Annotated in this window: 43 protein-coding genes (1 of these 43 running past the window's edge); 32 read left to right on the top strand and 11 right to left on the bottom strand. The window is 52.8% G+C overall.

What is annotated here, in order from left to right:
• From ED901_RS00495 to lpxC, 20 genes are all read left to right on the top strand, one after another.
• Positions 1-1493, top strand: the 3' portion of a protein-coding gene (locus ED901_RS00495; protein WP_056776919.1) for a long-chain fatty acid--CoA ligase. The gene continues 304 nt to the left of window position 1, outside the view; only the last 1493 of its 1797 coding nucleotides appear in the window; the start codon falls outside the window, past its left edge; its stop codon occupies positions 1491-1493.
• 408 nt (positions 1494-1901) lie between these two features.
• A complete protein-coding gene (gene ilvI, locus ED901_RS00490) occupies positions 1902-3620 on the top strand; it encodes an acetolactate synthase 3 large subunit (RefSeq protein WP_056776924.1) in 1719 nt (572 codons plus the stop codon).
• A gap of 2 nt (positions 3621-3622) precedes the next feature.
• On the top strand, positions 3623-4114 hold the full coding sequence (gene ilvN / locus ED901_RS00485) for an acetolactate synthase small subunit (RefSeq protein ID WP_013577020.1): 492 nt from the start codon (positions 3623-3625) through the stop codon (positions 4112-4114).
• A 167-nt stretch (positions 4115-4281) separates the two neighbouring features.
• A complete protein-coding gene (gene cra / locus ED901_RS00480; RefSeq protein WP_056776928.1) occupies positions 4282-5286 on the top strand; it encodes a catabolite repressor/activator in 1005 nt (334 codons plus the stop codon).
• A gap of 698 nt (positions 5287-5984) precedes the next feature.
• Positions 5985-6443, top strand: coding sequence for a division/cell wall cluster transcriptional repressor MraZ (mraZ, locus tag ED901_RS00475; RefSeq protein WP_056776931.1), 459 nt, complete (start codon positions 5985-5987; stop codon positions 6441-6443).
• A gap of 2 nt (positions 6444-6445) precedes the next feature.
• On the top strand, positions 6446-7387 hold the full coding sequence (rsmH, locus tag ED901_RS00470; RefSeq protein ID WP_056776935.1) for a 16S rRNA (cytosine(1402)-N(4))-methyltransferase RsmH: 942 nt from the start codon (positions 6446-6448) through the stop codon (positions 7385-7387).
• Positions 7384-7704, top strand: a complete 321-nt coding sequence (gene ftsL / locus ED901_RS00465) for a cell division protein FtsL (RefSeq protein ID WP_056776937.1) — start codon at positions 7384-7386, stop codon at positions 7702-7704. The genes rsmH and ftsL overlap by 4 nt, the downstream gene beginning before the upstream one ends.
• 27 nt (positions 7705-7731) lie before the next feature.
• Positions 7732-9495: a peptidoglycan glycosyltransferase FtsI gene (locus tag ED901_RS00460; RefSeq protein WP_056776939.1), complete on the top strand. Its 1764-nt coding sequence runs from the start codon at positions 7732-7734 to the stop codon at positions 9493-9495.
• Positions 9482-10969, top strand: coding sequence for a UDP-N-acetylmuramoyl-L-alanyl-D-glutamate--2,6-diaminopimelate ligase (murE, locus tag ED901_RS00455; protein WP_122094183.1), 1488 nt, complete (start codon positions 9482-9484; stop codon positions 10967-10969). Before ED901_RS00460 ends, murE begins: the two co-directional genes overlap by 14 nt.
• The gene (murF, locus tag ED901_RS00450; protein WP_122094181.1) at positions 10966-12327 is read left to right on the top strand and encodes a UDP-N-acetylmuramoyl-tripeptide--D-alanyl-D-alanine ligase; all 1362 of its coding nucleotides are present in this window, start codon (positions 10966-10968) and stop codon (positions 12325-12327) included. The genes murE and murF overlap by 4 nt, the downstream gene beginning before the upstream one ends.
• Positions 12321-13403: a phospho-N-acetylmuramoyl-pentapeptide-transferase gene (gene mraY / locus ED901_RS00445; RefSeq protein ID WP_056776950.1), complete on the top strand. Its 1083-nt coding sequence runs from the start codon at positions 12321-12323 to the stop codon at positions 13401-13403. The genes murF and mraY overlap by 7 nt, the downstream gene beginning before the upstream one ends.
• 2 nt (positions 13404-13405) lie before the next feature.
• Complete coding sequence (gene murD / locus ED901_RS00440) at positions 13406-14722, top strand: UDP-N-acetylmuramoyl-L-alanine--D-glutamate ligase (protein WP_056776953.1); 1317 nt, start codon at positions 13406-13408, stop codon at positions 14720-14722.
• A gap of 5 nt (positions 14723-14727) precedes the next feature.
• Positions 14728-15930: a cell division protein FtsW gene (gene ftsW / locus ED901_RS00435; protein WP_122094590.1), complete on the top strand. Its 1203-nt coding sequence runs from the start codon at positions 14728-14730 to the stop codon at positions 15928-15930.
• A complete protein-coding gene (gene murG, locus ED901_RS00430) occupies positions 15927-16994 on the top strand; it encodes an undecaprenyldiphospho-muramoylpentapeptide beta-N-acetylglucosaminyltransferase (RefSeq protein ID WP_122094179.1) in 1068 nt (355 codons plus the stop codon). The genes ftsW and murG overlap by 4 nt, the downstream gene beginning before the upstream one ends.
• 78 nt (positions 16995-17072) lie before the next feature.
• The gene (gene murC / locus ED901_RS00425) at positions 17073-18548 is read left to right on the top strand and encodes a UDP-N-acetylmuramate--L-alanine ligase (RefSeq protein ID WP_056777225.1); all 1476 of its coding nucleotides are present in this window, start codon (positions 17073-17075) and stop codon (positions 18546-18548) included.
• Entirely contained in the window at positions 18541-19461 is a 921-nt protein-coding gene (locus tag ED901_RS00420) for a D-alanine--D-alanine ligase (RefSeq protein ID WP_122094177.1), read from the top strand. The genes murC and ED901_RS00420 overlap by 8 nt, the downstream gene beginning before the upstream one ends.
• Position 19462: 1 nt before the next feature.
• Positions 19463-20305 (top strand): cell division protein FtsQ, encoded by an 843-nt coding sequence (ftsQ, locus tag ED901_RS00415; protein WP_056776967.1) that lies wholly within the window; start codon positions 19463-19465, stop codon positions 20303-20305.
• The gene (ftsA, locus tag ED901_RS00410; protein WP_056776972.1) at positions 20302-21558 is read left to right on the top strand and encodes a cell division protein FtsA; all 1257 of its coding nucleotides are present in this window, start codon (positions 20302-20304) and stop codon (positions 21556-21558) included. The genes ftsQ and ftsA overlap by 4 nt, the downstream gene beginning before the upstream one ends.
• Before the next feature lie 71 nt (positions 21559-21629).
• A complete protein-coding gene (gene ftsZ / locus ED901_RS00405) occupies positions 21630-22784 on the top strand; it encodes a cell division protein FtsZ (RefSeq protein ID WP_013577005.1) in 1155 nt (384 codons plus the stop codon).
• Positions 22785-22889: 105 nt separating this feature from the next.
• Positions 22890-23807, top strand: coding sequence for a UDP-3-O-acyl-N-acetylglucosamine deacetylase (gene lpxC, locus ED901_RS00400; RefSeq protein WP_056776976.1), 918 nt, complete (start codon positions 22890-22892; stop codon positions 23805-23807).
• 20 nt (positions 23808-23827) lie between these two features.
• On the opposite strand, the gene ED901_RS00395 is transcribed toward lpxC, so the two are convergent.
• A complete protein-coding gene (locus ED901_RS00395) occupies positions 23828-24352 on the bottom strand; it encodes a DUF721 domain-containing protein (RefSeq protein ID WP_056776980.1) in 525 nt (174 codons plus the stop codon).
• A gap of 26 nt (positions 24353-24378) precedes the next feature.
• On the opposite strand from ED901_RS00395, the gene secM reads away from it, so the two are divergent.
• From secM to mutT, 3 genes are all read left to right on the top strand, one after another.
• Positions 24379-24903: a secA translation cis-regulator SecM gene (secM, locus tag ED901_RS00390; RefSeq protein WP_122094175.1), complete on the top strand. Its 525-nt coding sequence runs from the start codon at positions 24379-24381 to the stop codon at positions 24901-24903.
• 80 nt (positions 24904-24983) lie between these two features.
• The gene (gene secA / locus ED901_RS00385) at positions 24984-27701 is read left to right on the top strand and encodes a preprotein translocase subunit SecA (protein ID WP_056776988.1); all 2718 of its coding nucleotides are present in this window, start codon (positions 24984-24986) and stop codon (positions 27699-27701) included.
• Between the two features lie 121 nt (positions 27702-27822).
• Positions 27823-28218, top strand: a complete 396-nt coding sequence (mutT, locus tag ED901_RS00380; RefSeq protein ID WP_168734096.1) for an 8-oxo-dGTP diphosphatase MutT — start codon at positions 27823-27825, stop codon at positions 28216-28218.
• A gap of 71 nt (positions 28219-28289) precedes the next feature.
• Here mutT and yacG read toward each other — a convergent pair whose 3' ends face one another.
• Genes yacG through coaE form a run of 3 tightly spaced genes read right to left on the bottom strand, consistent with a single transcriptional unit; the run spans position 28290 to position 29905 of the window.
• Positions 28290-28487 (bottom strand): DNA gyrase inhibitor YacG, encoded by a 198-nt coding sequence (gene yacG / locus ED901_RS00375; protein ID WP_056776990.1) that lies wholly within the window; start codon positions 28485-28487, stop codon positions 28290-28292.
• A 9-nt stretch (positions 28488-28496) separates the two neighbouring features.
• Positions 28497-29249: a cell division protein ZapD gene (gene zapD, locus ED901_RS00370; protein WP_056776993.1), complete on the bottom strand. Its 753-nt coding sequence runs from the start codon at positions 29247-29249 to the stop codon at positions 28497-28499.
• A 44-nt stretch (positions 29250-29293) separates the two neighbouring features.
• Positions 29294-29905 carry a dephospho-CoA kinase gene (gene coaE / locus ED901_RS00365; protein ID WP_122094171.1) on the bottom strand — a complete coding sequence of 204 codons (612 nt, stop codon included), beginning with the start codon at positions 29903-29905 and terminating at the stop codon, positions 29294-29296.
• A gap of 242 nt (positions 29906-30147) precedes the next feature.
• On the opposite strand from coaE, the gene ED901_RS00360 reads away from it, so the two are divergent.
• Positions 30148-31191 (top strand): GMP reductase, encoded by a 1044-nt coding sequence (locus ED901_RS00360; RefSeq protein ID WP_056777001.1) that lies wholly within the window; start codon positions 30148-30150, stop codon positions 31189-31191.
• A 79-nt stretch (positions 31192-31270) separates the two neighbouring features.
• Here ED901_RS00360 and hofC read toward each other — a convergent pair whose 3' ends face one another.
• The 4 genes from hofC to nadC all read right to left on the bottom strand — a co-directional run bounded on the left by hofC (position 31271) and on the right by nadC (position 35607).
• Positions 31271-32491 (bottom strand): protein transport protein HofC, encoded by a 1221-nt coding sequence (hofC, locus tag ED901_RS00355; RefSeq protein ID WP_122094169.1) that lies wholly within the window; start codon positions 32489-32491, stop codon positions 31271-31273.
• A complete protein-coding gene (gspE, locus tag ED901_RS00350; protein WP_122094167.1) occupies positions 32488-33972 on the bottom strand; it encodes a type II secretion system protein GspE in 1485 nt (494 codons plus the stop codon). The genes hofC and gspE overlap by 4 nt, the downstream gene beginning before the upstream one ends.
• A complete protein-coding gene (gene ppdD / locus ED901_RS00345) occupies positions 33972-34418 on the bottom strand; it encodes a prepilin peptidase-dependent pilin (RefSeq protein WP_122094589.1) in 447 nt (148 codons plus the stop codon). Before ppdD ends, gspE begins: the two co-directional genes overlap by 1 nt.
• Positions 34419-34713: 295 nt before the next feature.
• The gene (gene nadC / locus ED901_RS00340; protein ID WP_122094165.1) at positions 34714-35607 is read right to left on the bottom strand and encodes a carboxylating nicotinate-nucleotide diphosphorylase; all 894 of its coding nucleotides are present in this window, start codon (positions 35605-35607) and stop codon (positions 34714-34716) included.
• A 94-nt stretch (positions 35608-35701) separates the two neighbouring features.
• Here nadC and ampD point away from each other — a divergent pair, with 94 nt between their 5' ends.
• Positions 35702-36274 carry a 1,6-anhydro-N-acetylmuramyl-L-alanine amidase AmpD gene (ampD, locus tag ED901_RS00335; protein WP_056777012.1) on the top strand — a complete coding sequence of 191 codons (573 nt, stop codon included), beginning with the start codon at positions 35702-35704 and terminating at the stop codon, positions 36272-36274.
• Between the two features lie 61 nt (positions 36275-36335).
• Positions 36336-37190 (top strand): beta-lactamase regulator AmpE, encoded by an 855-nt coding sequence (ampE, locus tag ED901_RS00330; RefSeq protein ID WP_122094163.1) that lies wholly within the window; start codon positions 36336-36338, stop codon positions 37188-37190.
• A gap of 86 nt (positions 37191-37276) precedes the next feature.
• On the opposite strand, the gene ED901_RS00325 is transcribed toward ampE, so the two are convergent.
• The 3 genes from ED901_RS00325 to aroP all read right to left on the bottom strand — a co-directional run bounded on the left by ED901_RS00325 (position 37277) and on the right by aroP (position 41324).
• Positions 37277-38257, bottom strand: a complete 981-nt coding sequence (locus ED901_RS00325) for a family 43 glycosylhydrolase (RefSeq protein ID WP_122094161.1) — start codon at positions 38255-38257, stop codon at positions 37277-37279.
• Positions 38250-39686, bottom strand: coding sequence for an MFS transporter (locus tag ED901_RS00320; RefSeq protein ID WP_056777021.1), 1437 nt, complete (start codon positions 39684-39686; stop codon positions 38250-38252). The genes ED901_RS00325 and ED901_RS00320 overlap by 8 nt, the downstream gene beginning before the upstream one ends.
• A 267-nt stretch (positions 39687-39953) precedes the next feature.
• Positions 39954-41324 (bottom strand): aromatic amino acid transporter AroP, encoded by a 1371-nt coding sequence (gene aroP / locus ED901_RS00315; protein WP_056777025.1) that lies wholly within the window; start codon positions 41322-41324, stop codon positions 39954-39956.
• Positions 41325-41752: 428 nt separating this feature from the next.
• Between aroP and pdhR the strand changes: the two genes are divergently transcribed.
• From pdhR to ED901_RS00285, 6 genes are all read left to right on the top strand, one after another.
• Complete coding sequence (gene pdhR, locus ED901_RS00310) at positions 41753-42523, top strand: pyruvate dehydrogenase complex transcriptional repressor PdhR (RefSeq protein ID WP_056777026.1); 771 nt, start codon at positions 41753-41755, stop codon at positions 42521-42523.
• Between the two features lie 161 nt (positions 42524-42684).
• On the top strand, positions 42685-45348 hold the full coding sequence (aceE, locus tag ED901_RS00305; RefSeq protein ID WP_056777029.1) for a pyruvate dehydrogenase (acetyl-transferring), homodimeric type: 2664 nt from the start codon (positions 42685-42687) through the stop codon (positions 45346-45348).
• A gap of 13 nt (positions 45349-45361) precedes the next feature.
• Complete coding sequence (gene aceF / locus ED901_RS00300; RefSeq protein ID WP_122094159.1) at positions 45362-47269, top strand: pyruvate dehydrogenase complex dihydrolipoyllysine-residue acetyltransferase; 1908 nt, start codon at positions 45362-45364, stop codon at positions 47267-47269.
• Positions 47270-47482: 213 nt separating this feature from the next.
• The gene (gene lpdA, locus ED901_RS00295; protein WP_056777038.1) at positions 47483-48907 is read left to right on the top strand and encodes a dihydrolipoyl dehydrogenase; all 1425 of its coding nucleotides are present in this window, start codon (positions 47483-47485) and stop codon (positions 48905-48907) included.
• Between the two features lie 1013 nt (positions 48908-49920).
• The gene (gene acnB, locus ED901_RS00290) at positions 49921-52518 is read left to right on the top strand and encodes a bifunctional aconitate hydratase 2/2-methylisocitrate dehydratase (protein ID WP_122094155.1); all 2598 of its coding nucleotides are present in this window, start codon (positions 49921-49923) and stop codon (positions 52516-52518) included.
• A 536-nt stretch (positions 52519-53054) separates the two neighbouring features.
• Positions 53055-57671 (top strand): Ig-like domain-containing protein (locus ED901_RS00285; RefSeq protein ID WP_162997793.1); only part of this gene is annotated, 4617 nt, incomplete at its 3' end.

Raw genomic sequence — 57671 nt, 5'->3', positions numbered from 1 at the left:
CATACGTGCTCAATGATGCGGATATCCGCATTTTGTTTGTGGTGGGTCAGAAGCAATATGATGCCGCCATGGCTTTGCGTGAATTATGCCCGCAGCTCAAACATATTCTGGTGCTGGATAACGACGTCGATTTACAGGGCGTTTCTATCGCCAGACACGTTTCTCAGACGGTTGCCTCGGATCCGGCATTATCTGCCGGGCTCATCGGGCGGATTGGCGGCTGCGATCTCAACGATCTCTTCACCCTGATTTACACCTCGGGTACGACCGGGGAAGCAAAAGGCGTGATGCTGGATTATCGCAGCATGGCAACTCAGCTGAAACAACATGAAAAACGCCTGACGATTTCCGACAGCGATATCTCACTGTGTTTCCTGCCGCTGGCACACGTATTTGAACGCGCATGGAGTTTCTTTGTGATGCACAGCGGCGCGCAGAATGTCTTCCTGCGCGAAACGGATTTAGTGCGTGATGCTCTTGCGGCGGTGAAGCCCACCGTGATGTGCGCCGTGCCGCGTTTTTATGAAAAAGTGTTCAGTGCGATTCATGACAAAGTGGCCCGCGCGGGCACGGTCAAAAAGCGCTTATTCCACTGGGCGGTGGCGCAGGGTAAAGAGAAGTTTCTTATTGAGCGCCGTGGCGAACGTTACCCCTTCTGGTTATCCCCGGCGCATTTTCTGGCCGATAAGCTGGTGCTCAAAAAGCTCAGAGGTCTGCTCGGCGGCAACTTACGTTTTCTGCCCGCAGCCGGTGCGAGCCTGGATGACAATGTGATCCTGTTTTTTGAATCCCTCGGCCTGCACATCAAATACGGGTACGGTCTGACGGAAACGTGCGCGACCGTCACCTGTTGGGAAGAGCAGAATTTTCGTTTCGGCTCAGTGGGGACAGCGTTGCCGGAAATCGAAGTGCGCATTGGTGATGAAAATGAGATCCAGGTACGCGGGCCGACGCTGTTGCGCGGATACTTCAATAAACCGGAAGAGACTGCCGCCAGCTTTACCGCCGATGGCTGGTTCAAAACCGGTGATGCAGGGAAAATGGACGCAGAAGGGAATGTTTTTATTACCGAACGTCTGAAAGACCTGATGAAAACCTCGGGGGGTAAATATATTGCGCCGCAGCGTATCGAAGGTACGCTGGTGCAGGATCGGTATATCGAACAGGCGGCGGTCATTGCCGATGAGCGTCACTTCGTTTCCGCGCTTATCGTGCCGGATTTCGATGTGCTGAATATGTATGCGCAGACCCACCATATCGATTATCTCAACCGCAGTGGCCTGGTAAAAAACGAACAGATCCTGTCCTTGTTTGCCCATCAGTTACGTGAAATCCAGCATGATCTGGCCGGATTTGAGCAGGTGAAAAAATTCGTACTGCTGATTAAACCGTTCACGATGGAAGCGGGCGAGCTGACACCCACGCTCAAACTGCGTCGCAAGGTGATTTTCAGTCGCTACAAAAAGGAAATCGACGAACTTTACGGCGAGTAGCGCCAGCCGTTGCTGTTTTATTTGTCACCGGCGAACGCCTGTTCGCCGGTTTACCCTTCATGCTGATGACAGCCTCAGACATAATTTAATCCTGTAATTTTTCCCGCCTTCCTGATATTTCTGACTGGTTGCCCGCTGCAGGCAGTGTTTTGTAGCGAACGGGTGAGGGCAGGCAGCGCGTCGCAATAATCAGAACGTGTCATCCCTATTTTGGCGTTTGCCTGACCTAAATTCTCACGCTAAGGTACTGAGTTGAGTTAGCAACGCCAATAACAACAGCAGGGTTATCATCAATCTTGTGCAAAGGCCTAAAATTCAGCGATTTAACGTGAGATTGCTGCTTGATAGAACAGTTTGCTGAAATAAAAGTCATCCTATAGAAGAAATAAAAAGCCTGGAGGCAAAACCATGGAGATGTTGTCAGGAGCCGAGATGGTCGTTCGATCGTTAATCGATCAGGGCGTTAAGCAGGTATTCGGTTATCCCGGCGGAGCGGTGTTGGATATCTATGATGCACTGCACACGGTCGGCGGGATTGATCATGTACTGGTGAGACATGAGCAGGCTGCTGTTCATATGGCAGATGGTTATGCGCGCGCCACGGGCGAAGTGGGCGTGGTGCTGGTGACGTCCGGTCCCGGTGCAACCAATGCGATCACGGGTATTGCGACGGCTTATATGGATTCCATTCCGCTGGTGGTGCTGTCCGGCCAGGTACACAGTTCACTGATCGGTTATGACGCGTTCCAGGAATGCGACATGGTGGGGATCTCCCGTCCGGTGGTGAAACACAGTTTTCTGGTAAAACGTGCCGAAGATATTCCCGGCGTGCTGAAAAAAGCCTTTTATCTGGCCTCGACGGGCCGTCCGGGTCCGGTCGTGGTCGATTTGCCAAAAGACGTCGTCAATCCGCAGATCAAGCTGCCGTATGCCTACCCCGAGCAGGTGTCGATGCGTTCGTACAACCCGACGGTGCAGGGGCATCGCGGGCAAATTAAACGCGCCTTACAAACATTGCTGGCTGCAAAAAAACCGGTGCTTTATGTCGGCGGTGGGGCGATTAACTCTGAGTGTCACGCTGAAATTCTGGAGCTGGCCGAGAAACTGAATCTGCCGGTCACCAGTTCCCTGATGGGGCTGGGCGCGTTCCCGGGAACACATCGCCAGAGCCTTGGCATGCTGGGTATGCACGGCACTTACGAAGCCAATATGGTGATGCACAATGCCGATCTGATCTTCGGCGTGGGCGTGCGTTTCGATGACCGTACGACCAATAATTTGGCGAAATACTGTCCGAATGCCACCGTGATGCATATCGATATTGACCCGACGTCGATCTCGAAAACAGTCAATGCTGACATTCCGATTGTCGGCGATGCGAAGCAAACGCTGGTTCAGATGCTGGAATTGCTGGGGCAAAGTGAAGACAAGCAGGAATTTGACGCACTGCGTGACTGGTGGACAAGCATTGAAAACTGGCGTGCGCGTGAGTGTCTGAGCTTTGACAAAAATAGCGGTAAGATCAAACCTCAGGCCGTCATCCAGATGCTGCATCGCCTGACCAAGGGTGACGCCTACGTGACCTCTGACGTCGGTCAGCACCAGATGTTTGCGGCGCTCTATTATCAGTTTGATAAGCCGCGTCGTTGGATCAACTCCGGCGGCCTCGGCACGATGGGCTTTGGCTTGCCTGCCGCGCTGGGTGTGAAACTCGGTCTGCCGGAAGAAACCGTGATTTGTGTGACCGGCGATGGCAGTATCCAGATGAATATTCAGGAGTTGTCCACTGCGCTGCAATACAATCTGCCCGTGATTGTCATCAACCTGAACAACGGTTATCTCGGTATGGTTAAGCAGTGGCAGGACATGATTTATTCCGGCCGCCATTCGCAATCTTATATGGAATCATTGCCTGACTTCGTCAAACTGGCGGAAGCTTACGGCCACGTTGGCATCGCTATCCGCACGCCAGATGAACTGGAAAGCAAACTGACGCAGGCACTTGAACAGAAAAATCGTCTGGTATTCGTGGATATCAGCATTGATGAAACAGAACACGTTTACCCGATGCACATCCGTGGCGGTGCGATGGACGAAATGTGGTTAAGCAAAACGGAGAGGACCTGATCATGCGCCGGATTTTATCAGTATTGCTGGAAAACGAATCGGGCGCGCTGTCCCGCGTAGTCGGCCTGTTCTCTCAGCGTGGCTACAACATTGAAAGCCTGACCGTCGCGCCAACCGATGATCCGACGCTGTCCCGCATGACCATTCAGACCGTCGGTGATGCCAAGGTGCTGGAACAGATCGAAAAGCAACTGCACAAACTGGTCGATGTGCTGCGCGTGACTGAACTGGTGCAGGGTGCTCACGTTGAGCGTGAAATTATGCTGGTGAAGGTTCAGGCTTCCGGTTATGGCCGTGAAGAAGTGAAACGTTCGACAGAAATCTTCCGCGGCCAGATTGTGGATGTGACGGCGACGCTTTACACCGTTCAGCTTGCGGGAACCAGCGACAAACTCGACGCCTTCTTAGCCAGTATTCGTGATGTGGCTGAAATTGTTGAAGTCGCGCGCTCTGGCGTAGTCGGCGTTTCGCGTGGCGACAAAATCATGCGCTAAAGCGTAAAAAATCAGCAAGATGTAAATATTCTCTGTCTCATGAAAGCCCAACTTTTTAGTTGGGCTTTCTTTTTTGTGTCTCAGGTGAAGCGATTCGGTAAAACACCTTGCCCGGCAGGGTCTTCTGGGGTTAGATAAAGCATTATCTTTCTTAAGGGGTTATCTCAGTGAAGCTGGATGAGATCGCGAGGTTAGCGGGCGTTTCGCGTACCACGGCCAGTTATGTGATTAATGGCAAAGCGAAACAGTATCGTGTCAGCGATAAAACAGTCGAAAAAGTCATGGCTGTTGTGAAGGAACATAACTATCACCCGAACGCGGTGGCGGCGGGGCTGCGCGCTGGCCGAACCCGATCTATTGGCCTGGTGATCCCCGATCTGGAAAATACCAGCTACACCAAAATCGCCAACTTTCTTGAGCGTCAGGCGCGACAGCGTGGATATCAGTTGCTGATTGCCTGCTCTGAAGATCAGCCGGATAACGAAATGCGCTGCATCGAACACCTGCTGCAACGACAGGTTGATGCGATCATCATTTCCACCTCTTTACCGCCGGAACATCCTTTCTATCAACGCTGGGCCAACGGGGATTTCCCGATCATTGCGCTGGATCGCGCGCTGGATCCGGAACATTTCATCAGCGTCGTGGGCGCCGATCAGGAAGATGCCCTGATGCTGGCGCAGGAGCTGCGAACGTTCCCTGCTGAATCGGTATTGTATCTGGGCGCGCTGCCGGAATTGTCGGTGAGCTTCCTGCGCGAGCAGGGGTTCCGTCAGGCCTGGGCGGATGATGCACGTCAGCCTGAATATCTTTATGCCAACGCCTATGACCGTGAATCGGCGGCGGTTGTGTTCGCCGAATGGCTGAAAACGCACCCGATGCCGCAGGCGTTATTCACTACCTCGTTTCAGCTTTTGCAGGGCGTCATGGATGTCACGCTGAAGATGGAAGGGCGTTTACCTGTCGATCTGGTGATTGCGACCTTTGGCGACAATGAACTCCTCGACTTCCTTGAATGCCCGGTGCTGGCGGTTGCGCAGCGCCATCGCGATGTGGCTGAGCGCGTGCTGGAGCTGGTTTTGGCTTGCCTCGATGAGCCCAAAAAACCTAAAGCAGGCCTGACCCGTATTCGTCGCAATCTTTTCCGTCGTGGCCGTTTAAGCCGCAAGTAAATCTCTGACGGGCATTCTGTGGGGTGCCCGCGATTTTCCCTCAACCGCTCTTTTCCTTTCTCAAATTTCACCAGGACACGTATTCCCTTCGCTAAAAACAATCCCTTGCGGGATAAGCGGGTATTTTAAGAGCATTCCCAGAGCGCTGAATTATTAACAAATGTGTTCTCATTTTTTTCGCTGATATAAACCCGTAAATCAATTTCAAAATACGTTAATGCAGTCTGCAAAAGTGCTGTAGAATTCCCGGCTTAATTTCTCTGAGTATGCGTGCGGACCGCGACTCGTGGTTTTTAAATGCGCTGAAAGGCTTGTGCCACGCGGGCTGGCATTCTTAATGATGATGATTTAGCAGTGATAGCCGAAAAAAAATCGGAAATGATTTTTCTTAAGGCATAAAGACCCGGAAAACTGAGTCATAGAGCAGAAGAATATAAATAGTTAAATAATGTTCATTTTGGTTTTTTTTTAAACGAAATTATTAACCCTCCGAAATTTCTTCAACTAATCATGACGTTATTTTCTATTTCACCTCTAAATCACCTCGCTTACCTGGGGCGGGCTTTCCTGTCCCTGCGTAAATATTACCAAACCGCCTCCGCTCTGGCTTGACAAGGTTTTAAAACCATCCGTAAACTCCTTTAAGTGGGAATTTGTGGAGGAAAGTGGTGAATAAGGTCAAAGGGGAGTAGAGCGCCATGTTTCGTGGCGCGACGATGGTTAATCTCGACAGCAAAGGGCGACTTGCCGTACCCACCCGATACCGGGATTTGCTAAGCGAGGAATCGCAAGGTCAAATGGTTTGCACCATAGATCTCCATCACCCGTGCCTCCTCCTTTACACCCTTCCCGAATGGGAAATTATCGAACGAAAATTGTCCCGTCTGTCGAGTATGAACCCTGTGGAGCGCCGTATACAGCGCCTGCTTCTGGGACATGCCAGTGAATGTCAGATGGATAACGCCGGGCGTCTGTTGATTGCGAACACACTGCGTCAGCACGCCGGGCTCGCAAAAGAAGTGATGCTGGTTGGGCAGTTCAACAAGTTTGAACTGTGGGATGAACAGACCTGGTATCAACAAGTTAAGGAAGACATAGACGCTGAACAATCGTCTCAGGAACCCCTTTCTGATCGATTACAGGACTTGTCATTATAAGCATGGTTGAAAACTACAAACACACTTCCGTTTTGCTGGATGAAGCCGTTAACGGCCTGAACATCCGCCAGGACGGCATTTACATAGACGGAACTTTTGGTCGCGGTGGCCACTCACGTCTGATTTTGTCACAGCTTGGGCCTGAAGGCCGTCTGCTGGCGATTGACCGCGATCCGCAAGCGATCAAAGCCGCAGAGTCTATTGATGATGCCCGTTTCTCTATTATCCACGGACCTTTTTCCGATCTCGCTGATTACGTCCGCGATCGGGGTCTGGAAGGAAAGATCGACGGCGTGCTGTTGGATTTAGGCGTTTCTTCTCCGCAACTGGATGATGCTGAGCGCGGATTCTCCTTTATGCGCGACGGACCTCTGGATATGCGCATGGATCCTACACGAGGTTATTCAGCGGCTGAATGGCTGATGAAAGCGGAAGAAGAAGACATTATTTGGGTTCTGAAAACGTTTGGTGAAGAGCGTTTTGCGAAACGCATCGCGCGCGCGATTGTCGAGCGTAACCGTGAATTGCCGATGACGCGAACCAAAGAGCTGGCTGATTTAATTGCGAATGCCTCGCCGTTTCGCGAGAAGCACAAGCATCCCGCGACGCGCAGCTTCCAGGCGATTCGTATCTACATCAACAGTGAACTGGAAGAAATCGAACGTGCGCTTGATGGCGCGCTGGAGATTCTTGCCCCGGCCGGACGGCTGTCGGTAATCAGCTTCCACTCACTGGAAGACCGCATCGTGAAGCGCTTTATTCGTCAGCACAGTCGCGGTGCACAGGTACCGGCCGGTATTCCAATGACGGAAGCGCAGATAGCCGAGCTTGGCGGGCGTTCATTAAAGTCAGTGGGAAAAATGATGCCCTCAGATGCGGAAGTGTCAGAAAACCCGCGTGCCCGCAGTTCTGTACTGCGTTTTGCTGAGAGAACGGCATCGTGATCGGCAACGAACGCCACGGTTTAGTGGGGGTCATTGCCAGCGACATTTTGCGCAATGGCAAGATCCCGATGATTTTGCTGATCGCTGTTTTAGTCAGCGCAATTTTCGTGGTCACCACCGCTCACCGTACGCGTTTACTGACGGCACAGCGGGAACAGTTAGTGCTGGAAAGGGATGCGCTGGACATTGAGTGGCGCAACCTGATCCTTGAAGAGAATGCCCTCGGCGATCACAGCCGGGTAGAACGCATCGCAACGGAGAAATTGCAGATGCAGCACGTTGATCCATCTCAAGAAACTATTGTGGTTCAGCCTTAAAATGCGCACGGAGAATACAGGCAGCTAATGAAAGCAACACGCACCGCGAAGTTAAAGCGTCCAGAAGATCAAGCCAGCTTTATAAGCTGGCGTTTTGCGTTGTTGTGCGCCTGTATTTTGCTGGCATTACTGGGGCTGATGTTGCGGGTAGCTTATCTGCAGGTGATTAACCCGGACAAGCTGGTCAAAGAAGGGGACTTACGCTCCCTGCGCGTTCAAACCATTCCGACCTCCCGTGGGATGATTACCGATCGCTCAGGCCGCCCTCTTGCGGTCAGCGTGCCGGTCAATGCTATCTGGGCTGATCCGAAAGAAATCATCGACCGGGGCGGCATCACGGTTGATACCAAATGGAAAGCGCTGGCTGACGCGCTGAATATGCCGCTCGACCAACTTTCTGCCCGTATCAATGCCAACCCTAAAGGCCGCTTCGTCTATCTCGCCCGCCAGATAAACCCTTCTGTCGGCGAATATATTCACAAACTCAAACTTCCGGGGATTTCCCTGCGCCAGGAGTCACGTCGTTACTATCCGGCAGGTCAGGTCACCTCGCACGTCATTGGTGTCACTAACATTGATGGTGAAGGTATCGAGGGTGTTGAGAAAAGTTTTGACCGCTGGCTGACGGGAAAACCGGGCGAGCGCACCATCCGTAAAGACCGTTTCGGTCGCGTTATCGAAGACATTTCCTCAGTGGATAGCCAGGCAGCGCACAATCTGGCGCTCAGCATCGATGAACGTCTTCAGGCGCTGGTTTATCGCGAGCTGAACAACGCGGTAGCCTTCAACAAAGCCGAATCAGGCACTGCCGTGCTGGTGGATGTGCAAACCGGTGAAGTGCTGGCGATGGCGAACAGCCCGTCCTACAACCCAAACAACATGCCGAATACGCCGAAAGACGTGATGCGTAACCGGGCGATCACCGACATCTTCGAGCCAGGTTCCACGGTAAAACCTATGGTGGTGATGACGGCGTTGAAAAATGGTGTCGTGCGTGAGAACAGCGTGCTGAACACCTTGCCGTACCGGATTAATGGTCATGAGATTAAAGATGTGGCCCGTTACGCGGAGCTTTCCGTCACGGGTATCTTGCAGAAGTCGAGTAACGTCGGTGTTTCACGACTGGCGTTATCGATGCCGTCCGCAGAGCTGGTAGACACTTACTCGCGATTCGGATTGGGAAAACCGACCAATTTGGGGCTGGTTGGAGAAAGCAGTGGCTTATACCCTAAAAAACAACGGTGGTCTGACATAGAGAGGGCCACCTTCTCTTTCGGCTACGGGCTAATGGTGACACCTCTCCAGCTGGCGCGAGTCTACGCAACGATTGGCAGCATGGGCATTTATCGTCCGCTGTCCATAACCCGGGTTGATCCCCCGGTATCCGGTGAACGCATTTTCCCTGAGCCTGTTGTGCGCAGCGTCGTTCACATGATGGAAAGCGTCGCGCTGCCTGGCGGCGGTGGCGTGAAGGCCGCGATCAAGGGTTACCGCATTGCGATTAAAACCGGTACCGCGAAGAAAGTCGGTCCCGATGGGAAATACGTGAACAAATACATTGCCTACACCGCAGGCGTTGCACCGGCAAGCAATCCAAGATTTGCACTGGTGGTTGTTATCAACGATCCGCAGGCAGGGAAGTATTACGGTGGGGCCGTTTCCGCACCGGTGTTTGGCGCCATCATGGGCGGCGTATTGCGCACCATGAACGTTGAACCGGATGCGCTGACTGCCGATGAAAATGCAGACATAGTGAATAATCAAAAAGAGGCTTCAGGTGGCAGATCGTAATTTGCGCGACCTATTAGCGCCCTGGGTGAGTGATGCCCCGGCAGTAGCGCTAAAAGAGATGATTTTAGACAGCCGCGTGGTGGCTGCCGGAGATCTGTTTGTCGCGATTTCAGGCCATACCAGTGATGGGCGTCGTTTTATTCCCCAGGCAATTGCCCAGGGCGTCGCTGCCGTCGTGGCCGAAGCAAAGGGTGAGCAAGAGCACGGAACGGTCTGCCAGATGCATGGTGTACCGGTAATTTATCTCGAGAATCTGAATGTCCTGCTTTCTGAACTGGCCGGGCGTTTTTATCATCAACCAGGCAATGCTTTGCGCCTGATTGGCGTTACCGGCACCAACGGCAAAACCACGACCACGCAGTTGCTGGCGCAGTGGGGCCAGTTGCTGGGCGAAACCAGTGCTGTCATGGGCACCGTCGGAAATGGTTTGCTGGACAAAGTGGTTCCGGCAGAAAATACCACCGGCTCTGCCGTGCAGGTTCAGCACATTCTGGCTGACCTGGTGATACAGGGTGCAACCTTTGCCGCAATGGAAGTCTCTTCCCACGGACTGGTTCAGCACCGTGTCGCCGCACTGCCGTTTGCGGCAGCCGCATTTACCAACCTGAGCCGCGATCATCTTGATTACCACGGTGACATGCAAAGTTACGAAGCTGCCAAATGGCAGCTCTTCTCGACGCATCAGGTCGGCCAAAAAATTATTAATGCTGACGATGACGTCGGGTTGCGCTGGCTGGCTAAAACCCCTGACGCTATTGCCGTCACCATGGAAGATAAAATTCCGGCAGGCTGGAAAGGCCGCTGGCTGGCGGCGCGCAGCGTGAATTATCACGACAACGGTGCCACCGTAAACATCGATTCAAGCTGGGGCGAAGGGCTGCTGGAAAGCCGTCTGATGGGCGCTTTCAACGTCAGCAATCTGCTGGTGGCGCTGGCGACTCTGCTGTCTCAGGATTACCCGCTGGCACAACTGCTGGCAGTGAGCTCGCAATTACAACCGGTCTGCGGTCGCATGGAAGTCTTCAATGCGCCGGGCAAACCGACAGCAGTCGTGGATTATGCCCACACGCCGGACGCGCTGGAAAAAGCGCTGGCGGCAGCCCGCTTGCATTGCCGTGGCACGCTGTGGTGTGTGTTTGGCTGCGGCGGTGACCGTGATAAAGGCAAGCGCCCACTGATGGGCGGCATTGCAGAACAATACGCTGACCGCGTAATCGTGACTGACGATAACCCGCGCAGCGAAGAGCCTCGCGCTATTGTCGCAGACATCCTTGCCGGGCTGCTCGATGGCGGGCGTGCTCAGGAAATTCATGGCCGCGCAGAAGCGGTGACCAGCGCGATTATGCAGGCAACGGAAAATGACGTTGTGCTGATTGCGGGTAAAGGTCATGAGGATTATCAGCTTGTCGGTAATCAGCGTCTTGATTACTCCGATCGTGTCACCGTTGCCCGTTTACTGGGGGTGATCGCATGATCCGCGTTTCCCTGCAAACGTTGGCGGCGGCACTCAATGCTGAACTTATCGGCAACGATACCCAAATTGACAGCGTCACAACCGATACCCGTCAGGTCACGCCGGGCTGTTTGTTCATTGCCCTGAAAGGCGAGAAGTATGATGCTCATGACTTTGCTGAAGAGGCTGTCAAGGCCGGTTCAGGGGCGTTGCTGGTAAGTAAGCGCTTACCGGTGGACGTCCCGCAGTTAGTGGTGGCTGACACCCGCATCGCGCTGGGACAACTCGGTGGCTGGGTGCGTCAGCAGGTTCCTGCACGCGTGGTTGGCCTTACGGGTTCTTCCGGCAAAACCTCGGTGAAAGAGATGACCGCCGCGATTTTGCGTGAGTGCGGCAATGTGCTGTATACCGCAGGCAACTTCAATAATGACATCGGGGTGCCGCTGACCTTATTACGTCTGACCGCAGAACACGATTTTGCTGTTATCGAAATGGGCGCAAATCATGCGGGTGAAATCGCCTACACCACTGCGCTGGCGCGTCCTGAAACGGCGCTGATAAACAACCTCTCTGCCGCACATCTGGAAGGTTTCGGTTCACTGGCCGGGGTTGCCCAGGCGAAAGGCGAGATTTTCGAAGGGTTGCCGGACGACGGCATCGCTGTGATCAACGCAGATAATAATGACTGGGCAAACTGGCAGCACAAGCTTACCGGTAAAAAGGTCTGGCGTTTCTCTGCGACCCAGCGTGCTGACATCGACTTCAGCGCCTCGGATGTCAGACTCAGCCCGCTGAATACCGCATTCACCTTACATTCCCCTCAGGGCAGCATTGATGTCTCGCTGCCTGTTCCTGGGCGTCACAATATCGCTAACGCGCTGGCCGCTGCGGCGCTGGCACTCTCAGTCGGTGCCTCGCTGGATAACGTACGCGCAGGGCTTGCGACGCTGCAATCAGTGAAAGGGCGCTTGTTCCCGATTGTGCTGAGCGAAGGGAAAACTCTTCTTGATGACAGCTACAACGCCAACGTCGGTTCCATGACCGCTGCCGCGCAGGTTTTGGCCGAGATGCCTGGCTACCGCGTAATGGCAGTGGGCGATATGGCAGAGCTGGGTGCGGAAAGCGAAAGTTGCCATCGTCAGGTTGGCGAAGCCATCCGCGACGCAGGTATCGACAAAGTATTCAGTATTGGCCATGACAGCCGCATCATCAGTGATCTCAGTGGCTGTGGTGAGCATGTAGAGGATAAGGCAGCCCTGATGGCCCGTTTAACGAGCTTACTGTCTGAACATGCGGTAATTACCGTTTTGATTAAAGGTTCACGTAGTGCCGCAATGGAGCAGGTAGTACGCGCGTTACAGGAGAATGCAACATGTTAGTTTGGCTGGCCGAACACTTGGTCAAATATTATTCCGGCTTCAACGTCTTTTCCTACCTGACGTTTCGCGCCATTGTCAGCCTGCTGACTGCACTTTTCCTGTCATTGTGGATTGGTCCACGGATGATCGCCCGTCTGCAAAAAATGTCATTTGGTCAGGTTGTTCGCAACGACGGCCCGGAATCACATTTCAGTAAACGCGGTACGCCAACGATGGGCGGCCTGATGATTTTGGCCTCTATCACTATTTCAGTGCTGATGTGGGCATATCCGTCGAACCCGTATGTCTGGTGCGTGCTGTTTGTTCTTATTGGCTACGGTGTTGTCGGTTTCATCGATGATTACCGGAAAGTCGTGCGTAAAGACACCAAAGGGCTGATAGCCCGCTGGAAATACTTCTGGCAGTCCGTCATCGCGCTGGCCGCGGCATTTACCATGTACGCCATCGGCAAAGACACGCCCGCGACTGAATTGGTTGTACCGTTCTTTAAAGACGTCATGCCACAGCTTGGTCTGCTGTACATCCTGCTGAGCTATTTCGTGATCGTGGGCACCAGTAACGCGGTAAACCTGACGGACGGTCTGGACGGTCTGGCGATTATGCCTACGGTATTTGTCGCAGCAGGTTTTGCGCTGGTCGCATGGGCGACGGGTAACATGAATTTTGCCAGTTACCTGCATATTCCCTATCTGCGTCATGCGGGGGAACTGGTGATCGTGTGTACCGCCATTGTCGGTGCAGGACTTGGATTCCTGTGGTTTAACACCTATCCGGCACAAGTGTTCATGGGCGATGTCGGCTCTCTGGCTCTGGGCGGCGCGCTGGGTACCATCGCCGTTCTGCTACGCCAGGAATTCTTACTGGTGATTATGGGCGGTGTGTTCGTCGTCGAAACACTGTCGGTTATCCTGCAAGTCGGGTCCTTTAAGTTACGTGGGCAGCGTATTTTCCGTATGGCGCCTATTCATCATCACTACGAACTTAAAGGCTGGCCGGAACCGCGTGTCATCGTACGCTTCTGGATTATTTCGCTGATGCTGGTGTTGATCGGCCTCGCTACGCTGAAGGTGCGGTAATTATGGCTGACTATCAGGGTAAAAAAGTTGTCATTATCGGGCTGGGGCTGACCGGCCTCTCCTGTGTTGATTTCTTTGTGGCACGTGGCGTTACGCCGCGTGTTATTGATACCCGCGTCAGCCCGTCAGGACTGGACAAACTTGCAGATAACATTGAGCGCCATCTCGGTTCGCTCAATGAAGAGTGGCTGCTGGACGCTGATTTGATCGTCGCAAGCCCGGGCATTGCCCTGGCGTCGCCAGCACTGAGCGCCGCCGCAGAAGCCGGTGTGGAAATCGTTGGTGATATCGAACTGTTCTGCCGGGAAACCGATACGCCGATTGTGGCGATCACCGGTTCAAACGGTAAAAGCACAGTGACCATGATGGTGGGTGAAATGGCGAAAGCCGCCGGATGGCGCGTCGGCGTGGGGGGCAATATCGGCTTGCCAGCGCTGACTATGCTGGATCACGAATACGATCTGTTCGTGCTTGAGCTGTCGAGCTTCCAGCTGGAAACCACGGAAAGTTTACATGCTGCTGCGGCCACGATCCTGAATGTGTCCGAAGATCATATGGATCGTTATCCGTTTGGCTTGCAGCAGTATCGGGCTGCAAAACTGAAAGTCTATGAAAACGCCGCGCTGTGCGTCGTCAATGCAGACGATGCGCTGACCATGCCGGTGCGGGGCGCAGATAAACGTTGCGTGAGCTTTGGTGTGGATGTCGGTGATTACCACCTGACCCGTCAGCAGGATGACATCTGGCTGCGTGTGCGTGGCGAGAAAGTTCTTAATACCCATGAGATGCCGCTGACTGGCCGTCACAATTATACTAATGCGCTGGCTGCGCTGGCGCTGGCAGATGCTGTCGGCGTGCCACATGCCTCCAGCCTGAAAGCACTGACCACGTTTACCGGTCTGGCTCACCGTTTCCAGATTGCCTGGCAACATAACGGCGTGCGCTGGATAAATGATTCTAAAGCGACCAACGTCGGCAGCACCGAAGCGGCGCTGAATGGCCTGCAGGTTGAGGGGACGTTGCACCTGCTGTTAGGTGGTGATGGCAAATCGGCTGATTTCTCTCCGTTGACCCGTTATTTGCAGGGCGACAATCTGCGCGTTTACTGCTTTGGCCGTGACGGTGCAGAGCTGGCTGATTTACGGCCCGATGTCTCTTCATTGTTTGACACCCTGGAGCTGGCGATGCGTGACATCAGCACGCGTGTGGTTTCCGGCGATATGGTGCTGCTTTCTCCGGCCTGTGCGAGCCTCGATCAGTTCCGCAGTTTTGAACAACGGGGTGATGTCTTCACCGCGCTGGCGAAGGAGCTTGGCTGATGCGGATCCGTATGCCGGGGCTGGGTCTCGTCAGAAAGTTTAACGACTGGGTGATGGGCGCCAAAGAAAATGACGCCGTGACGCTGGTGCTGTATGACCGGACTCTGCTGTGGCTGACCTTTGGTCTGGCGATTGTCGGTTTCGTGATGGTGACCTCGGCATCGATGCCCATTGGACAGCGTCTGGCCGATGACCCGTTCCTGTTTGCCAAACGTGATGCGATTTACCTCGCACTGGCATTTGGGATGTCGCTGGTCACGCTGCGCGTACCCATGGCGGTCTGGCAGAAATACAGCAACGTGCTGCTTTTGCTCTCAGTGGTCATGCTGCTGGTGGTGTTGGTGGTGGGGAGTTCCGTCAACGGGGCATCGCGCTGGATCTCCTTTGGTCCGCTGCGTATTCAGCCTGCTGAGTTTTCCAAGCTATCACTGTTCTGCTATCTCGCCAGCTATCTGGTGCGCAAGGTCGATGAGGTGCGCAGCAATTTCTGGGGATTTTGTAAGCCGATGGGTGTGATGGTTGTGCTGGCCGTGTTGCTGCTGGCTCAGCCTGACCTCGGTACGGTGGTTGTACTGTTTATCACCACGCTGGCGATGCTGTTTCTGGCAGGGGCAAAAATGTGGCAGTTTTTGGCCATCATCGGCTCCGGAGCCTTTGCGGTTGTGCTGCTGATTATCGCCGAACCTTACCGTATGCGCCGCGTGACATCCTTCTGGAATCCGTGGGCCGATCCGTTTGGCAGTGGCTACCAGTTAACCCAGTCACTGATGGCGTTTGGCCGTGGTGAATTCTGGGGGCAAGGCCTCGGTAACTCGGTGCAAAAACTGGAGTATTTACCGGAAGCGCATACCGATTTTATCTTCTCCATTTTAGGCGAAGAACTGGGGTATTTCGGTGTGGTTTTAGCCCTGTTGATGGTATTCTTCGTCGCTTTTCGCGCGATGTCCATTGGACGCCGTGCTTTGGAGCTTGATCAGCGATTTTCCGGCTTTTTGGCCTGCTCAATCGGCGTGTGGTTTAGTTTCCAGGCGCTGGTAAATGTTGGGGCCGCAGCGGGAATGTTGCCGACCAAAGGTTTGACCCTGCCGCTCATCAGTTACGGTGGTTCGAGCCTGATCATTATGTCGACGGCAATCGTGTTATTGCTGCGAGTGGATTTTGAAACGCGGCTGGCTAAAGCCCAGGCGTTTGTAAGGAGTGCCCGATGAGTGGCAATACCCGGCGGTTAATGGTGATGGCAGGCGGTACCGGTGGGCATGTTTTCCCGGGGCTGGCTGTGGCACATCATCTGATGGAGCAAGGCTGGGAAGTTCGCTGGCTGGGAACCGAAGATCGTATGGAAGCAGATCTGGTTCCTAAACACGGTATTGGGATTGATTTTATTAAAATCTCAGGATTACGTGGGAAAGGTCTGAAAGCGCAACTCACAGCCCCAATTCGCATATATCATGCGTGGCGCCAGGCAAAAGTCATCATGAAACGTTTCCAGCCGGATGTGGTGCTTGGCATGGGCGGATACGTTTCTGGTCCCGGCGGATTAGCCGCCTGGTCGCTGGGGATCCCGGTGGTGCTACACGAACAAAACGGTATTGCGGGCATGACCAACAAAGGTTTGTCGCACATTGCCAAAAAAGTATTGCAGGCATTTCCCGGCGCATTTCCTCATGCAGACGTGGTCGGGAATCCGGTGCGTACCGACGTACTGGCGCTGGAGTTGCCAGAAACCCGACTGGCCGGGCGTGAAGGGCCGATTCGCGTTTTAGTCATTGGCGGAAGTCAGGGCGCGCGAGTGCTTAATCAGAGCATGCCGGAATTGGCGGCGCTGATGGGTGACAAAATTACGCTGTGGCATCAGGTCGGTAAAGGTGCGCTGGAGTCAGTGAACCAGGCTTATGAAAAAGTCGGCCAGACTCAGCATAAAGTCACTGAATTTATTGATGACATGGCAGAAGCATACGCATGGGCGGATGTGGTGGTGTGTCGTTCCGGTGCCTTAACGGTCAGCGAAATTGCTGCGGGGGGTTTACCGGCGATATTTATCCCCTTCCAGCACAAAGATCGTCAGCAGTACTGGAATGCGCTGCCACTGGAGAAAGCCGGTGCAGCAAAGATTATCGAGCAGAAAGATTTTAGTGCTGCCGCAGTGGCCGATCTGATGGCCGGATGGGACAGAACCCATCTTATGGAAATGGCACGCGCTGCACGCGCAGCGGCCATCCCTGATGCGACAGAACGCGTGGCTGCCGAAGTGGTTGCCGCCAGTAAAAAATGAAATTGAACGGGCCATGCATTGCGTGGTCCCAGCCGTAAGAAACGGATTAATCAGTAACCTGAAATAGTGAATAAAAACGTGAATACACAACAATTGGCGAAACTGCGTACCTTCGTGCCCGAGATGCATCGTGTCCGGCACATTCACTTTGTTGGCATCGGTGGTGCCGGCATGGGTGGTATCGCCGAAGTGTTGGCCAATGAAGGCTATCAGATCAGCGGTTCTGACCTGGCACCGAATGCGGTGACGCAGCAACTGACTGCGCTGGGTGCGACGATTTATTTCAATCACCGCCCGGAGAATGTGCTCGATGCCAGCGTAGTGGTGGTTTCTACGGCGATCTCATCCGATAACCCGGAGATTGTCGCCGCCCGCGAAGCGCGGATCCCGGTGATCCGTCGTGCAGAAATGCTCGCCGAGCTGATGCGTTTTCGTCACGGTATCGCCGTGGCAGGTACGCACGGTAAAACTACGACGACAGCGATGGTGACCAGTATTTATGCCGAGGCCGGACTGGATCCGACCTTTGTAAACGGTGGTTTAGTGAAAGCGGCAGGCACGCATGCGCGTTTAGGCTCAAGCCGCTTCCTGATTGCAGAAGCCGACGAAAGCGATGCGTCGTTCCTGCACCTGCAACCGATGGTGGCGATTGTTACCAATATCGAAGCAGACCACATGGACACGTATCAGGGTGATTTTGAAAACCTGAAACAGACTTTTGTGAATTTCCTGCACAACCTGCCGTTCTACGGCCGTGCGGTGATGTGTATCGATGATCCGGTGATCCGTGAGCTGATCCCCCGTGTTGGCCGTCATATCACTACCTACGGCTTCAGCGAAGATGCAGATGTGATGATCGAAAGTTATCGTCAGGAAGGCGCGCAGGGGCACTTTACGTTGCGCCGTCATGATCTGCCGCAGATTACGGTGACGCTGAATGCACCGGGCCGTCACAACGCCCTTAATGCTGCCGCCGCTGTTGCGGTAGCAACCGATGAAGGCATCAGCGACGACGCCATACTGCGCGCGCTGGAAGGTTTTCAGGGCACCGGACGTCGTTTCGATTTCCTCGGCGAATTCGCGCTGGAAAATGTGAACGGTAAATCCGGCAGCGCCATGCTGGTTGATGACTACGGTCACCATCCGACAGAAGTGGACGCGACGGTCAAAGCCGCACGCGCGGGCTGGGCGAATAAACGCCTGGTCATGATTTTCCAGCCGCACCGGTACACGCGTACCCGTGATTTGTACGATGATTTTGCCAACGTGCTGTCTCAGGTTGATGTGCTGATTATGCTTGATGTTTACCCGGCTGGCGAAGCGCCGATCCCGGGTGCTGACAGCCGCTCGCTGTGCCGTACCATTCGCGCGCGTGGCAAGCTGGATCCCATTCTGGTGTCTGACATTGACGCTGTGCCTGAAAGCCTGGCGCAGATCCTCGAAGGGGACGATTTAGTTCTGGTTCAGGGCGCTGGGACCATTGGCAGAGTGGCCCGCAAATTGGCTGACCAAAAATTGCAGCCAGTGAAAAAAGGTGAAGAACATCATGTCTGAGAAAGTAGCAGTCTTATTTGGTGGTACTTCCGCAGAACGCGATGTGTCATTGCAGTCCGGCGCTGCGGTGCTGGCTGGCTTACGTGAATCCGGTGTGGATGCCCACGGCATCGACACCAAAACCTTTAATGTTGCACTGCTCAAAGAAGAAGGTTTCAGCAAAGTCTTTATCGCGCTACACGGTCGCGGGGGTGAAGACGGCACATTGCAGGGGCTGCTGGAGCAAATTGGTTTGCCTTATACCGGCAGCGGCGTGATGGCATCCGCACTCACCATGGATAAATTCCGCACCAAACTGGTGTGGCAGGCACTGGGTTTACCGGTTGCTCCGTTCGTGGCACTGCATCGCTCACAAATTGAAGCGGCAGGGCAGGGCGCGTTGGCGGCAAAAATCGCTGAATTAGGCCTGCCGGTGATCGTCAAACCCAGCCGTGAAGGCTCCAGCGTGGGTATGAGCAAAGTGACGACTGAAAATGAGTTGTTACCTGCCTTGCAGGAAGGCTTCCGCCATGACGATAACGTATTGATCGAAAAATGGCTGAGTGGCCCTGAATACACCGTGGCTATCGTGGGCGAGCAAATTATGCCTTCGATCCGTATTCAGCCTGCCGGTACCTTTTATGACTATCAGGCGAAGTATCTGTCTGATGAAACACAGTATTTTTGTCCAAGCGGTTTAAGCCAGGATCAGGAACAGCAATTGTCTGCACTGGCATTGCAGGCTTATCAGGCGCTCGATTGCAGCGGCTGGGGGCGTGTTGATGTGATGCAAGACAGCGATGGCAGTTTTAATCTGCTGGAAGTGAATACCTCACCGGGCATGACCAGTCATAGCCTGGTGCCGATGGCCGCGAAACAATTCGGGCTGAGCTTCCCGCAATTAGTTTTCCGTATTCTGGAACTGGCTGACTGATATGTCTCAAGCCGCCCTGAATACCCGAGAGCGAGAGACGGCCGAGAGCAATAATGGCGGCCGTCGCAGTAACGGCGGTCAGCTGGCAGGGATCGTATTCCTGCTGCTGGTTGCAGGCACTATTTTGTGGAGCGCGTGGGCAGTTGTGGTCTGGATGCAGGACGCAAACCGACTGCCGCTGTCTCAGCTGGTGGTGACTGGCGAGCGTCATTACACCACTAACGACGATATTCGTCAGGCGATCTTGTCCTTAGGGGCGCCGGGCACGTTTATGACGCAGGATGTGAATGTCATCCAACAGCAGATTGAGCGATTGCCGTGGATTAAACAGGTCAGCGTCCGTAAGCAATGGCCGAATGAACTGAAGATTCACCTGGTGGAGTATGTGCCGGTCGCACACTGGAATGATTTGCACATGGTTGATGCTGACGGCAAGTCATTCAGCATACCTGCTGAACGTGTCGTCAATCAAAAAATGCCGTTGCTCTACGGTCCGGAAGGCAGTGAACAGGATGTTTTGCAAGGCTATCAAACGATGAGTCAGGCGCTGGCCGCCGGCAAGTTCACGTTGAAAGCCGTGGCAATGAGTGCACGCCACTCGTGGCAGTTAACCCTGGATAATGATATCCGGCTGGAATTGGGGAGAGATGACCGGATGGGGCGTTTACAGCGTTTTATCCAACTTTATCCGCGTTTCCAGCAACAGGCTGACGCCGACAAAAAGCGCATCACTTATGTCGATTTACGTTATGACAGCGGTGCATCAGTGGGTTGGGCGCCAGAGTTTATTGACCAGCAAAACAGTAATCAGCAACAGAATCAGGCACAGGCTAAACAACAATGATCAAGTCGACGGACAGAAAACTGGTAGTTGGGCTGGAAATCGGTACTGCAAAAGTCGCCGCATTGGTGGGAGAAGTTCTGCCCGATGGCATGGTCAACATTATCGGTGTGGGCAGTTGCCCATCCCGGGGCATGGATAAAGGTGGCGTTAACGATCTGGAATCGGTGGTGAAATGCGTGCAGCGTGCCATCGATCAGGCCGAATTGATGGCTGATTGCCAGATTTCCTCTGTTTACCTTGCTTTGTCTGGTAAACATATCAGTTGTCAGAATGAAATAGGGATGGTTCCTATTTCAGAAGAGGAAGTGACGCAGGAAGATGTAGAGAACGTTGTGCATACCGCTAAGTCGGTACGCGTACGTGATGAGCATCGGGTATTGCACGTCATTCCTCAGGAATATGCCATCGATTATCAGGAAGGCATTAAAAATCCGGTCGGATTATCTGGCGTGCGTATGCAGGCTAAAGTCCACCTGATCACCTGCCATAACGATATGGCGAAGAACATTGTCAAAGCGGTTGAACGGTGCGGCCTGAAAGTTGATCAGCTCATTTTTGCCGGTCTGGCCTCCAGTTATGCCGTTCTGACCGAAGATGAACGCGAATTAGGTGTCTGTGTCGTCGATATTGGTGGCGGAACCATGGATATCGCTGTTTATACCGGTGGCGCACTGCGTCATACTAAGGTAATCCCTTATGCAGGGAATGTGGTCACCAGTGATATCGCTTACGCGTTCGGCACACCACCTACCGATGCCGAAGCGATCAAAGTTCGCCACGGTTGTGCATTAGGGGCGATTGTCGGCAAAGACGAAAATGTCGAAGTGCCGAGCGTAGGCGGACGTCCGCCACGCAGTCTGCAACGTCAGACACTGGCTGAAGTTATCGAGCCTCGTTATACAGAATTGCTGAATCTTGTGAACGACGAAATTTTGCAATTGCAGGAGCAGTTACGTCAGCAGGGCGTAAAACATCATCTGGCCGCAGGTATAGTTTTGACAGGCGGCGCAGCACAAATTGATGGTCTGGCAGCTTGTGCGCAGCGGGTATTCCATACCCAGGTGCGTATCGGGCAACCTCTGAACATCACCGGGCTGACAGATTATGCGCAGGAACCTTACTACTCAACTGCTGTAGGGCTGCTGCACTACGGGAAGGAGTCTCACCTCAGCGGTGAGGCAGAAGTGGAAAAACGCGCCTCAGTGGGCAACTGGTTCAAACGAATCAATAGCTGGCTGAGAAAAGAGTTTTAATGTTTTAACAACGGGATCATGCTTTTAAGTATTTCGATCCCGACGCGACAGGCACAAAACGGAGAGAAACTATGTTTGAACCTATGGAACTGACCAACGATGCGGTGATTAAAGTCATCGGCGTCGGCGGTGGCGGCGGTAACGCTGTCGAACACATGGTGCGTGAGCGCATCGAAGGTGTTGAATTCTTTGCCGTTAATACCGACGCTCAGGCGTTGCGCAAAACGGCAGTAGGCCAGACGATTCAGATCGGTAGCGGTATTACCAAAGGTCTGGGTGCTGGTGCGAACCCGGAAGTGGGTCGCAATTCTGCTGAAGAAGATCGTGAAGCCCTGCGAGCTGCGCTCGAAGGCGCTGACATGGTCTTTATCGCAGCGGGCATGGGCGGCGGTACCGGTACCGGTGCAGCGCCAGTGGTTGCTGAAGTAGCAAAAGATTTAGGTATTCTGACCGTTGCTGTCGTGACTAAGCCATTCAACTTTGAAGGCAAAAAACGCATGGCATTCGCGGAGCAGGGTATCGCTGAACTGTCCAAACACGTGGACTCCCTGATCACAATCCCGAACGACAAGCTGTTGAAAGTTCTGGGTCGCGGTATTTCTTTGCTGGACGCCTTCGGTGCGGCCAACGACGTGCTGAAAGGCGCGGTGCAGGGTATTGCTGAGTTGATCACCCGTCCGGGTCTGATGAACGTCGACTTCGCCGATGTGCGCACCGTTATGTCCGAAATGGGTTATGCCATGATGGGCTCCGGTGTGGCATGTGGTGAAGACCGTGCTGAAGAAGCGGCTGAAATGGCGATTTCCAGCCCGTTGCTGGAAGATATCGACCTGTCAGGCGCGCGCGGTGTTCTGGTCAACATTACTGCGGGCTTCGATTTGCGTTTGGATGAATTCGAAACGGTGGGTAACACCATCCGTGCTTTCGCCTCTGACAACGCCACCGTGGTTATCGGGACTTCTCTTGACCCGGAAATGAATGACGAACTGCGCGTAACAGTAGTGGCAACGGGTATCGGCATGGACAAACGTCCTGAGATCACCTTGGTGACCAACAAGCCAGCCAGCCAGCCTGTTATGGATCATCGCTACCAGCAGCACGGGATGTCTCCGTTGCCGCAGGAAACGAAGCCAGCTGCCAAAGTGGTCAACGATCAAAGCGCGCAATCTAATAAAGAGCCCGACTATCTGGACATCCCAGCCTTCCTGCGTAAGCAGGCAGACTAGTCTGAATTGTAGGATCTCCGCTCTTTGTGCTAAACTGTCCCGCCAACCTTAATGTACTATTCAAAGGTTGGCAGGATAGATGGATAACATTGCGAGATAAAAACGATGATCAAACAACGTACATTAAAACGTATCGTTCAGGCGACGGGCGTCGGTTTACATACCGGCAAGAAAGTCACCCTGACTCTGCGTCCTGCACCGGCCAATACCGGGGTCATCTATCGTCGCACTGACTTGAATCCACCGGTCGATTTCCCGGCAGATGCCAAATCCGTGCGTGATACCATGCTCTGTACTTGCCTGGTCAATGAGCATGACGTACGTATTTCTACGGTAGAGCACCTTAATGCGGCCCTCGCAGGTTTAGGCATTGATAACATCGTTATCGAAGTCGACGCACCTGAAGTGCCAATTATGGACGGTAGTGCTGCACCTTTCGTCTATCTGTTGATGGATGCAGGGATTGAAGAGCTGAACTGCGCGAAGAAATTCCTGCGCATCAAGCAGACTGTGCGTGTTGAAGACGGTGACAAGTGGGCAGAGTTCAAACCATTCAATGGTTTCTCTCTGGATTTCACTATCGACTTCAATCACCCGGCGATTGATTCCAGCTCACAGCGCTACAAAATGAACTTCTCTGCAGAAGCATTTGTTCGCCAAATCAGCCGTGCGCGCACATTTGGTTTTATGCGTGATATCGAGTACCTGCAGTCACGTGGTTTGTGCCTGGGTGGCAGCTTTGATTGTGCGATTGTTGTAGATGATTACCGCGTACTTAACGAAGATGGTCTGCGTTTTGAAGATGAATTCGTTCGTCACAAAATGCTTGATGCTATCGGCGACCTGTTCATGTGCGGCCATAACATTATTGGTGCGTTTACCGCATTCAAATCTGGTCACGCTCTGAACAACAAGTTACTGCAAGCGGTATTGGCGCAGCAGGAAGCCTGGGAACTCGTTACATTCCAGGATGAAGCTGAAGTGCCATTGGCTTTTAAAGCCCCTTCTACCGTATTGGCATAATCGGTACAGATATTACTGTTTTACTTATTACGACTGGTTGTTCTGGCACTCTCTCCGGCCAGGTCAGCCAGTCGTTCTAATGCCTTCCTCAGTTTTTCCGGGCTTCGGCTCGCCAGTCCTCTCAATTCATTAGCACTCTGCGAACTCAAATGCCGTACCGGCATAGACTCTGCTGCGATCGTTTTATTTTTCTGAGCAATTTGCGAAGCATTTTCCATTTTAGCCATCAACGAGGGATTAATCCTGATGTCGATTGATGACAATGATGGTAGAATTTGCGCTCGAAGTGCAGAGAGTAATGCGGGTTGTTCATAGCGTAATCGCATCATCCAACTGGCATTAGCAATTTCCAGCACTAAAACTCCCTGTCGATAATTACCGACACGACACCATGGTTGCATGGGTGACGGTAAAAGCCCCTTCACTGCGCGGTTTAGTTTTAATAAAGCCGCAGCGCGCTGCTGAACAATTCGCAGCGGGCTTTGTTCCGTTGAAGAGGCGTCATCGAACAGGATATCTAATAATTGTGGGCGACTATCGCGCATGATGGGCTCCGGCGGATTGTAAACGTGTGATTGGTATTCTAAATCGTTGGCGACAATTTGGCAGAAGGTATTTTTGGCCGCATCTCCTCCTGGGGATGGTCGCGGCTAGCCTTGGCGTGTCGACGAATCTCTCACAAACTGAACTGGTTGCCGTTCCTAATACGTCTTCAAGTCTAAACCGTCTCAACATCGGCAGTACAGGGCTGAGTAATCTGGCATTACTCCAGGCGCATCGCCGCCCGTCTTTCGGTGTCGATTACTGGCAGCAGCATGCACTACGTACCGTTATTCGTCATCTTTCTTTTGCTCTGGCACCCCAGGTTGTTTATACCGCTGCACCGGAAGTCATTGCTAAAGACGCAGAGCCGCTGCATGTCCAGCAACTCGCTTTACTGGTCACCCTGAATGCCTTACTGACACATGAATCCAAACCTCCGGTTATCATTCGTCATACGCAACAGCCTTTCCTCTCTCATGCTTCATCGCATCAAACCGGCCTGTGGTTAGCACAGGTGCAAGGCATTCGTGCCGGCCCGGCCTCTCTGATTTAACAGACTGTAATTGTAAACTCTATCTATAAATCAATAAATTAGTGGCTACCTCAGGTGGCCTCCAAGAGATATTAAGCACTATGTTAATCAAATTATTGACCAAAGTTTTTGGTAGCCGTAATGATCGTACCCTGCGCCGTATGCGCAAAGTGGTTGACCTTATCAACCGCATGGAACCTGAAATTCAAAAGTTGACCGATGAGCAACTGCAAGCGAAAACCAACGAGTTCCGCGAGCGTTTGGCGAAAGGTGAAGTGCTTGAAAATCTGATCCCTGAAGCTTTTGCAGTCGTACGTGAATCCAGTAAACGTGTCTTTGGCATGCGCCACTTCGACGTGCAGTTGCTCGGCGGTATGGTACTGAACGAACGCTGCATCGCAGAAATGCGCACCGGTGAAGGTAAAACACTGACCGCAACGCTGCCTGCTTATCTGAACGCATTGAGCGGTAAGGGCGTTCACGTTGTTACCGTCAACGATTACCTGGCACAGCGTGACGCCGAAAATAACCGTCCACTGTTTGAATTCCTGGGTCTGAGCATCGGTATTAACTTACCGGGTATGCCTTCTCCGGCTAAGCGTGCGGCTTATGCTGCAGATATCACCTACGGTACCAACAACGAATACGGTTTTGACTACCTGCGTGACAACATGGCGTTCAGCCCTGAAGAACGTGTTCAGCGTAAGCTGCACTATGCGCTGGTGGATGAGGTTGACTCCATCTTGATCGATGAAGCGCGTACTCCGCTGATCATCTCCGGCCCGGCCGAAGACAGCTCAGAAATGTACACCCGTGTTGATAAGCTGATTCCAAAACTGATCCGTCAGGAAAAAGAAGACTCCGATTCCTTCCAGGGCGAAGGCCACTTCTCAGTGGATGAAAAAGCGCGTCAGGTTCACCTGACTGAGCGCGGTCTGATTCTGATCGAAGAACTGCTGATGGAAGCGGGTATCATGGAAGAGGGCGAATCCCTCTATTCCCCGACTAACATCATGCTGATGCACCACGTGACCGCAGCGCTGCGTGCACACGTGCTGTTTACCCGCGATGTGGATTACATTGTGAAAGACGGTGAAGTTATCATCGTCGACGAACACACTGGCCGTACCATGCAGGGTCGTCGCTGGTCAGATGGTTTGCATCAGGCGGTTGAAGCGAAAGAAGGCGTTGATATCCAAAACGAAAACCAGACGCTGGCTTCCATTACCTTCCAGAACTACTTCCGTCTGTACGAAAAACTGGCCGGTATGACCGGTACTGCGGACACCGAAGCATTCGAATTCAGTTCCATTTATAAACTCGATACCATTGTTGTGCCAACTAACCGCCCGATGGTGCGTAAAGACATGGCCGACCTGGTCTACATGACAGAAATGGAAAAAATTGGCGCAATCATCGAAGACATTCGTAATTGCACCGCGAATGGACAGCCGGTATTGGTGGGGACTATCTCAATTGAGAAATCAGAAGTTGTCTCAAATGAGCTGACCAAAGCCGGTATCGCACACAGCGTACTGAACGCGAAATTCCACGCTAAAGAAGCGGACATTGTGTCCCAGGCGGGCCAGCCAAGTGCGGTAACGATCGCTACCAACATGGCCGGTCGTGGTACGGATATCGTATTGGGCGGCAGCTGGCAGGTTGAAGTTGAGAATCTCGGCGAAGAAGCGACAGACGAGAAAATCGCAGAAATTAAAGCGGCATGGCAGATTCGTCACGATGCCGTGCTGGCTTCCGGTGGTTTACACATCATTGGTACCGAGCGTCATGAATCACGCCGTATCGATAACCAGCTGCGTGGCCGTGCGGGTCGTCAGGGTGATGCGGGTTCATCACGCTTCTATCTGTCCATGGAAGATGCTCTGATGCGTATCTTCGCGTCTGACCGTGTAACTGGCATGATGCGTAAACTGGGGATGAAACCAGGCGAAGCCATTGAGCATCCTTGGGTGACCAAAGCGATTGCTAATGCGCAGCGTAAAGTAGAAAGCCGCAACTTCGATATTCGTAAGCAATTGCTGGAATATGATGATGTGGCAAGCGACCAGCGTCGTGCGATCTACAGCCAGCGTAACGAACTGCTGGACGTGTCCGACGTAAGCGAAACCATCGCCAGCATTCGTGAAGACGTGTTCAAAAGCACTATCGACAGCTACATTCCGCCACAGTCTCTGGAAGAAATGTGGGATGTTGAAGGTCTGGAACAGCGTCTGAAAACCGATTTCGAGCTGGAAATGCCGATTTCGGAGTGGCTGGATAAAGAGCCTGAACTGCATGAAGAAACACTGCGCGACCGTATCATGGAAATCGCGAAAGAATCTTACGCCCGTAAAGAAGAAGTGGTTGGCGCTGAAATGATGCGCAACTTCGAAAAAGGCGTGATGCTGCAAACCCTCGATTCCCTGTGGAAAGAGCATCTGGCCGCAATGGATTACCTGCGTCAGGGGATTCACTTACGTGGCTATGCGCAGAAAGATCCAAAGCAGGAGTACAAACGTGAATCCTTCGCCATGTTTGCTTCTATGCTGGAATCGCTGAAATACGAAGTGGTCAGCGTACTCAGCAAAGTACAGGTACGTATGCCTGAAGAAGTAGAAGCGATGGAGATTCAGCGTCGTGAAGAAGCTGAACGTCTGGCACGTCAGCAACAGCTGAGCCATCAGGATCAGCAGGAAATCGAAGTGGCCGAAGCCGCGCGTCTTGCTTCTTCTGGCGAACGCAAAGTAGGTCGTAACGATCTCTGCCCATGCGGTTCCGGCAAGAAATACAAACAATGCCATGGCAGCCTGCAAAAGTAAGATCTCAGGCTAAGTCATCGTGTTAATCTTAAAGGCGGCTAATCACCGCCTTTATTTTTGTCTTAAAAAGTACGGTTTCAGTACAGGATTCTTGGTCAGGAGAAAGGTGAGAACTGTGACGATTAAGCAACTGAATATCTCAGTCGGCATCATCCGCAATGAGCAGAAAGAAATTTTTATCACCCAGCGTGATGCCTCATCACACATGGCCGGATGTTGGGAGTTTCCCGGCGGAAAGATAGAAGCGGGTGAGTCGCCGGAACAGGCCGTAATTCGTGAGTTACAGGAAGAAGTGGGGATAAATGCAACATCTCCAGTGTTACTGAAAACGTTAGAGCATCGCTTCTCCGATCGCATTATCACTTTGCATTTCTTTTTGGTAGAAAGCTGGCAGGGCGAACCTTACGGCAAAGAGGGACAGCCTAAGCGCTGGGTTGCACAGTCTGAGTTGGATGAAACTGAATTTCCGCCAGCGAACGAAGAGATAGTCAAAGCACTGAAAAATAACCAGTTATAATGTTATACCTCTCGCAAAAAAGGGGCTGAAGCCCCTTTCTGTATCATTCCTTTCTACGCTGGTTTTCTGCGTTAAATCTCTTCTTCGCTCCACTCATCCAGATCGTTGATATCCCCTTTGCTGGGAATACGTTTCTCTTCATCGGCCCATTCGCCGAGATCGATCAACTGGCAGCGTTTACAACAAAATGGGCGGTAAGGGCTTTGTTCGCCCCAGACCACTGTTTTGCCACAGGTCGGGCAATTTACTTCAATAATTTCGGGATCCATTTGCAACTCCTAGCAGCAGGCAAGATCAAAATTCAGTCGCGCGGGAACCACACCATGTTCGCTGTCGAGGGGTAAAAAGCGAATGGCATAACGGGTTTTGTGCCCGGACACTTGCGGGTAAAGCAGATTTTCCATCGACAGACGTAATCGTAACAGATCTGCGCCTTCCGCATTGTCCTGGAAAAAGCCGTTAAGGCTGATTTGATTGCGGAATACGCCTGACTGACGGATTAAATCCAGTACCATTGTGAGCGAGTTATTTAACGGCGCCAGAGTTTCCAGCCAGTTTTGTACTTCGCCATCCCTCTGAGATTGTGCCAAATGCAGCCAGATATGCAGCGTCGGCAAATCAAAGCTGCAGCAACCGCCAGGAATGCTCAGGCGTTGACGAACCAGCGCGATCATCCGGTCTTCTTTCAATGCCTGACCAATTCTGGGTGCTTTCATCAGGATGCCCGCGCACTGCTTTAGCTCTGCCCGAATTCCTTCAATGCGAGATATATCTACGCCAGGGACATCCTGCCACTGGGAGAGTTTCTGTTGCTGTCTTTCCAGCTCTTTCAGCAAATCCGTACGTACTTCCCCGCGCTCTAAAACATCCAGCAGATCGGATGCAGTGCGGAAAAACAGCAACGCAGAAGAAATAGCAGTAACTTGCGCATTGGCATGCAGTTGCTGTAACAAAAACTCAATGCGTAGCCAGGTACGCATTTTTTCATTTAGAGGATGTTCAAAAAGAACGGTGGCTGCTGCTTCACTCATGCTTGGCAATATCCTGTCTGTTTTCCCCTTGATATTCTGATGAATTATTCAGGGGATACTGATGCCGCAAATGTTAAATAGCGGCTATGTAATTGGGCAACACGCGATTCAATCGTTTCAGGATCGCCGCTGTTATCAATAATGTCATCCGCGCGGGCCAGTCGTTTTTCACGGCTCACCTGCGCAGCAATAATACTTTCAGCCTGCTGACGGCTGATGCCATCGCGCTGCATTGTGCGCACAAGCTGGGTTTGTGGATCAACGTCTACAACTAAAACGCGATTTGCCTGCGCCTGTAATCCATTTTCAACCAGTAACGGCACCACCCACAGCACGTAAGCCGTTTCAGCCTGCCTGATAAACTGCTGAGTACGCGCATGAATAACGGGATGGAGCAGTTGATTCACCCAGGCTTTTTCAGCCGGATGACTGAAAATGCATTCTCTCAAAGCGGCTCGATTTAACGAACCATCATCAAGAATAATATCTTTACCAAAGTGTTTGCTCAGTTCATCCAGCGCAGGTTCACCGGGAGCCACAACCTGACGTGCAATGATATCAGCATCGACAATGCTCACCCCGCGGCGGGCAAAGCTTTCGGCTACGGTACTTTTTCCGCTTCCTATGCCTCCGGTCAATGCAACGATATAGGCCATGCTGATGCTCTGATAGAATTAGTTGGGTAAATGATAAAGAGATTATGAGTAAGTGCAAGCCGCTCTCGTATTGGTTTTGGACTGGAAAAATTAATCAGCTACACAATCAAAAGTCTGTGATGTGCGCTGTAAAAGCCATCTTGCCGTTGTCATTTTCCTGTGTATGATAAAACCACTGGAAAGGGTGTCTAATTTTCTGCTGCCACCCTAGCGACCCGTCGCCAAACCAGGACAAACCCGTCATGCGCATTGAAGAAGATTTGAAATTAGGTTTTAAAGACGTACTTATCCGCCCGAAACGTTCCACCCTCAAAAGCCGTTCCGAAGTAGAGCTGGAGCGCACCTTCACATTTAAACACTCTGCTATCAGCTGGTCTGGTACGCCAATTATTGCCGCCAATATGGATACCGTTGGGACATTCCGTATGGCGACTGTGCTGGCATCATTCGGGATGCTGACTGCAGTCCATAAGCATTACACCGTAGAGCAATGGCAAGCTTTCATCTCCTCTGCTGATGAATCAGTACTGCGCAATGTGATGGTTTCAACCGGAACGTCAGAAGCTGATTTCGTCAAAACCCTGCAAATTCTCGCGATGTCGCCTCTGCTGAAGTTTGTGTGTCTTGATGTTGCTAACGGCTATTCAGAACACTTTGTGGATTTCCTGCGGCGTGTGCGTGAAGCTTGCCCGGATAAAGTGATCTGTGCAGGTAACGTTGTCACCGGTGAAATGGTGGAAGAATTGATCCTCTCTGGCGCAGACATCGTTAAAGTTGGTATCGGTCCGGGTTCTGTCTGTACCACCCGCGTCAAAACCGGTGTAGGTTATCCGCAACTTTCTGCCGTGATTGAATGTGCTGATGCAGCCCATGGTTTAGGCGGACAGATCGTCAGCGATGGTGGCTGTGCTGTTCCGGGTGACGTGGCCAAAGCCTTCGGCGGCGGTGCCGATTTCGTAATGCTCGGCGGTATGCTGGCTGCGCACGAAGAATGCGAAGGCTCAGTGGTTGAAGAAAACGGCGAAAAATTCATGCTGTTTTACGGCATGAGTTCTGAATCAGCGATGAAACGCCACGTGGGCGGCGTCGCAGAATATCGCGCGGCAGAAGGCAAAACGGTGAAATTACCCCTTCGTGGTCCGGTTGAAAACACTGTGCGCGATATTCTCGGCGGCTTGCGTTCAGCCTGCACCTATGTGGGCGCCGACCGCCTGAAAGAGCTGACGAAACGCACTACCTTTATCCGCGTTGCGGAGCAGGAAAACCGGTTGTTCGGCGGCAAATAACCCATCGTCATTCAGGCTAAATAACGGCGAAATATTTTTCGCCGTTTTCTGTTTATGCACAAACTTAACATTGCCATCCTCAGCCCATCACCGAGCCCAGCTGGAATATCGGCAGATACATCGCTATCACTAATCCGCCAACAATCACGCCCATTACTGCCATAAGTACCGGTTCAATCGTTTGTGACAAGGTGTCTGCCAGCGAATTTGCTTTTTCATTATGCAGATGCGCCAGTTTCAGCAGTAACTCATCCAGCGATCCTGACTCCTCACCTATTTTGATTAGTTGCTGGCACAGCGAAGGAAACAGCGGCGACTGTACAAAAGCTTTGTGTAAGGGCACACCCTGCATAATCTGCTCACGGATCTGACCGAGTGCGGTCTGAAAATGCAGGTTAGACATTGAGGCCGATGCGGCTGCCAGCCCTGCAATCAATGTCATACCCGCCTGCTGCGTCATCGCCAAGGTCTGAAATATCTGGCTCAGGCAGCTGTCGGTGACCAGCCGTGATGTTAACGGCAGCGTGAGCAGCAGCTTTTGTTCCCTGAGTTTCCACCTTTTTTGCGGATGCAATTTGCGCAGATAAGCAAAACAGCAAAGGGATAAAACACCTGCCAGCCACGGGCCAGTTCCAATCAAAACCTCAGAGGTGGCTACCAGCATGCGGGTAAACCAGGGTAACTGCGCATCGAAGGATGCGTAGATTTTGGCAAACTCTGGCAGAACCATCGTCAGCATCAGCAGCGTCACCAGGGTGGCGATAACGCTGACAATCAGCGGATAGCGCAATGCCTTTTTCACCTTCGCCTTCAGTTCCGCTTGCTGCTCCTGCTGGGCTGCCAGTTGTAAACAACACTGATCCAGTTGTCCTGTGAGCTCACCAATGGAGATTATCTGCCGGTAGATATCCGGAAAGACGTCCGGATACGCATTGAGCATTTCCGATAAAGGTTTACCTTCGCGTACCCCTTTGGCGATATTGTGCAGGACGCACTGCCATGCTGGTTTCGGATGTTCACCGGCCAGCAACGTAAGGCTGTTAACCAGCGGCAGCCCCGCCTGCAACAATGTGGCGAGCTGCCTGATTATCGATACCCGCTCCTGATTCTTCCAGAAACGCCGGTGCAGGCTCTGCTTCATGTGAATCTTTAGCGGCTGCAAACCAGCAGCGAAAAGCTGCTGGTAAATGCCCTCTTTACTGACCTCAATGCTGTCGCCATCCTGGATACTTCCCTGGCTATCGATAGCCTGCCAGTGATAGAGCCGCCACGTTTGATGAAGCACTGACGAATCACTCATGCACCGGTTCCCTCGCCGGTGACGCGATAGAGTTCCTCAAGCGAGGTAATACCTTGTTCCACCAGCAGCATCCCGGCTTCCTGTAAGGTGATCTGCCCCTGCTCGCGGGCGATTTTGATAAGTTCGTTCACGGTGGCTTCTGCAACCAGCGCCTGTTGTAAACGGGGCGTGATGTTCAGCGTTTCATAAATACCTGTCCGTCCGTAATAGCCTGAAAAACACTGATGACATCCGGCTGCCTGCCAGAGCGGTACTTGTCTTCCTTGTCCGTTTTCGCCATTCCCGACAAATGACATGTGCGCCTTACGGCAATGCGGACAGAGTTTTCGCACCAGCCGTTGGGCAATCACCAGCCGCAAACTGGCGGCAATGTGAAAGCCTTCGATGCCCATCTGACGCAGGCGGGTCAAGGTTTCGCAGGTAGAATTGGTGTGCAGCGTTGAAAGTACCAGGTGCCCGGTTTGCGCTGCTTTTACCGCGATCTCAGCCGTTTCTTTATCACGGATCTCACCGACCATGATGACATCAGGATCCTGACGCAGTAACGCTCGTAAAACACTGGCAAAGCTGAGATCTGTTTTGCTGTTAATCTGCGTTTGATTAATACCGCTGACGGGAATTTCGATCGGATCTTCCACGCTGCAAATATTGCGTGAGATGGCATTCAGCTCACGCAAGCCGCTGTAGAGCGTCACGGTCTTGCCACTGCCGGTCGGGCCGGTGACCAGAATCAGCCCCTGTGGATGTTTCAGTGCCGCCTTGAAATATCCCAGATCTCTCAGGGTGAGCCCCAGCTGTGACATCGCCAGATCTTGCTGGGTCATGTGCAGAATACGCAGCACGATTTTCTCGCCATGCAGCGTTGGCAAAGAGGAAACGCGCATCGAGTAACGCTGATTTTGCAGCACCACCGACAGCTGTCCGTCCTGTGGTAAACGACGTTCAGCCACGTTTAGTTGCCCCATGATTTTGAGCCTTGCACAGACGCTGGCCGCCATCGAAAACTCAGGGCCGGGGATCTCCTGCAACACGCCGTCAATGCGTACTCGGACACGGAAGCAGTTTTCATAAGGTTCGAAATGAACATCCGATGCCCGGCGGGTAATCGCTTGTCTCAGGATCTGATTAAGAACATTAATCACCGGCGCGTCACTCTGGTCGTTCAGTTCGTTGGCTTCCGGCCTTTTAGAATCCCCATTCCCTGCTTCTTGTGGTGATTCCGCACCGTCTTTTTCCATCATTTGTTCCAGCCTTGCCTGCGGCCAGCGCTCCAGCTGAACTTTCAGTTCGCTGGCAAAACGCAAAACATTGCCTAACGTCTCGGCATCGGGTTCCGCCTCATGGCAGGCGACGCGCAAGGTTTGATCGTCTCGGTGCAGTATCACCGCTTTATAACGCTGACAAAGCGCCTCAAGCGACGCTTCGCTTTGCAGGCGATCGCTGTCAGGCGGGGAAACGGGACGCAGTGGCATATCGTTCATCATGGCGCTCCTGTGGTATCAAAGCGGAATACGCTTTCGCATGCTTCCACCATCGACGAACTCTCGGCATTGGTGCAGCTTCTGCTCCAGACAATACCGCCTGCCTGGATATCCGGGGCGGGAGTCATCACAACGCTCAGGCCTTTAAGCGCCTGCTGGCCTGTCAGTGAAATCACCCCCGCGTTCACCTGTATCTGGCTGACGTAACGGCTGGTGGCCGTCGCAGGGATCCCCTGCGTGCCTGCGTTGCAGCTCGTCAGTGCACCTGCATCTATCACGCACAGCTCGACGCCGGTTTTATAGGGCACCATGGTTTGCAGCATGTCAGTCAGGGCTGCTTTCTGGATGTAACTTTGGTAGGCGGGAATGCCGATGGCGCTCAGGATCGCAATAATTGCGATGACCACCATCAGTTCTATAAGGGTAAATCCTTGTTGCCGGTGCATGGCTTTCTCCGTTTTGTGTAACTGCATGGATGTTGCTCAGGCAGCAAACTAAACGGAGAGAAATTCTGATTCCAGCGTCATTTATGGCTTCTCCGCGATGCCTTCCAGGATAACTATGCAAGGGAAAAAGGCTGTCAAAACTTTTGCGCGGCGTCTCGCAATAATGATGCGGCGTTTAAAAAGAGGGTTGGCAGCGGGCAGAGGAGAATGAGAGGGTAATGCGGCAAGTACGAAATAGTCCGAAGAAGTCGTATTGCCCCGGAAAGGATATCCGGGGCAATAGCGCATCGGTTAATCAGTTGAAACGCATCGAGAGATCCATCGCGCGGACATGTTTGGTCAGTGCGCCAACAGAAATGTAATCCACGCCCGTTTCAGCGAATTCGCGCAGTGTTTTTTTGGTGACGTTGCCAGACACTTCCAGCAATGCGCGGCCAGCAGTCAGGGTGACGCCTTCGCGCATCATCGGCACGGTGAAGTTATCCAGCATGATGATGTCAGCACCGGCATCCAGCGCCTGCTGAAGTTCGTCGAGTGACTCGACCTCTACTTCAACCGGCACATCCGCGTGGATCCACAGCGCACGTTCGACGGCGGCTTTGATCGAGCCGCAGGCAATAATATGGTTTTCTTTGATCAGAAACGCGTCGGCGAGGCCCAGACGGTGATTGCTACCGCCGCCGCACAGCACGGCATATTTCAGCGCAGTGCGCAGGCCGGGCAAGGTTTTACGCGTATCCAGCAGTTGCGTTTTGGTGCCTGCCAGCAACTTCACATAGTGGCTGACTTCGGTGGCTACGCCAGAGAGCGTCTGGACAAAATTGAGCGCAGTACGTTCGCCGGTCAGCAGCATGCGGGCAGATCCGGATAGCTCGCATAATGTCTGGTTTTCAGACAGGGTATCGCCGTCTTTGACATGCCATTTGACGGTGATTTTATCGCCTGCCAACTGGGTGAAGACTTCATCCAGCCAGCGCTGGCCACAAAAAACACCGGCTTCACGGGTGATAATTGTCGCGCTTGCACTCTTGTCTTGCGGCAACAATTGCGCAGTTAAGTCATTGTTGGCATTGGCTTCGCCGCCAAGGTCTTCACCCAAAGCCTGAGTCACAAGTAAGGGGATATCATTCTGGATACGTTCGAGTAACTGTGCGCGGCGACTTTCAGGGCTGTAGCTGCGGGTAGACATACAAATACTCCGAAATGGCGGATAAGAAGGACAAAAAAACATGCTACCCTGTTGCTGTGATAAGTACCACCCAAGCACATCATTGAGGTCATTGATGCACTTAGAACATGGCTGGATTGCCGGGGCCCGGCAGGTAGTTTCTCCCCATTCTGATCTCCGTCCTGAAGACGAAATCCCCTCGCTGTTAGTGATCCATAACATCAGTTTGCCGCCCGGAAAATTTGGTGGCCCTTATATTGACCAGCTGTTTACCGGCACGCTGAATCCGCAGGATGATCCTTATTTCGAAGGGATCCACCAGTTGCGCGTTGCCGCGCATTGCCTGATCCGGCGTGACGGCGAAATCGTCCAATATGTGCCTTTTGATAAACGTGCCTGGCATGCGGGCGTTTCAAGCTGGCAGGGGCGGGAGCGATGTAATGATTTTTCTATCGGTATTGAAATGGAGGGCACTGATTTCGAGCCTTTCACCGAGGCGCAATATCGCAGCCTCGCAAGCGTTACCGAGTTGTTAATTAAGCACTATCCGATTAGTCTGGATGCCATTACCGGACACAGTGACATCGCGCCAGGGCGTAAAACGGATCCTGGTCCTGAGTTTGACTGGGCATTTTATCGCAAGCTGTTAACACCCATCGCAGGGCAAAATGTCTCTGCTGACTCGTGAATGAACGCGGGTTCGGGTTTCTGTTTTCTGCGAGTGATGTGTTGAGAGAGAGTGAGAATCGATGACGTTATTTACTTTATTGCTGGTGCTGGCTTGGGAACGGTTGTTCAAACTGGGTGAACACTGGCAGTTGGATCATCGGTTTGAGGTGATTTTCAACCGTGGACGGCAGACGTCTCTGGCGAAAACGCTGGCGATAACCGTGGTCTGGATGGCGGTCATTTGGGCGATTTTGCGTGCAGTGCAGGGCCTGTTCTTCGGCGTTCCGTCACTGGTGTTATGGGTGATTATCTGTCTGTTGTGTATCGGTGCTGGCGTTAAACGCAAACACTATCGCGCCTATCTCAAATCAGCCCGTCAGGGCAATATTGATGCCACGAAAGAAATGGCGGAGGAGCTGGCGCTGATTCACGGCCTGCCTGCGGACTGCAGTGAAGAGGCTCGTTTGCGGGAGCTGCAAAATGCGCTGCTGTGGATTAACTTCCGTTATTATCTGGGGCCGCTATTTTGGTTCGTGGTCTGCGGGCCTTACGGGCCTGTCGCACTGGGTGGGTATGCCGTATTACGTGGCTATCAGACCTGGCTGGCGCGCCACATGACCCCGCTTAAACGTGCTCAGTCCGGTGTCGATAGCCTGTTGCATATTCTGGACTGGATCCCGGTGCGGCTGGCGGGCGCGGCGTATGCCCTGCTCGGGCACGGTGAAAAAGCGTTACCGGCGTGGTTCGCCTCGCTGGGAGATATTCATTCTTCGCAATATCACGTTCTGACCCGCCTTGCGCAGTTCTCTCTGGCACGCGATCCCCATACGGATCCGGTTCAGACGCCGCGTGCAGCCGTCGGGCTGGCACGGAAGGTCACTATGATCATTCTGGTCGTGGTTGCGCTGTTAACGATTTATGGTGCGTTGATTTAACGGCAAAAGTACCGCCTGTCTGCGCTATATAAAATCTGCATAAAAAAGCCCGGCACATTCACATGGCCGGGCTTTTTGCATGTTATTCAGGACTTAAAGGGTTGTTGCAGCATCAGCGGGCGGTTATCTGCGGCGGGTTCACCGAAGTCCGGCAGTCCGTTCTCATCCCAGCGGAAGGTTTTGATACGGGTATGGCGGTTTGGATCGTACAACGGGTCACCTTCAATCTCAGTGTAATTGCGCGCGTGATAAACCAGCACATCCTCACCTTGTTCGTTGCGGGTGAAGCTGTTGTGGCCGGGGCCGAATTGTCTGTTTCCCGCGTGAGTGGTGAATACCGGACGGTCAGATTTACGCCAGGCTTTAGCGTCCAGCAGATTGCTGTTGATATCCGCCGTCAGTAAACCGATGCAGTAATTTTCATCAGTGGCGCTGGCGGAATAGGTGATGAAAATCTTATCACCATGCTTAATCACTGCCGGGCCTTCGTTTACCCAAAAACCGATGATTTCCCAGTCCAGCTCAGGTTTGCTGAGCATGACGGGGGGCGATTTCAGTGTCCACGGGTTTTCCATTTCGGCCAGATACAGGTTGGAGTTGCCCTGAATAGCCGGATCTTTCTGCGCCCACAGGTAGTAATTTTTCCCCTGATGCTCAAAATGCGTGGCGTCAAGCGAGAAGCTGTCGAGAGGGGTCTGGATCCGGCCTTTCTCCTGCCAGACTCCGCTGAGCGGGTCAGCATCTTCGCAAACCAGCGCATACATACGGTGCTGGAATAATCCGTCCACAATCTCCTGCGAGGGCGCTGCGGCATAATAAATCACCCATTTCCCGTCGATGAAGTGCAGCTCCGGCGCCCAGATAAGTGCGCTCATCGGGCCGGTATCGGGTTTATGCCAGATGATTTTTGCAGGCGCATCGGCAAGGCCAGCCAGCGTTTCAGAACGACGGATTTCCAGCCGGTCATATTCCGGCACTGAGGCGATGAAGTAATAATTACCATCGTTGTGCAGCCAGATATGCGGGTCGGCACGTTGCTCGATAAGGGGATTTGGATAGTTACTCATGTTTAAGCTCCTTGCTGTGCAGCGGAACGGAACCTGCGTCCGGTGCATTTTTCGTGTCGTGATATTCATTCAGCTCGCGATAATTACGGCGGCGGATTTCAAGATCAGACTGGATGGTGCGCATCATCTCGCGGTCAACTTTCAGTAAACGCACCACGCCTGCAGTGATCAGATAGCCAATGCCTGGGATCACCGTGAACAGCAGCACGATACCGTTGATTGCGTGATCGCTTTGACGGGCAGCACCCGCATCGTATCCATAACCAGAGAGCAGGAATCCGACCATTGCCCCGGCCACAGCCAGGCCGCATTTCAGGAAGAACAGGTTACCGGAGAAGCTGATGCCGGTGATACGTTTGCCGGTTTTCCATTCGCCGTAGTCATCCACGTCCGCCATCAGTGACCAGTGCAGCGGGGAAGGGAGCTGGTGCATGATGTTCAGGATGAAGTAGGCCACCAAAATCAGCGTTGTCGCGTGCGGATCGAGGAAATAGAAGCCGCAGGAGAAAATGGTCAGAATGATGTTTGCCCAGAAGAACACTTTCAGTTTGCAGTATTTATCCGTCAGCGGTTTCGCCAGCGCGCTGCCAATCATCATGCCAACCACGCCGAGGCTGATAAACATACTGGCGAACGAGGTGGATTTCTCCATCACCCAGGTAACGTAATACATGGTTGCTGCCATACGGATAAAGCCCGGACACACGTTGCAGAAGGTGAGCAGCAGAATGCGCACCCACTGGTCGTTTTTCCAGATGTCTTTCAGGTCAGATTTGAGCGCATGTTTGGAAGGCACCGCCGGCTGGATACGTTCTTTCACAAAGCTGAAGCAGAACAGGAACATAAATAGCGCGATGATCGCCATGACACCCATCGACATCTGATAGCCCTTCGCTTTGTCGGCGCCACCGAACCAGTCGGCCATCGGCAGTAATGTTGAAGACAAAATCAGCGTGGCAATCCCTACCATAAAGAAGCGGTATGACTGGCAGGCAACGCGCTCATGAGGGTCGGCCGTGATCACACCGCCGAGCGAGCAGTAAGGGATGTTGATGGCCGTATAGGTCAGCGACATCAGGAAGTAGGTGACAAATGCATAGATTACTTTGCTGTTGTAGGACCAGTCTGGCGTGGTAAACATCAGCACGCTGAACAGGACATAAGGCACACATATCCATAACAGATAAGGACGGAACCTGCCCCAGCGGGTTGTGGTACGGTCGGCGATAGCCCCCATGATCGGGTCGGTGACGGCATCAATGACGCGTACCGAAAGCAGTAATATGCCCACCAAAGCAGGAGCCAGACCGAAAACGTCCGTATAAAAATAATTAAGAAACAGCATGATGGCGCCGCCAATCATGTTGCACCCTGCGTCCCCCATGCCGTACGCCACTTTCTCTCTAAATGACAGCGCGCCTTCCTTCATGGATGTAGTCTCCGGCTAGTAGTTAATAAGTGAGTTGTTAAGAAACTGTTTGATAGCCAAGAGTATTGGCGCGGGAGGGGCTGAGGAGTCAGGAGGTAAGAGTCGTGAAGATGGACGATTTGGTCATGCTGGGTAAAGTGTGACACAGATAACAAAGCGCCCCGGCCATTGAAACCGGACCGGGGCGCGCGTGATTTTTTTGAAACCGGTGGTGTTTAAACAATTCGCGGTTTAAACCCCTCCGTCATGTCAAACAACCTTTCAGGGTCAGACTTTAACGGACTTACCGCTCTGCTGATTCTTGAACCAGTAACCGAGGCCGAGGATCACCAGCCACACAGGGATCAACCAGACGGAAATCGCCATACCTGGCGTGATCGCCATGATCACCAGAATCCCGGCCATGAACAGCAGGCAGATGTAGTTACCCAGCGGATAAAGCAGCGCTTTGAACTTGGTTTCCACCCCTTCACGGCGCATTGCCTGACGGAATTTAATGTGTGCAAGGCTGATCATGGCCCAGTTGATAACCAGTGCAGAAACCACCAGTGCCATCAGCAGACCAAACGCTTCACCCGGCATCAGGTAGTTAATCAGTACGCAAAGTGCCGTGGTGGCCGCAGATACCATGATAGAAGCGACAGGTACGCCACGTTTATCGACGTTCAGCAGTGCTTTCGGTGCATTACCTTGCTGAGCCAGGCCGAACAGCATACGGCTGTTGCAATATACGCAGCTGTTGTAGACCGACAGCGCGGCGGTGAGGATGACCACGTTGAGGGCATTTGCCACCAGTGCATCGCCCAGATCATGGAAGATAAGGACGAACGGGCTGGTGTCGGGCCCGACGCGGGTCCACGGCATCAGGGAAAGCAGAACGGCCAGTGAGCCCACATAGAAAATCAGAATGCGGTAGATAACCTGATTGGTAGCTTTTGGAATGCTGACTTCAGGATTATCGGCTTCAGCAGCCGTGATACCGACCAGCTCCAGACCACCAAACGAGAACATGATGATCGCCATCATCATCACCAGCCCGGTCATGCCGTGCGGCAGGAATCCTCCTTGTTCCCAGAGGTTACGCACCGTGGCCTGCGGCCCTGCGGTATCGCTGAACAGCAACCAGCCACCGAACAGGATCATCGCGACCACTGCGACCACTTTGATGATGGCAAACCAGAACTCCATCTCACCAAACACTTTCACGTTGGTCAGGTTGATGGCGTTGATCAGCACGAAGAAGACAGCCGCAGAAGCCCATGTCGGGATTTCCGGCCACCAGAATTGAATATATTTACCGACGGCGGTCAGTTCTGCCATCGCCACCAGCACGTACAGAACCCAGTAGTTCCAGCCTGAAGCGAAACCGGCAAAACCACCCCAGTATTTGTAGGCAAAATGGCTGAAAGAACCGGCAACCGGCTCTGCCACGACCATTTCACCCAACTGACGCATAATCAGAAAAGCGATAAAACCCGCGATAGCGTAGCCGAGAATAATCCCCGGTCCCGCCGACTGGATAACGGAGGCGCTGCCCAGAAACAGGCCCGTTCCGACTGCCCCACCTAACGCAATCAACTGAATGTGACGGTTTTTAAGGCCGCGCTTCAGCTCATCGCCATGTTGTTGATCAACCATTTACCTGTCCTCTGTCATTGGGGCAAAACCCATAGCATTCTGCGTGTTAGAAAGAATGTAAGGCGATAATTACACTTTTTGTATTTAATTATTTACGGCTGGATTGTGCCTAAAAAGCAGCATCATCTACCGTTCGGGCAAGAATAGTGTTATGCGAAAAAGTTTGCACCTGATTTATGCATCATCTGCATAACAAATAACCAAATTAACGCTAAATTTGCTCAGGATCGTAAAAATGTGATCTTAAAGGCAGAAAAAAAGAGAAATGATAAAAAGTTGTTAAATTGTGCGAGGTCGACGCATTTACTGGGTAGCCATATGGACACAAGGTGAATACTTTGTTACTTTACGGCCACGTTTTTTAAATTGGTATTACCAATTGACTCCGGCAACTTACAGAGTCGCTACTCGCAGAGAACCGCACATATATGGCTTACAGCAAAATTCGACAGCCTAAGTTATCCGATGTGATCGAGCAGCAACTTGAGTTCCTGATCCTCGAAGGCACTTTAAGACCCGGGGAAAAGCTTCCGCCAGAACGTGAACTGGCCAAACAGTTTGATGTTTCACGACCTTCTCTGCGAGAGGCAATCCAAAGCCTTGAAGGGAAGGGACTGCTCCTGCGCCGTCAGGGTGGTGGCACTTTCGTGCAAAGTAACCTGTGGCAAAGCGTGAGCGATCCGCTGGCCGAGTTACTGGCTGACCATCCTGAATCACAATTCGATCTCCTTGAAACACGCCATGCCCTTGAAGGGATTGCTGCCTATTATGCGGCGCTCAGAGGCACTGAGGATGATTTGGCGCGCATTCGCGATTGTCACGTGGGTATTCAGACCGCCCAGGACAGCGGGGATCTGGACGCAGAAGCTGATGCGGTTATGCAGTATCAGGTTGCTGTAACAGAAGCCGCGCATAATGTTGTTCTGCTGCATTTGGTTCGCTGTATGGGGCCGATGCTTGAGAAGAACGTTCGACAGAACTTTGAATTGCTGTACTCACGCCGGGAAATGCTGGCAACGGTAAGCAACCACCGCGCCAGTATTTTCGAGGCGATTGTTGCACGTGAACCAGAAATGGCACGCGCCGCATCTCACCGTCACCTGGCGTTCATTGAAGAAGTTTTGCTGGATCTCAGCAGGGAACACACCCGGCGGGATCGGTCATTACGACGGCTCCAGCAACGAAAAGATGAAAGTTAACCTTCGGGATTAATTTTTAGAGCCTTCCCTTGAGGGCTCACGGCAACTACATGACGGGCCTGTCTTCGTGCGTTTTGTTGAGAGCGAAGACTGTCACTAAGAGCGCAGGAAGACAGGCTCCAGATAAACCAACGTATTAGATACAGATAAGGAAAAGCACCATGTCAGAACGTGTAAATAATGACGTGGATCCGATCGAAACTCGCGACTGGCTACAAGCGATCGAATCGGTCATCCGTGAAGAGGGTGTTGAGCGTGCGCAGTTCCTGATTGATCAGGTTCTGAGTGAAGCACGTAAAGGCGGCGTGAGCGTCGCAGCTGGCGCGGCCAGCCGTAATTATGTCAACACCATCGCTGTTGAAGACGAACCTGAGTATCCGGGTAACCTGGAGCTGGAACGCAACATTCGTACCGCAATCCGCTGGAACGCGATCATGACCGTTCTGCGTGCGTCGAAGAAAGATCTGGATCTGGGCGGCCACATGTCATCCTTCCAGTCTTCTGCTGCTATTTATGAAGTGTGCTTCAACCACTTCTTCCGTGCTCGCAACGAGAATGACGGCGGCGATCTGGTTTACTTCCAGGGCCACATCTCTCCGGGCGTGTACGCGCGTGCTTTCCTTGAAGGCCGCCTGACCGAAGACCAGATGAACAATTTCCGTCAGGAAGTTCACGGTAAAGGTCTGTCATCTTATCCGCACCCTAAACTGATGCCTGAATTCTGGCAGTTCCCGACCGTTTCTATGGGTCTGGGTCCAATCGGTGCGATCTACCAGGCTAAGTTCCTGAAATATCTTGATCATCGCGGTCTGAAAGACACCACGGCGCAGCGTGTTTACGCGTTCCTGGGCGACGGTGAAATGGATGAGCCAGAATCCAAAGGTGCGATCACTATCGCCACCCGTGAGAAACTGGACAACCTGTGCTTCATCATCAACTGTAACTTACAGCGTCTTGATGGCCCGGTAACCGGTAACGGCAAAATCATTAACGAACTGGAAGGCATCTTTGCAGGCGCCGGCTGGAACGTGATCAAAGTGATTTGGGGCAACCGTTGGGACGAACTGCTGCGTAAAGACACCAGCGGCAAACTGATCCAGCTGATGAACGAAACCGTGGACGGCGACTACCAGACCTTCAAGTCCCGCGACGGTAAATACGTTCGTGAACACTTCTTCGGCCGTTATCCGGAAACCGCTGCGCTGGTCAAAGATATGACCGACGACGAAATCTGGGCGCTGAACCGTGGTGGTCATGATCCGAAGAAAGTCTTCGCTGCACTGAACAAAGCTCAGAACACCAAAGGTCAGCCGACCGTTATCCTTGCGCATACCATTAAAGGTTATGGCATGGGCGAAGCGGCCGAAGGCAAGAACATTGCTCACCAGGTGAAGAAAATGAACATGGATGGCGTGCGCTATATCCGTGATCGTTTCAGCGTGCCAGTGACCGATGAAAATCTGGAAAAACTGCCGTACATCACTCTGGAAAAAGACTCTGCAGAATACAAATACCTGCATGAACGTCGTGCTGCGCTGAAAGGCTACCTGCCGACTCGTCTGCCAAACTTCACTCAGAAGCTGGAAATGCCGAAACTGGAAGACTTCTCACAACTGCTGGAAGAGCAGAAGAAAGAGATCTCTACCACTATCGCCTTCGTCCGTGCCCTGAACGTGATGCTGAAAAACGACTCCATTAAAGACCGTCTGGTGCCGATCATCGCCGATGAAGCGCGTACTTTCGGTATGGAAGGTCTGTTCCGTCAGATTGGTATTTACAGCCCGAACGGTCAGCAATATACCCCGCAGGACCGTGAGCAGGTTGCTTACTATAAAGAAGACGAGAAAGGTCAGATCCTGCAGGAAGGGATCAACGAACTGGGCGCCGCATCTTCATGGCTGGCCGCAGCGACTTCCTACAGCACCAACGATCTGCCCATGATCCCGTTCTACATCTACTACTCCATGTTCGGTTTCCAGCGTATCGGTGACCTGTGCTGGGCAGCGGGTGACCAACAGGCTCGCGGCTTCCTGGTCGGCGGCACTTCCGGTCGTACCACCCTGAACGGTGAAGGCTTGCAGCACGAAGATGGTCACAGCCACATTCAGTCTCTGACTATCCCGAACTGTATTTCTTACGATCCGGCGTATGCCTACGAAGTGGCAGTCATCATGCATGACGGTCTGGTTCGTATGTACGGCGAAGCGCAGGAAAATATCTATTACTACATCACGACGCTGAACGAAAACTACCACATGCCAGCCATGCCGGAAGGCGCGGAAGAAGGCATCCGTAAAGGTATCTACAAGTTAGAAACCCTGGAAGGTAGCAAAGGTAAAGTGCAGCTGATGAGCTCCGGTTCTATCCTGCGTCACGTACGTGAAGCGGCTCAGATCCTGTCCAAAGACTACGGCGTCGCTTCCGACGTTTACAGCGTGACCTCGTTCACTGAACTGGCCCGTGACGGTCAGGACTGCGAGCGCTGGAACATGCTGCATCCGACTGAAACCCCACGCGTACCTTACGTGGCTCAGGTGATGAACGATGCGCCGGTTGTTGCTTCAACCGACTACATGAAGCTGTTCGCAGAGCAGATCCGTAACTTCGTTCCTGCCAGCGATTTCCGCGTACTGGGCACCGACGGCTTCGGTCGTTCTGACAGCCGCGAAAACCTGCGTCACCACTTCGAAATTGATGCTTCCTACGTTGTGGTTGCTGCGCTGGGCGAACTGGCCAAACGTGGCGAGATCGATGTGAAAGTAGTGGCTGAAGCCATTACCAAGTTCGGCATCGATGCTGACAAAGTTAACCCGCGTCTGGCATAAGAGGTAAAGACAGATGGCTATTGAAATTAACGTACCGGATATCGGTGCAGATGCAGTGGAAGTCACCGAAATCATGGTGAAGGTGGGCGATACCGTTTCCGTTGAACAATCGCTGATCACCGTTGAAGGCGACAAAGCTTCTATGGAAGTGCCTTCTCCACAAGCTGGCGTGGTCAAAGAAATTAAAGTTGCGGTCGGCGATACCGTCGAAACCGGCAAACTGATTATGGTCTTTGAAGCCGCTGACGGTGCTGCTGATGCCGCACCGGCGAAACAGGAAGCCAAAGCAGAAGCGAATGTTCAAGAGAACGCTGCTGCTACCGCTGCGCCTGCTTCCAGCGAAAGCAAAGAAGTGAACGTGCCTGATATCGGTGGCGACGAAGTTGAAGTCACTGAAATCATGGTCAAAGTGGGCGACAAAGTGGAAGCGGAACAATCGCTTATCACCGTGGAAGGCGACAAAGCCTCTATGGAAGTCCCTGCACCGTTCGCCGGTACTGTAAAAGAAATCAAAATCGCTGCGGGCGACAAAGTCAGCACCGGTTCTCTGATCATGGTCTTCGAAATCGCCGGTTCCGGTTCTGCCGCACCAGCGAAAGAAGAAGCTAAATCAGACGCGGCACCTGCCGCTGCCGCACAAATCGGCAGCAAAGAAGTGAACGTACCTGATATCGGCGGCGACGAAGTAGAAGTCACTGAAATCATGGTGAAAGTCGGTGATAAAGTCAGTGCTGAACAGTCACTGATCACCGTTGAAGGCGACAAAGCCTCAATGGAAGTCCCTGCGCCGTTCGCCGGTACCGTGAAAGAAATTAAAATCGCTGCGGGCGACAAAGTCAGCACCGGCTCTCTGATCATGGTCTTCGAAGTTGAAGGCGCTGCGCCTGCTCCGGCGGCGAAGAAAGAAGAAGCGGCTGCTGCTCCTGCGAAACAGGAACAGAAAGCGGCTGCCCCTGCGGCTAAAGCAGAGAGCAAAGGCGAATTCGCTGAGAACGATGCTTATGTTCACGCCACGCCGGTTATCCGTCGTCTGGCCCGTGAATTCGGCGTGAATCTGGCGAAAGTCAAAGGGACGGGCCGTAAGGGTCGTATCCTGCGTGAAGACGTGCAGACTTACGTGAAAGACGCAGTCAAACGTGCTGAAGCCGCGCCGGCAGCAGCAACGGGTGGCGGTCTGCCAGGCATGTTGCCTTGGCCGAAAGTGGACTTCAGCAAGTTCGGTGAAATTGAAGAAGTCGAACTGGGCCGTATCCAGAAAATCTCTGGTGCGAACCTGAGCCGTAACTGGGTGATGATCCCGCACGTTACGCACTTCGACAAAACCGATATCACTGAGCTGGAAGCGTTCCGTAAACAGCAAAACGATGAAGCCGCTAAACGTAAACTGGACGTGAAATTCACCCCAGTGGTCTTCATCATGAAAGCCGTTGCCGCAGCGCTTGAGCAGATGCCACGCTTCAACAGTTCACTGTCTGAAGATGGTCAGAAACTGACGCTGAAAAAATACATCAACATCGGTGTGGCGGTTGATACGCCAAACGGTCTGGTTGTTCCGGTCTTCAAAGACGTGAACAAGAAAGGCATCGCCGAGTTGTCCCGTGAGCTGATGGCTATCTCCAAGAAAGCCCGTGACGGTAAGCTGACTGCTGGCGAAATGCAGGGCGGTTGCTTCACCATCTCCAGCCTCGGTGGTATCGGGACGACCCACTTCGCGCCAATCGTCAATGCGCCGGAAGTGGCTATCCTCGGTGTGTCCAAGTCTGCTATCGAGCCAGTCTGGAACGGTAAAGAGTTCGCACCGCGCCTGATGATGCCAATGTCGCTCTCCTTCGACCACCGTGTGATTGACGGTGCCGATGGCGCGCGCTTCATTACCATCATCAACAACGTGTTGTCTGACATTCGCCGTCTGGTGATGTAAGCGAAAAAGCCGGCCAAACGGCCGGCTTTTTTCTGATAATCTCTTCATGCTGTTTGAGATTTTTCGGGGCTAAGCACAAATCGTATGCCGTTTGTTGTTTCAAATTTGTTAACAATTTTGTAAACTGCGGGCGGATAGAACGACCCGGTGGATGATGGGCGTTGCGACATAAAAATGACGTCAGACCCGCCGGACATAAATTAAGAGGTCATGATGAGTACTGAAATTAAAACTCAGGTCGTGGTACTTGGGGCGGGCCCTGCGGGCTATTCTGCTGCTTTCCGTTGCGCTGATTTAGGTCTTGAAACTGTTCTGGTTGAGCGTTACTCCACTCTCGGGGGCGTGTGCCTGAACGTAGGTTGTATCCCTTCTAAAGCTCTGCTGCATGTCGCGAAAGTGATCTCTGAAGCAAAAGCACTTGCCGAGCACGGCATCGTTTTCGGTGAGCCGAAAACTGACATCGACAAAGTGCGTGTCTGGAAAGAAAAAGTCATCAACCAGCTGACCGGTGGTCTGGCAGGGATGGCGAAAGGCCGTAAAGTCAAAGTCGTCAACGGCTTGGGCAAATTTACTGGCGCGAATACTCTGGTTGTTGAAGGCGAAAATGGTCCAACGACCATCACTTTCGACAATGCCATCATTGCGGCGGGTTCCCGTCCAATCAAACTGCCATTCATTCCACATGATGATCCACGCGTCTGGGATTCCACTGATGCACTGGAACTGAAAACCGTCCCTGAGCGTCTGCTCGTGATGGGCGGCGGTATCATCGGTCTGGAAATGGGCACCGTTTACCACGCGCTGGGTTCTCAGATTGACGTGGTAGAAATGTTCGATCAGGTGATCCCTGCGGCTGACAAAGACGTGGTGAAAGTCTTCACCAAGAAAATCAGCAAGCAATTCAACCTGATGCTGGAAACCAAAGTGACCGCGGTAGAAGCCAAAGAAGACGGCATCTATGTCACGATGGAAGGCAAAAAAGCCCCTGCTGAACCACAGCGTTACGACGCCGTGCTGGTGGCTATCGGCCGTGTTCCTAACGGTAAACTGCTGGAAGCGGGCGCTGCAGGCATTGAAGTTGACGACCGTGGTTTCATCCACGTCGACAAACAAATGCGTACCAACGTGCCACACATCTTTGCTATCGGCGACATCGTCGGTCAGCCAATGCTGGCGCACAAAGGTGTTCACGAAGGCCATGTGGCTGCCGAAGTGATTTCCGGCAAGAAACACTACTTCGATCCGAAAGTCATTCCATCCATTGCCTACACTGAGCCAGAAGTTGCCTGGGTTGGCCTGACTGAGAAAGAAGCGAAAGAAAAAGGCATCAGCTACGAAACTGCCACCTTCCCGTGGGCAGCTTCCGGCCGTGCTATCGCTTCCGACTGCGCAGATGGCATGACCAAACTGATCTTCGACAAAGAGACTCATCGTGTTATTGGTGGTGCGATTGTCGGTACCAACGGCGGCGAGCTGCTGGGCGAGATCGGTCTGGCGATCGAAATGGGTTGTGATGCAGAAGATATCGCGCTGACCATCCATGCTCACCCGACGCTGCACGAGTCCGTGGGTCTGGCAGCAGAAATCTACGAAGGCAGCATCACCGATCTGCCAAACCCGAAAGCCAAAAAGAAATAATATACCGTCATCCTTCAGGCTGCCTCTGCGTTGGCTACCGCCTTGATGCAACTTGAATGATTCAGGTATATCGGTTTTAGGGTTTGAAAAAGCGGCGCTGAAAAGTGCCGCTTTTTTTATGCTTGAAATCTGAGTTCAAAAAAGGTCGCCCCGAAAGGCGACCTTTAGCATTACTTGTTCCGGGAGAGAACATTGATGTGAACGTTAACGTGTGAGACTGACCACCCGCTATTGCCCGCACTCAACGAACTTCCCAGTACAACGAGCAGGATACAAAGTGACGTCCTTTTCATTGCGTGATTCCTGTTACGGACCACGACCACCGGCATCTCACCGGGAAAATAGCGGTGAAACAAGCGCTTGGTAGCGCCTGAACCGCAGTACTGATGAACCCGCTTCCTGAAGCCCGGTGACCGGCTGCTAGGCCAGCGAAGCAGCCCGTAAAAATCTTATCGCAAATAATAGCTGCCTGAAGGATTGCTGCATATTCCTGGAAAGCGTGCCGCAAAGTCATTTTTTAAGATTGCTTTTTACTCATGTTCTGTTCAATATGCACTCGCTTGGTAGCGCTTTATTGTTTCAAATGCACTGTCTTCTTCGTGACTGCTAGCACCTGGAAGATACAAATCGACCGTCCTTTTGGGCGGTTTTTTTGTGCCTTTTTTCTGCGTTCTCTGTCATTTATTCCCTTGTACCCACAGGGTTGATGTGATGATCTAGAGGGCGAATTGCGATGAACAGCCGATCCGTCTGTGCTCAACGATTCAGCAAAGATTTAATGTTGCTTTTATGTGAACGAATTAACAAGCGGGCAAAATCCTGCTATGCTGCCCCGGCGCAAAAGGGCACTGTGCTTAGGTTCAGGACGTGACGTTTCAGCATTAAGAAACACGCTTACCCGCAGTGTCCCCGATTCATCAGACCGCTTGAATTCCCCTGTCCCTACAGGCATGACGCGATGCTGATGATGGAAGCCAGGCATAATAAATGACAATGAGAGCGAGGAGAAAGTCGTGCTAGAAGAATACCGTAAGCACGTAGCCGAGCGTGCTGCAGAGGGCATCGTCCCTAAGCCACTTGATGCTTCACAGATGGCAGCGTTGGTTGAGTCCCTGAAGAATCCGCCGCAAGGCGAAGAAGACACTCTGTTAGACCTGCTGATTAATCGTGTTCCACCGGGCGTCGACGAAGCCGCCTATGTTAAAGCCGGATTCCTGGCTGCCGTCGCCAAAGGCGAAACCACCTCTCCGTTGGTCACCCCTGAAAAAGCTATCGAACTGCTGGGCACCATGCAGGGTGGCTACAATATTCATCCGCTGATCGACGCACTGGATAGCGACACGCTGGCACCTATCGCGGCTAAAGCGCTGTCCCACACGCTGCTGATGTTTGATAACTTCTACGACGTGGAAGAAAAAGCACACGCGGGCAATGAACACGCGAAAAAAATCCTGAAGTCGTGGGCCGATGCCGAATGGTATCTGTCACGCCCGCAACTGGCTGAAAAAATCACCGTCACTGTTTTTAAAGTGACCGGCGAAACTAACACCGATGATTTGTCACCGGCTCCGGATGCCTGGTCCCGTCCAGATATTCCTTTGCACGCGCTGGCAATGCTGAAAAACGAACGTGAAGGCATTCACCCGGATCAACCGGGCAGTGTCGGTCCGATCAAACAGATCGACGAACTGAACAAAAAAGGTTTCCCGCTGGCCTACGTGGGTGACGTGGTCGGTACCGGTTCTTCACGTAAATCTGCCACCAACTCCGTGCTGTGGTTCATGGGCGATGACATTCCTCATGTGCCGAACAAACGCGGCGGCGGTGTGGTTCTCGGCGGTAAAATTGCGCCAATCTTCTTCAACACCATGGAAGATGCCGGTGCTTTACCGATCGAAGTGGACGTCTCCGATCTGAATATGGGCGATGTGATCGACATCTATCCGTACAAAGGCGAAGTGCGTAACCACGAAACCAACGACGTGATCGCCACTTTCGAATTGAAAACCGACGTGCTGCTCGATGAAGTGCGTGCCGGTGGCCGTATTCCGCTGATCATCGGCCGTGGTTTAACCACCAAAGCCCGTGAATCACTGAAGCTGCCACAGAGCGAAGTGTTCCGTATCGCGAAGCCGGTTGCTGCAAGCAACAAAGGTTTCTCGCTGGCACAGAAAATGGTGGGCCGCGCCTGTGGCGTTGCCGGTATTCGTCCAAACGAATATTGCGAACCAAAAATGACGTCTGTCGGTTCTCAGGACACCACCGGTCCGATGACCCGTGATGAGCTGAAAGACCTGGCGTGTCTGGGCTTCTCCGCCGACCTGGTGATGCAGTCATTCTGTCATACCGCAGCGTACCCTAAGCCTGTTGACGTGACCACGCACCACACGCTGCCTGATTTCATCATGAACCGCGGCGGTGTTTCACTGCGCCCTGGCGATGGCATCATTCACTCATGGCTGAACCGTATGCTGCTGCCGGACACGGTCGGCACCGGCGGTGACTCCCACACCCGTTTCCCTATCGGGATTTCTTTCCCGGCGGGTTCCGGTCTGGTGGCGTTTGCTGCAGCGACCGGCGTGATGCCTCTTGATATGCCGGAATCCGTTCTGGTGCGTTTCAAAGGCAAAATGCAACCGGGCATCACCCTGCGCGATCTGGTTCATGCGATCCCTTACTACGCGATCAAAGAAGGCCATCTGACCGTTGAGAAGAAAGGTAAGAAAAACCTCTTCTCTGGCCGCATTCTGGAAATCGAAGGCTTGCCGGAACTGAAAGTTGAACAGGCATTTGAACTGGCGGATGCGTCCGCAGAACGTTCAGCGGCCGGTTGTACGATCAAACTGGATCAGGCGCCGATCAAAGAATACCTCAGCTCCAACATCGTGCTGCTGAAGTGGATGATCTCTGAAGGTTACGGCGATCGTCGTACTATTGAGCGCCGCATCAAAGGCATGGAAGAGTGGCTGGCGAACCCGACACTGCTCGAAGCCGATGCCGATGCGGAATACGCAGCGGTGATCGAAATCGATCTGGCGGACATCAAAGAGCCCATCCTTTGTGCACCGAACGATCCGGATGACGCACGTCTGCTGTCTTCCGTACAGAACAGCAAAATCGATGAAGTGTTTATCGGTTCCTGCATGACTAACATCGGTCACTTCCGTGCGGCGGGTAAACTGCTCGACAGCCATAAAGGCGCGTTGCCAACCCGTCTGTGGGTTGCGCCACCGACCAAAATGGATGCGGCGCAGCTGACCGAAGAGGGCTATTACAGCGTCTTTGGTAAGAGCGGTGCGCGTGTTGAAATTCCTGGCTGTTCACTGTGTATGGGTAACCAGGCGCGTGTGGCCGACGGCTCTACCGTGGTGTCTACCTCTACCCGTAACTTCCCGAACCGTCTGGGTAACGGTGCCAACGTGTATCTGGCATCCGCAGAACTGGCGGCGATTGCTTCCCTGCTTGGCCGTCTGCCAACGCCGGAAGAGTATCTGGGTTACATGGCTGAAGTCGATAAGACCGCGGTGGACACCTACCGTTATCTGAATTTCGACAAGCTGAGTGAATACACCGATAAAGCTGACGGCGTGATTTTCCAGACCGCAGTCTAAATCGTCATTATTCACTGTGGTCATTGAAAGGTGGCTTATGCTGATCGTTTAAGGATCGGCTGACCGATCCCACTGCGAGTGTAAAAAGGTTCATGGCTTCCATGGACCTTTTTTTATGCAGCTATCTCAGGCGCAGGCATGGCCGTATTTCACCAGCGTACCTATCCTTCAAAAAAACAATGCCGGTCACCTTAAGTGACCGGTATTCGGCTTATTTTTATTATTCAAGTAACTTATATGTATTGAGTAAGTGTTTCATTTGACTGTTTATTTTTAATGGGTTGCGAGTTGTTAACTATTGCTTAAATACTCTTTAAGTAGAGTTGAAGGGTTTTGTGGTTTAAATTTTCGCCCCTTGCGAAATATAACTGCCTTTTGCAATTTACTTCGCTTCCTTTAATGACACATGTAAAGTGAAATAGATAATGCGTGTTTCCAAATTTGTTTGCATATTACAAATAGGTATTCAGTTTTCTTATTCTTCCTTATGTGTTTATGCCTTTTCTTTTAATGCCTCCGCTGAAACGAAAGCACCTGTGGTCACTGAGAAAATGTCGAATGGAAAATTATCCTCAGACAGTCCCCAGACAGCGCTTTCAGCCTCCACCTCCACGCCAGATAACGATAATAATACCTCGCTGGCAGGGCTGGCAGTTCAATCGGGTGCGCTGCTTTCCGGTGATTCTTCCAGCGATGCACTGAAGGGGATGGTGGCAACCGGTACGACGGGCAAGGCAGCGCAAAGCGTTGAGTCCTGGCTGAACCAGTTCGGTACTGCGCGCGTACAAGTGTCGGTAGATAATGATTTTTCACTCGAAGATGCAAACTTAGATGTTCTGCTGCCGATATATGACGACAAAACCAACCTGCTATTCACCCAACTTGGCGCACGCCGCGCGGATGACCGCAATATTATTAATACGGGCATGGGTTATCGCCATTTTCAAAAGAATTGGATGTGGGGGGCGAATACCTTCTATGACCGTCAGTTGTCGCAAAATCATCACCAGCGTGTGGGCATAGGAGGGGAATTAGGCTGGGATTATTTAAAGATATCAGCGAATGGTTATATGCGACTCACTGACTGGATGGCATCAGAACGTTATCAGGATTATGACGAGCGCGCGGCCAACGGATTCGATATTCGTACGGAAGGTTATTTACCTTCATGGCCACAACTCGGCGCAAGCGTCGTATTTGAGCAGTATTATGGCGATAACGTCGATTTATTTAATGATGAAGATAACCGTCAGAAAGATCCCTATGCGGTCACTGTCGGTCTGAACTACACGCCTTTTACGCTTATAACAGCGGGAATCAGCCAGAAAATGGGCAAAGGCGATACTCAGGATACGCAGTTTAACCTGAGCTTCAGTTATGCACCGGGCGTCAGCCTCGATAAACAGCTGGATGCATCCCAGGTAGCAGTGAAACGCTCACTGCTTGGCAGTCGCATGGATCTGGTTAACCGCAACAACACCATCGTGCTGGATTATCGCAAGCAAGATCTGATTTCGCTGGGTTTACCGGCCAAAATTGAAGGGGCAGAAAGCGCCACCTTCCCAATTTCTGTCGTCGTTAACAGCAAATACGGGCTGGATCGCATTGACTGGCAGGCGGATGAACTCCTGCAGCACGGCGGTAAAATCGTGCAAGATAAACACTCGGGCCAATACTCGATTACCCTGCCAAATTATCAATATGGCGCGGTCAATAATCATTACATCGTCAGAGGCAAGGCCTTCGATTCCAGAGGCAACGGCTCTAACAGCAGTGAAATGGATGTCTTCGTGGCAGGCTATGATGCTGCGACCTGGCAGTCTTCTACCACGGTCAGCCCTGACACCTTAGTCGCTGACGGCATCAGCACCTCAACGGTGACGTTACACATTACCGGTGCAGATCAGTTGCCGGTGACCACGATAGCCCCTCAACTGTCGGCCACCCTGAAGCTCACGCCATCCGGTAGCACTGACGTGACATCCGTTGCGCCAATGAAAAACGCTACCGTCTCCGCCTTCAATGAATCCGCACCGGGCGTTTATACCGCCACCTTTACCAGCGGCAACGTCGCCGGAACTGCCGATATCACGCCAATAGCCAGCGGCAAGACAGCCCTTCAAACAGCGCGTATCCTGCTGCAAAATGCAGATACCCGGGCAAGGCTGACTACGCTGAGTGCATCAAAAAATCACATCATGGCCAACGGCAACGATGCGGTCACCCTGACGGCTGAAGCATTGACGGCAGATGGCCTGCCATACCAAGGCGTAACGGTGTCATGGACTGCAGATAATGCCGCTCTCGGATTATCAGCGGCGCAAAGCGTGACCGATGAAAACGGCATGGCGTCCGTAACGGTCACCAGTCTGAGCGTAGCGAACGCGATGGTGACCGCAACGGTGGAAGGCGGCAGTTCGCTGCAAAGTGAGCCGCTCAACTTTGACGCGGATGCCTCCACCGCACAGGTGATGAGCCTGAACCTGGATAAAGTGCAGGCGACGGCAAATAATGCCGATAAAGTCACATTGGTTGCAAATGTCGTTAACGCCCAAAACCAACCTCTGAAAGGCGCAGCCGTTGACTGGAAAGTGGAGCAGGGCATCGCCACGCTGAGTGCACCGCAAGTGTCGACAGACGAACTGGGCAATGCACAAATTACCCTGGCTTCGACGGTGGCAGGTGACGTGAAAGTCTCCGCCCGCGCCGGAACAACAGATGCCAAAATGACGGGTGTCATTTCGTTTGCTGCTGACAGTGCCAGTATGAATATTACTGACCTGAAACAGGACAAAACGCAGGCAGTGGCCAATGGTACTGACGCAGTCATCTATATCGTGACAGTCACCGATGCGAACGGCAATAAAGTGCCAAATGCACCTGTGAGCTGGAAAAGCGATCAATCCACAGCCCGGCTTTCTGAAAGCACCGTCAGCACTGATGCACAGGGGCAGGCGCAGATTCGTGTTTCCACCCTCAAGGCTGGCGACGTGATTATCTCCGCGCAACTGCCGGGCGGTACGGCCAGTGCCGCGCCTGCGGCATCGTTTATTGGCGATGTGAATACGGCGCAGTTTACCCCGATGTCCACCGATAAGGCGCAGGCACTGGCGAATGGCACAGATGTCATCACCCTGAATACGACGTTAACAGATGTCAACGGTAACCCGTTGATGGATGCTGATGTCAACTGGGTAGCGACGCCGACCAGTGGCTCATTATCTTCCAGCAGCACTAAAACGAATGCGCAGGGTGTGAGTTCCATCCGGTTAACGTCCTCAGATGTCGCAGATTACACCGTGAAGGCGTCGTTTAATGCGGCCAGCGTGACGTCCCAGGCTCTGTCGTTTACTGCCGATGTGACAAGCGCGGCGATAGATACGCTGGTGGCAGATAAAACCGCGTCAGTGGTCGCGGGTAAAGACACGGTTAATCTGTCGGCAACGGTGCTGGATGCTAACCGCCACGCAGTACCGGGCGTTACGGTTAACTGGAGCAGCGATAACGGTAACGGCAGCTTCACGCCGGTATCTGCTGTGACTGACAGCAAGGGTGTGGCGACAGCGAAGTTCAGCAGTACAAAAGCGCAGACAACGGTGATCACGGCTACAGCGGGTACCAGCAGCAAAACACAGTCTGTTGACCTGATTGCCGATGTCAGCACCGCGACGTTGGGCAGCGTGACATCTGATAAATCGCAGGCGACAGCAAACGGCACCGAGGCGGTGACCTGGAGCACGACCGTGAAAGACGCCAATCAGAACATCATTTCTGGAATGGTGGTGAACTGGAAAAGCGACAATGCCAATATTACTTTGGCAGGTAGCACCAGCCAAACCACTGCGGGCGGCGTCGCAACGATCACGGCGACGTCGGTGAAAGTCGCGGATGCCGTGATGACAGCCAGTTTGACTTCGCCGGCCGGAAGCGCCAGCGCGGGTAAAGTGAGTTACGTAGCAGACAGTAGTACCGCGCAGGTCACCACCGTGACAGCAGATAAAACGCAGGCTTTGGCAGACGGCACTGACGCAATTACATTGAGCGCAACAGTGACGGATGCCCACGGTAATGTCCTGTCCAACACGGCGGTAAACTGGAGTAATGCCCCTGCCATCGGCACGCTTTCGGCGGGAAGTTCCACCACCAATGCTCAGGGTATTGCGACAGTGACTCTGCACTCTGCTGCAAGCGGCAGCACGGTGGTCACCGGTAATGTTAACGGCGCAGGAGTGGATTCGCCGTCGCTGACCTTTGCGGCGGATGCCAGCACGGCCACTGTTTACAGTCTCGATGCCAGCAAAAGCACGGGCGTGGTGGCAGGTGTGGACACTGTCACTATGACGGCTGTCGTGCATGATAAAAACGGTAACGTCGTACCTGGCGCAACAGTTAACTGGAGTAGCGACAACACCAGCGGCAAATTCACGCCGGTTTCCGCTGTAACCGACAGTAACGGTGTGGCGACGGCGCAGTTTAGCGAAACTCGCGCACAGACCACGGTGATTACGGCGACCGCGGCGGGCGGCAGTAAAACGCAGTCCATTGATGTCGTGGCCAATGCGGGCACCGCGTCACTGACCCGCGTGGTGGCGAGCAAATCGCAGGCACTGGCGAACGGCACTGACGTGATCACCTGGACGGCAACGGTAACCGATGCCAACCAGAACCCGGTGAAGGGGACGACGGTGCAGTGGAGTAGCAGCAACGCTAACATCACGTTGTCAGGCAACAGCAGTCAGACCGGTACCGATGGACTTGCGACGATCACCGCAACGTCCGTGAAGGCAACTGATGCCATCATGACGGCCACTCTGACTTCACCGGCAGGCAGCCTCAGCGCCAGCAGCGTGAGTTATGTGGCTGATATCAGCACGGCGCAGATGAGTGCAGTGAGCAGCGATAAAACTCAGGCGCTGGCGAATGGCACGGACATCATCACCTTAAGCACCACGTTAACGGATGCTAAAGGAAATCCGCTGGCGAATACTGACATTAACTGGAGCAGCACGCCGGCAGGTGGCACGCTTTCGGCCAGCAGCACGAAGACCAATGCGCTGGGCGTGGCGACAGTTACACTGTCATCAGCCGACGTCATCGCCTTCAAGGTCACGGCCTCGGTGGGTGGTGCAACTGAAACCTCTGCCTCATTGTCA

The sequence above is a fragment of the Rahnella sp. Larv3_ips genome (assembly GCF_003697865.1).
GTDB lineage: Bacteria > Pseudomonadota > Gammaproteobacteria > Enterobacterales > Enterobacteriaceae > Rahnella > Rahnella rivi.
Note: the sequence above shows the minus strand (reverse complement) of the source record. Positions and strands in the feature narration are given on the sequence as shown.

Bases quoted from the DNA above. Each gene is read 5' to 3' on its own strand.
- ED901_RS00325 (WP_122094161.1), bottom strand. From the start codon at position 38,257: ATGAGTAACTATCCAAATCCCCTTATCGAGCAACGTGCCGACCCGCAT.
- ftsZ (WP_013577005.1), top strand. From the start codon at position 21,630: ATGTTTGAACCTATGGAACTGACCAACGATGCGGTGATTAAAGTCATC.
- ampD (WP_056777012.1), top strand. From the start codon at position 35,702: ATGCACTTAGAACATGGCTGGATTGCCGGGGCCCGGCAGGTAGTTTCT.
- yacG (WP_056776990.1), bottom strand. From the start codon at position 28,487: ATGGATCCCGAAATTATTGAAGTAAATTGCCCGACCTGTGGCAAAACA.
- ftsQ (WP_056776967.1), top strand. From the start codon at position 19,463: ATGTCTCAAGCCGCCCTGAATACCCGAGAGCGAGAGACGGCCGAGAGC.
- gspE (WP_122094167.1), bottom strand. From the start codon at position 33,972: ATGAACGATATGCCACTGCGTCCCGTTTCCCCGCCTGACAGCGATCGC.
- nadC (WP_122094165.1), bottom strand. From the start codon at position 35,607: ATGTCTACCCGCAGCTACAGCCCTGAAAGTCGCCGCGCACAGTTACTC.
- lpxC (WP_056776976.1), top strand. From the start codon at position 22,890: ATGATCAAACAACGTACATTAAAACGTATCGTTCAGGCGACGGGCGTC.
- secA (WP_056776988.1), top strand. From the start codon at position 24,984: ATGTTAATCAAATTATTGACCAAAGTTTTTGGTAGCCGTAATGATCGT.
- murD (WP_056776953.1), top strand. From the start codon at position 13,406: ATGGCTGACTATCAGGGTAAAAAAGTTGTCATTATCGGGCTGGGGCTG.
- ilvI (WP_056776924.1), top strand. From the start codon at position 1,902: ATGGAGATGTTGTCAGGAGCCGAGATGGTCGTTCGATCGTTAATCGAT.
- hofC (WP_122094169.1), bottom strand. From the start codon at position 32,491: ATGAGTGATTCGTCAGTGCTTCATCAAACGTGGCGGCTCTATCACTGG.
- lpdA (WP_056777038.1), top strand. From the start codon at position 47,483: ATGAGTACTGAAATTAAAACTCAGGTCGTGGTACTTGGGGCGGGCCCT.
- ilvN (WP_013577020.1), top strand. From the start codon at position 3,623: ATGCGCCGGATTTTATCAGTATTGCTGGAAAACGAATCGGGCGCGCTG.
- pdhR (WP_056777026.1), top strand. From the start codon at position 41,753: ATGGCTTACAGCAAAATTCGACAGCCTAAGTTATCCGATGTGATCGAG.
- ppdD (WP_122094589.1), bottom strand. From the start codon at position 34,418: ATGCACCGGCAACAAGGATTTACCCTTATAGAACTGATGGTGGTCATC.
- ED901_RS00360 (WP_056777001.1), top strand. From the start codon at position 30,148: ATGCGCATTGAAGAAGATTTGAAATTAGGTTTTAAAGACGTACTTATC.
- mraY (WP_056776950.1), top strand. From the start codon at position 12,321: ATGTTAGTTTGGCTGGCCGAACACTTGGTCAAATATTATTCCGGCTTC.
- mraZ (WP_056776931.1), top strand. From the start codon at position 5,985: ATGTTTCGTGGCGCGACGATGGTTAATCTCGACAGCAAAGGGCGACTT.
- zapD (WP_056776993.1), bottom strand. From the start codon at position 29,249: ATGAGTGAAGCAGCAGCCACCGTTCTTTTTGAACATCCTCTAAATGAA.
- ED901_RS00460 (WP_056776939.1), top strand. From the start codon at position 7,732: ATGAAAGCAACACGCACCGCGAAGTTAAAGCGTCCAGAAGATCAAGCC.
- aceE (WP_056777029.1), top strand. From the start codon at position 42,685: ATGTCAGAACGTGTAAATAATGACGTGGATCCGATCGAAACTCGCGAC.
- coaE (WP_122094171.1), bottom strand. From the start codon at position 29,905: ATGGCCTATATCGTTGCATTGACCGGAGGCATAGGAAGCGGAAAAAGT.
- aroP (WP_056777025.1), bottom strand. From the start codon at position 41,324: ATGGTTGATCAACAACATGGCGATGAGCTGAAGCGCGGCCTTAAAAAC.
- ED901_RS00420 (WP_122094177.1), top strand. From the start codon at position 18,541: ATGTCTGAGAAAGTAGCAGTCTTATTTGGTGGTACTTCCGCAGAACGC.
- ED901_RS00395 (WP_056776980.1), bottom strand. From the start codon at position 24,352: ATGCGCGATAGTCGCCCACAATTATTAGATATCCTGTTCGATGACGCC.
- murF (WP_122094181.1), top strand. From the start codon at position 10,966: ATGATCCGCGTTTCCCTGCAAACGTTGGCGGCGGCACTCAATGCTGAA.
- ampE (WP_122094163.1), top strand. From the start codon at position 36,336: ATGACGTTATTTACTTTATTGCTGGTGCTGGCTTGGGAACGGTTGTTC.
- ftsA (WP_056776972.1), top strand. From the start codon at position 20,302: ATGATCAAGTCGACGGACAGAAAACTGGTAGTTGGGCTGGAAATCGGT.
- rsmH (WP_056776935.1), top strand. From the start codon at position 6,446: ATGGTTGAAAACTACAAACACACTTCCGTTTTGCTGGATGAAGCCGTT.
- ED901_RS00320 (WP_056777021.1), bottom strand. From the start codon at position 39,686: ATGAAGGAAGGCGCGCTGTCATTTAGAGAGAAAGTGGCGTACGGCATG.
- aceF (WP_122094159.1), top strand. From the start codon at position 45,362: ATGGCTATTGAAATTAACGTACCGGATATCGGTGCAGATGCAGTGGAA.
- murG (WP_122094179.1), top strand. From the start codon at position 15,927: ATGAGTGGCAATACCCGGCGGTTAATGGTGATGGCAGGCGGTACCGGT.